We start from the raw sequence: 55,800 nt of genomic DNA on the forward strand, positions 1-55,800 counted from the left end.
CCCGCACGAGAGCCCAGCAAGGATGACACAGACGCTCAACAGCAAGAGCAGGACGACCGCGCGTCCCGAGAGGAACTCGCGGCAAGTATTGACCGGCTGGCTGAAAAGGCGTTTTCGAACTCACGTCTCGCTATCGAAAAGCACGAAGGCGCAGACCTGTTCGTTTACCGCCTGATTGACAGCAGCAACGGGTCGGTCGTCCGGCAATGGCCCACTGAAGACTTCCTGTCTCTGCGCGAGTATCTGCGTACGAAACAGGGGGGATTGGTCGACCAGCGCGTCTGATTTCCAGAGCCCGGCAAAAGCGGGCCTGGTAAGCGCATTTGCACCCGGCAATTTTGACCGCCCGGGTGAACGGGAAAACTGCGCCCCAATTTACCCATTGAAAATACAACAGAAATTATAGAGCCAAAGCGGCACGCCCCTTGCGACATCGTGTGACGAACACCGGGAATCTCTCCCGCCGTCCGAAGGACACGAAACCCAGGGGAACCGCATGACCCTTTCAATTCACACCAATGCTGCCGCCATGGTGGCGCTCCAAAATCTCAATAAGACCAATAATGAACTGGCCGATGTTCAGACCAAGCTGAACACCGGGCTGCGCGTCGGCGGCGCAAAAGACAATGCCGCCGTCTTCGCCGTGGCGCAGGGGATGCGCTCGGATATTCGCGCGCTGACGGCTGTTCAATCCAGTCTTGACCGCTCGGTCTCGATTGCCGACGTGGCGTTGGCGGCTGGCGAAGCCATCTCTGACCTTCTCGTCCAGATGCGTGAAAAAGCCACTGCGGCGATGGACCCGTCCATCGATACCTTCTCGCGCCAGGCCTATGACGCCGATTTTAAAGCACTCATCGATCAAATCTCGGTCATTCTTCAAAATGCCGAGTTTGACGGTGCCAACATCCTCAATGGCTCGATTACAGGCGGCATTGAATTCCTCGCCGATGCCGATGCCTCGCGCTCCATTACCCTGCGCTCTCAAGATCTCAGCCTGGGCGGTGCGGTAATCACGCTGGCCGCGTCGGCCAGCCTTGGCACGGTCACGCTGGCCACAGCGGCGGTATCGTCCATCCAGGCCAGCCTAGATAATGTGAACCAATCGCTCGCCAATCTCGGCTCTGACGCCAAGAAGATGGAAGCCCACCGAACCTTTGTGGGCAAGTTGATGGACTCTCTCACCGAAGGAGTCGGTAATCTGGTGGACGCCGACCTTGCCAAGGAAAGCGCGCGTTTGCAGGCCTTGCAGGTGAAACAGCAGCTGGGCGTGCAATCGCTGTCGATTGCTAACTCCCAGCCTCAGATTATTCTGAACTTGCTGGGTGGCCGATAGCGCTAACCCAATTCATGCGGAATAAAGGCGGCGGGCTTTCGGGTCCGCCGCTTTTTCTTAAACAGCCGCAGGCAATAGGTCCCAGCAATCTTCATAATTGAGCCATCGAGCCCAGGTGGTGACGTGGATCGGTTTCCGTGAGTATCCTTTCACCATCACGCCTGCCGTGTTCTTTCTCTTGTCGCCAGATGGGGTTTTTCCGTTCAAATATTCACGGTGAATCGCGAGCGCGTCGTTACGCGCAATCCCACCGGGTATAGTCAGCAGCCGGTAATGCGGCACCTCGAATCCTATCTCTGTATTGGGCTCCGCTGGCAGAAACGCGAATACGAAATCATTGTCTTGAAGCTGCTCAACCGATGTGTCTCGGCCGAGACGGACATGATGTTTGGTTCGGGATGTTTTGACCGATACTCTGAATTCTTCGCGACCCGTCGCGATCAAGTCGATAACTGGATAATTGCCACCAATCAGCGCGACTCGATAGCCGCGTGAGACCAATAGATCTCTGGCCAATAGTTCTCCAGCGTTCCCGATACGTGTGTTCAATCTAATCCTGACTTCTCATGCCAACCGACTCCCGTCAGATATGGCGTATGAGCGTGCGCTTCCTTTCATACGGTCGTCAAGCGATTGACGAGGCCGATATCGAGGCCGTTACGCGCGTCCTGACATCAGACTTCCTCACCACTGGCCCCGAAGTCGACGCCTTCGAGCGCGATTTCGAGCAGGTGACCGGCGCCAAGCACGCCGTGGCCTGTGCCAATGGCACGGCGGCACTGCATCTGGCGCTGGCCGGGCTGGACGTGGAGGAGGGCGATGTCTGCATCGTGCCCACCATTACCTTCATGGCGACCGCCAATGCTGTGCGCTATTGCGGCGGCGAGGTGGTCTTTGCCGATGTCGATCCTGACACCGGGTTGATGACCCGCAACACGCTGGCCGATGCCATGGCGCGCGCAGGCAGCGACGTGAAAGCTATCCTGCCGGTCCATCTGGGTGGGCAAAGTTGCGATATGGCGGCGATTGCCGACCTGGCACGGGAATCCGGCGCGCGCATTGTCGAAGATTCCTGTCATGCTCTGGGCACGCAGCGTTCTGGCGGGCATATCGGCGATGGCAAATTCTGCGATGCCGCGACCTTTTCCTTCCACCCGGTCAAGACCATTGCCGCCGGAGAGGGCGGGGCAATTACCACCAATGATGCCGAGCTGGCCGAGACGATGCGCCGCCTGCGCAGTCATGGCGTCACGCGCAATCGCGAGGAGTTCATCGGCGATCCACAGGAGCCCTGGCGGCAGGAATTTCACGAACTGGGCTGGAATTATCGCTTGCCGGATATCAATGCGGCGCTGGCGCGCTCGCAGCTGTCAAAGCTAGGCGCCTTCGCCACTCGCCGCCGGGAACTGGCCGCACTTTATGATCGCGCCTTGCCGCGCCTGGGCGAGCATGTCCGCCCGGCGGGACGCCTGCCGGAACAGACACCCTGCTGGCATCTCTATATCGCGCTGATTGATTTCGAGGCGCTTGGCACCACACGCACGGATGTCATGAATGCGCTATGCGAACGCGGTATCGGCACGCAGGTGCACTACATCCCGGTCCACAGCCAGAAAATCTATGAGGATAAGGGTGCGTATCCCGGCGCGGCGCAATATTATGCGCGATGTCTTTCCTTGCCGCTTTTCGTCGGCATGGAAGATCAGGATGTGCATCGCGTGGCGCGCGCGCTCGGCGATGTGCTGGGACTGAAAGCCCTATGATCTGGCTGCGCTGCCGCGCCGGGCTGAGGATTGGCACCGGCCATGCCGAGCGTTGTCTGACGCTGGCCAAGGCCATCCAACAAGAGAACGGGAAGGCTGGCCTGATCCTCGATCAGGATGCCAAAAGCTACAATTCGCGCGCCAATACCGCTGGATTGCCGGTTCAGACGATGTTGCCGGGCGAACCGCTCGCTGCAGAAGCCGCCGACTATCCTGACGGCCCGGTCGTGCTGGATCTCTCCAACCCGACCTTGCTGGACGGCCTGTCCGATTTGGTTGCCGCGCTGAAAGCTCAAGACCGCCCGGTCGCCCTGATCGAAGGGCTGGATCATGAAGCCTATAACGGCGCGGCCACTCCGGATCTCGTCATCACGCCTTATCTCGGCGCTTTGCCGCGAGACAGCGCTGGCTGGATTGGCGGAGGCGAGTATGCCGTGCTGGGTGAGGAATACGCGACGGAGCCGACGCCTCTTGAGGATCGAAATTCCATCCTGATGATGATGTCGGGCTCTGATCCCTGGCACCTGACCGAGACAACGCTCGCCGCGGCAAAGGCCTTTGGCAAAAAGCTGATCGTGGTCATCGGCGGCAGCATTCCAGAAGAGCGGGCGCGGCAAATCGCGGCTGAGGCAGATGCTATCGGCGCAAGGGTCGCACACGCACCTTCGACCCTTCACCCGCTCTTCCTGCAATCGCGCGCCGCCCTGATCGGGCCGGGTCTGGTGAAATACGAGGCAATTGCCACACGCACGCCGCCGGTCATCGTCAGTCCGGGAGATCAGTTCGTCGCGACCCAGTCCGCTTTTGTTGAGACCGGGTTGGCGGAAGTGCTCAGCTCCACCCAACCGGATTTCGCTGAAGCTTTAAAGCAATCCCTCTATCGAGCGCTGCAATCCACACCCGACTGGCCGGCCATCATCGACGGCCTAGGCGCGCGCCGCGTGGCGCGTCAGCTGATCGCGCGCTTTGGCGAATAATCGTTAAGAAGAATCGCGCGAGACTTCCCTACGAAACTGGGAAGTGCTTTATGACGCGCCACGAAAACCCGCCTCGCGCAGCTTTTGCCATCGCCGGCCGCGAGATCGGCGACGGCCATGCGCCCTATGTCATCGCGGAAGTTTCCGGCAATCATAACAAGGACTTGTCAAAAGCCTTGAAAATGATCGAGGTCGCCGCCGATTGCGGTGCGGATGCGGTGAAGTTCCAGACCTATACTGCGGACAGCCTAACCCTGCCGAGTGTCAAGCCGGACTTCCAGATCACCACCGGCACCTGGGCCGGATGGAATTTGCACCAGCTCTATCAGGAAGCCGCCACACCCTATGATTGGTTTCCGGCGCTTTTTGATCATGGCCGGGCCCTGGGCATCACGGTGTTTTCCTCACCCTTCGATAATGACGCGGTGGATCTGCTCGAAGGACTAGAGGCACCGGCCTACAAGATTGCCTCCAACGAGTTCACCGACTGGCCGTTGATCCGCCGTACCGTACAAACCGGCAAGCCGGTCATCCTCTCCACCGGCACGGCCACGCTGGAAGAAATTGACGTCACGGTGGCCTTCCTGGAACGAGAAGGCATCACCGAGTTTGCCCTGCTACATTGCGTCAGCGCCTATCCCGCTCCCATCGACAGCGCGCGTATGCGCAACATCACGGCCTTGCGGGAGCGCTTCCCTGTGCCCATCGGCTTTTCCGATCATACGCTGGATATCACCGCGCCGATCGTGGCGACATCTTTGGGCGCATCCATCATCGAAAAACACTTCGTGCTGGACCGGTCCGAGGGCGGGCCGGATTCTTCCTTCGCGATTGAACCTGAAGAACTGCGCCGCCTGTGCGAGACGGTTCGCGACGCCCATACCGCATTGGGCGGGCCGCAATTCGGCATGAAGGGAGCCGAGACCAAGTCGCCCATTTATCGCCGGCATTTCTATGCGACGCGGGACATCGCCGCGGGCGAAGAGATCAGCGCCGAGAACGTGAAAGCCATTCGCGCCCGCAAGGGTATCGCTGCGCGAGACTTTGAACGCCTGTTCGGCGCAAAAGTGTCGGTAGATATTCCCGCGCACGAGCCGGTCACCTGGGAGGCGATTGATGAGTGCGAATAAGGAGCTGGTGATTTTCGGCTCGGCGGAAATGGCCGAGCTGGCGCATTTCTATTTCATGCAAGATAGCGAATACGACGTCGTCGCCTTCACCGTTGATGATGACTATGTCGAGGAAGACACGTTCAACGGCCTGCCCATGGTGCCCTGGTCCGAAGCAGTGTCGCGCTTCTCACCGGACCAGTACGACATGCATGTCGCGCTCTCTTACATGAAGCTGAACCGTTTGCGGCAGGCCAAGTTCGAACAGGCCAAGGCGGCCGGCTATTCGCTGGCCAATTATATCTGTTCAAAATCAGCGACCTGGCCTGACCTGGTGATGGGAGAGAATTGCTTCATCCTGGAAAATCAGACCATCCAGCCAACGGTCAAGCTGGGCGATAACGTCATGCTGTGGTCGGGCAATCATATCGGCCATGGCACTCATATCGGCAGTCACACCTATTTTGCCTCGCACATTGTGGTGTCTGGCCATTGCCGGATCGGCGAACGCTGTTTCTTTGGTGTGAACGCCACACTGCGCGACTTTCTGAAAGTCGGCGATGAGGCCTTCATCGCCATGGATGCCAGCCTGACGAAGGATGTCGAAGCGGGCTCTGTCGTGCTCGGCGCACCGGCCACCGTCTTTGGTCCGGACGACGCCAAGGGTCGGAAAATCCGCAACAATTATTTTGGCCTCGATGACTAGGTGGCGAAAACTCGGCCTTGTGATCCAGCCCGAACCGGAAACCTGGTGGGGCCGCACGCATGCCATGCTGCCCACGCCGGACCATGTCGAAGGCTCGCTCTGGCGTATCTGGTGGGGTGGGCGGAATGACCAGAACCAGTCGCATATCGGCTGGTCTCTGATTGATCTGGAACAGCCCGACGTGGAGATTGAACGCGCCGTCGAACCCGAGCTGACGCCGGGCCGCCTCGGCACGTTTGATGATAATGGCGTTCTGCCCTCCTGCGTGATCCACACCGGCGGCGTAACGCGGCTTTATTATATCGGTTTCAAACCCGGCGGCACGACGCGCATGGATCTGTTCGGCGGGCTGGCCATCCGCAAAAAAGGCGAGGCGGGTTTCACGCGCTGGTCCGAAGCACCGATCATCGAGCGCTGTCCCGCCAACCCCTTCATCAACACCGCGCCCTGGGTGGTGAAAGCCGAGACCGGCTGGCGCATGTATTATGTCGCCGGGGTGGAATGGGTGCATGCCGATCTGCCGCGCTACAACATCCAGATTGCAACCTCGGACGATGGGCTGAACTGGCAGCGCGACGGCCGCATCGCGATTGATTTTGAACACGGTGAGAATGCGCTGGCCCGGCCCTTTGTCTGGCAGGACGGTGAGGTCTGGCGCATGTGGTTTGCCTCCAAGGGGGAAGCGTATCGCTTGCAACAGGCGATCTCGAGCGATGGCCTGAACTGGACCCGCGAGGAGCCACCAGCTCTGCAACCGGGAGACGGTGAGGACAGCGAGATGGCGGAATACGCCATCGTCCTGAGCCATAAGGGCCGGCAGATCGTCTTCTATAACGGCAATGATTACGGGAAGGGCGGCGTGCTGGCCGCAATCGAGGAATGATGCCCGCGCCTGAAACCACCCCCAAACGCGCGGCCATTATGCAGCCGACCTTCCTGCCCTGGTGCGGATATTTTGCGCTGATGGACGCGGTCGATCTCTTTGTCTTTCTGGATGACGTCCAGTTCGACAAACGCTCCTGGCAACAGCGTAACCGCATCAAGACGCCTAATGGCGTGATCTGGCTGACCGTGCCCGTGCTGACCAAGGGGCGGCGCGATCAGACGATTGCCGAAGCCGAGATCCAGCCGGGCACCAAATTCCCGGATGCCATGTGGCGCACCATCGAGATGAATTTCGCCAAGGCCCCGTTCGCAGATCGTTATCTGCCAAAGCTGCAGGAGATCATCGCGAGCCAAAGCTCCCGCATCGGCGAATTGAACATGGCGGTCGTCAACTGGATGGCGGGCGAGTTTGGCATTTCAACGCCAACGGTTCGTGCTTCGCAAACGCCGGTCTCTTCCGTAAAGGCCGACCGGCTTGTAGAATTGTGCCAGGCGAATGGCGTCACGGACTATCTCTCACCACCGGGGTCGAAAGCCTATCTCGAGGAGAGCGATGCCTTCGAGAGTGCTGGCATCTCGCTCGACTATTTCGACTACACCCATCCCGAATACGCCCAACTTCACGGTGCATTCGAACCTTACATGTCCGCGCTGGATCTGCTGGTAAATGAGGGGCCGGAGGCGAGACAAATCCTCCGCTCCGGGATCAAAACATGAGCCGCCGCATCGCCATCATCCCGGCGCGTGGGGGGTCGAAGCGCATTCCGCGCAAGAATATCCACCCCTTCGCCGGACAGCCCGCTTTGACGCATGTGCTGAAAGCGGCCGAAGCTTCCGGCCTGTTCGATGTCATCCATGTCTCAACCGAAGAACCCGACATTGCCGCTGTGGCGGGCGCTGCCGGATATGTGCCGGAATTTCTGCGCGATCCGGTGATCGCGGATGATTTCACGCCCATCCGCTCGGTGATAGGCTGGACGCTGCGCGAATATGATCAACGCGGTCAGCATTTCGAGACAGCGGTATTGCTATACGCCACAGCCTTTTTCCTCGAACCGGACGACATCGCAGGCGCGGTGGAATTGTTTGAAACGCACCGCACCCATCCGGTCTTGGGCGTTGCCGAGATTGGCACACCCATCGAGAAACTCTTCATCAAGCAGGACGGCTTATTACGCACCGCGGATGAAGCGAAATTCGGTGCACGCACGCAGGATCTGACGCCCGCTTTTCAGGATGCCGGCGCGATCGGGGTGTTTGCTGCGCCCAGCCTGATGGCCGAGGAAGATGGCAGCGCCCCCTTACATTTCCGGCCCTTTATTCTGGACCGGATGAAGGCCATCGATATCGACACCGAAGACGATTGGGCGTTTGCCGAACGCCTCTATGCCGCAGGGAAAAATCCATGAGTTACAAAACCGAACAGGAAGCCTTCTGGGCCGGGCAATTTGGCGATGAGTATCGCGAGCGCTGCGCCCTGAAACCTGAGCTGGTGGCTGCGCGCACCGCCTGCATGGCGCGCATGCTGCGCAAGGCGGCACCGGTCGGGTCAGCGTTCGAGGTTGGCTGTAATATCGGGCTGAATCTGGTCGCTTTGAAGAACGTCTCACCGGCCACCGAACTGGACGCCATCGAAATCAATGCGGAGTCCGCAAAGGCCGCCAATGCGCTTGGCATAGCGAAGGTCGAAGCAGCCTCAGTGCTCGAATACGAACCGGCGCGCACCTACGATCTGACCATGATTTGCGGCGTGCTGATCCACCTCAATCCGGAGGTCCTGCCGCAGGTCTATGACGTGCTGTTCAACGCCTCCAACCGCCACATCCTTTTGTTTGAGTATTACAATCCCACCCCGGTCGAGGTGAATTATCGCGGCCATGAAGGCCGACTGTTTAAGCGCGACTGGGCCGGTGAAATGCTCGACCGCTTCAAGGGTCAGCTGGAGCTGAAGGATTATGGCTTCTTTTATCATCGCGACCCGATTTCCTGGTCCGATGATGGCACGTGGTTTTTGCTGGAGAAGCGCTAGGCCCGCAGCGCCTTCAGACGTTCCTCGACCAGCCCCTGCAACGCCCTGGCATCCATGATTTCCGGATTGCTGTCCGAGGCATAGGCGAACTCTTCCGGCACATCGCGTGCGCCGTCAGCGCGATACCGCACCCGCAACTCGGCATCCATGGCTGGCAGGATGGCGTAGCGATCCTCCAGCTCCACCGTCTGGCGGGCATCATCGGCGGGCACCATCACCTCGTGAAGCTTTTCGCCGGGACGGATGCCAATGGACTTATGCGGCAGATCCGGGGCCATGGCGCGGGCCAGCTCGGTGATCGACATGGACGGGATTTTCGGCACGAAGACTTCGCCGCCCTTGGCCATTTCCAGGCTGGAAAGCACGAAATTCACGCCCTGATCCAGCGTAATCCAGAACCGCGTCATGCGCGCATCGGTGATGGGCAGTTCGGTGGCCCCATCCTCGATCAGCTTGCGGAAGAAGGGCACGACCGAGCCACGAGAGCCGATGACATTGCCATAGCGCACCACGCTGAAAATCGGGCCATTGCGCCCGCCCATATGTTGGGCCGCTGTAAAGATTTTATCCGAGGCCAGCTTGGACGCGCCATAAAGATTGATCGGGCTGGCGGCCTTGTCGGTCGAGAGGGCGACAACGCGTTTCACATCGCGCTTGATGGCGGCGCGCACCACGTTTTCCGCGCCTATCACATTCGTCTTGATGCACTCAAACGGGTTGTATTCGGCAATTGGCACATGCTTCAGCGCGGCGGCATGCACGACGATGTCTACATCGCGCATGGCCATATCCAGGCGGGTTTCATCGCGCACATCGCCGATGAAATAACGCAGGCAAGGATGCTCCGCTGGTGAGAATTCCTGAGCCATTTCATATTGTTTCAGCTCATCACGCGAAAAGATGATCAGCTTGCGGGGCTTGTATTCAGCCAGAACGGTTTTCAAGAACCGTTTGCCGAAGGAGCCCGTGCCGCCCGTGATCAGGATCGTCTGGCCGTCCAGATTAATGCGCGGCTTGGCGAAATCACGCCCGGAAAAGAGTTGTTCAATGTCGGCGGCTGGAAGCGAGGCGAGCGTGGCCATTTTCATCCTGTCGAATCGTTTGTTTTCAAGGCTTGCGGTGCGCCGGTTAACGGCTCGTTAGGCGGAAAACAGGATCATCAAATCCAGTGACAAAAGGGGGATCGCCATGACGCTCGCAGTCATCGTGCAGGCTCGCGCCGCATCCTCCCGCATCCCGTTGAAATTACTGGAATCCCTGGGCGGCCGCAGTGCTCTGTTGCGCTGCATGGACCGCTGCCACGAGATTGAAGGTGTGGACCTGGTCATTGCGGCGGTCGCTGGGACGCACGCCGATGACGAGATTGCTGAAGAAGCCACCGACGCCGGCTTCATGGTCACGCGGGGTCGGGAAGACGATGTGCTGGGCCGCATGGCCCGTGCCGCACATGATTCCCAGGCCGAAACCATCATCCGCATCAGCGGTCATCATCCCTTTATCGACCCGCAAATCTGCACCCGCGTTGTGCACCTCCTGCAGGACACACATGCCGATTTTGCATGCAATAACATGCCGATGAAGTTTCCCGACGGGCTGCAATGCGAGGTGTTCCCGGCGGCCATCCTGCATGAGGCGGACCGCAATGCGACCAGGCCCTTTGACCGCGAAAGCGTCACCGGATGGATTCGCACGCATCCAAAAATGCGCCGCGTGGCCCTCACCGGGCCGGGCAATGGCATGGAGCATTTGCGCTGGGCGCTGGAAGAACCAGAAGATCTGGAATTCTGCTCGGCCATCTTCGCCGAAATGGGGGAGAAAGCCGCGACCATGAACGCCGCAGAGCTCGCTGCTTTGTGCCTGCGCCGCCCGGATATTACCGGGCTGAATTCAAAACTAGCGCGCCTGGAAGACGCACTCGGCGAGCCGGAATTTTCGACCCCGCCCATCCCGCTTCATGTAGCGGCTTAACCACCCCGCATTCACCAATAAAATAAACCAAATCCCAATGACTTGAGCGGACAATCCGGGCAGGTTTTTCGGAGTGTGCCCGCGTGAACATCACGCCGTTCGATTTTTCTGCTTTGACGGGCTGGTATCAGGCCCGCACGGCAACACGGCTGGCCAGCCTGGCGACGCCGCAATCGAACGTGTCTGCCGCCACCAATGCCGCCGCCCGGCAGGGCGATGATGTGTTGCCGCCCTGGGATGTGCGCGGTGAGATAACTGGTCTCGATGAAGTCAGCCGCAAAGTGCTGGGCAATGGGCGTTTCTTTGATAACGCGCTGAGCGAGTTTTCCGACACAGACGCCTCCACCGACATCAAATCGCTCTTCGCCATGCATCAGGGGCTACGCCGCATGTATGCGCTGGCCAATGAGGCCGCCGACAAGACCACGATCGACAGCCGCAGGGATTTCCTCGACCGGCGTTTCACTGAAGGTGTCACACAGCTCGACAGCTTTTTTCAAAGCCTCGATCTGGAAGGCGTGAACGTCCTGAAGGGCGAGGAATTATCCAAGGCCGAGGCCGAAGTGGCGATCTCGCGCGGGCTTTCGGAATACACCACCGGCATCATCCATTCCGGTGATTTCGATGCGGAAGTCGCCAGCCTGACCGGCGACGTTCAATTCACCATCTCGGTGCGCAAATCGGGCGTGACAACAGACGTCAATATCAACCTCGCCGATATGGGCGCGATGGTGCGCAATCTCGATAACATCGCGGCCCACATCAATACGCAGATGGAAGCCGCGGGCATGATCTCCACCTTCGAGCGGGTGAAGATCGGCGAGGAAGACGATAACGGCATCGTTCCCGGCAATGATTTCGGCTTTAAGATTTCCGGAGCGTCCACGGAAGTCATCACATTCTCAGCCGCCAGCGCCAATCCGGCGGTTTATCTCACTGGCACTTCCGGCCTCAATGAGACCGCAGGCGGGCAAGTGATCAAGCTGACGGACCTCGCCTCCGGCACGCCCACCACAGAATTTTCCCGCCGCTTGGAAGCGAGTGCAACCGAGCTGACGACGGTCGATAAGGATGGTGAGGAATCCACCTCAACGGAAGCGAACGCGCTGACTCTGAAAGCCTCCGCCCTGGGTGCAGATGGCGCGCTTTACGTGCTGGGCGAGACCAGCGCCGATGTCGATGGCCGGGTCGTCAAAGGCGAGAGCGATCTGGTCCTGCAAAAGCTGGATTCCACCGGCAAAGTCGTCTGGACACGCACGTTGGGCGCGGCCAGCGAAGCCTCCGGCGCGGCGATCACGGTTGATCCCAATGGCGATATTGTCGTCGCTGGAACCGTGCAGGGCGCGCTGGGCGAGACCACCAATGTCGGCGGTACGGACAGCTTTGTTGCCAAGTTCAACACCGCCGGCGTGGAGCAATGGTTGCAACGCTTTGGCGGTACGGCAGATGACAGCGCGGCCTCGGTCTCGGTCGCCGCTGACGGGTCTATCTATGTCGCCGGGCAAGCGGCCTCCGGCTTTGGTGGCGAAGCCCATGCCGGCGGGGCCAGCGATGGCTATATCCGCAGCTTTGCCAGTGATGGCACGCTGTCCTACACGCGGCGCATCGGCTCTACCGGGGATGAACGCGCTCAGGCCACCGCCATCGCTTCTGACGGCGGATTGCTGGTCGCCAGCAATGAGGATGGCCGGGCGATTCTGCGCAAATATGACGCCGCCGATGGGGCGTCTGCCGCCCTTTGGGAAGTGGATCTCGGCGATCTGGAAAATGGCGCGATTGGCGGTCTGACGGTTGATGGCAATGACATCTATTTCGCGGGCTCGGCGGGGTCCGGCTTTGCACCCTCTGCACCGTTGACCGCGCAATCCGGGGGACGCGATGCGGTGGTGGTGAAGCTGACCGATGGCGCGACCCCGACCACGCAATGGACGCAATTTGTGGGGTCTGATGCCGATGACAGCGCTGCCTCTGTGCAGGTCTCATCCGGTACGGTCTACATCTCCGGCAAAACAACAGGCGAGCTCTCCGGCACCACCCAGAACGGCACCCGAAACGCCTTTGTCTCCGCCATCGATACCACAACAGGCACGGTGAATTTCTCCACGCAAATCTCCGGGCGAGGGGGTGTTTCCCAAGCCACAGGGCTGGCGGTCGATCCCAATGGCGACAGTGTTCTCGATGCGCTCGGAATGCCGTCTGGCACGCTGGCCTATGCCGATACGCGCGTGGTGACGGATCGCACATCGGTGCGCGAGGGCGATCATTTCTACCTTTCCATTGATGGCGGCCGGCGCAAGAAAATCACCATAGATGCCGATGACACGCTGCGCGCGCTGACCTTCAAGATCAATTCTGCCCTGGTGCTCGATGGCGCTTCCCATGTACGCCGCACCAGCAATGGCGATGTCCTGCGCATCACGCCCAATCCGAATGTCACAATTGAATTGTTCGCAGGCTCCGAAGGTCAGGACGCGTTGCAAGGCATTGGCCTGAAAGCCGGGTCCGTCACGGGCAAGGAAAGCCTTTTAAACCGGGATGAAGATTCCACCTCTGCGGCTCCGGAAGTCTTCGCGCTGGAATTGCCGACCGAATTGTCTCTGGCCAACCGGGACCGCGCCGCCGTCGCCGCCAAGGCGCTGGAAGATGCCATGAATGTGGTTCAGCGCGCCTATCGCGATCTCACCACGCCGCAAGCGCTGAAGGATCTTTTTAATGGCGAGAACGGCCCGGGCCGTCGCGGTGGCACCGTGCCCGCCTATCTCACCTCGCAGATCTCGAATTATTCGGCTGGTTTGGCACGGTTGCAGGCGGGGGCCGGCGCAGGCGCGACTGCGTTTTTCTAAGCCCTTTGATTCACTGCTATCGCAGGGGCAGAGCCCGCCGCCTTGGCAGAGCCCGGGCCATAGCCCGCAGTCTGGTCATTCAGGCGTGCGGCTTCATCGGCGACAGCGCGGACCACGCCTTCGGTCAGGACACGCAGGGCATCCACAGCGCGGCCATTGGCTTCCAGCGCAGTGGTGAAGTGTGCGGTGGCCTGTTTCAGCTGATCTTTCAGCGCCACCGGGGCCGCTTCCAGACGATCCGGTTCCTGTTTCACCGCGGCAATCTCGCGGCGATAGATCGTCGCCAGCTTGGATTTTTCATCCTGAAAGGCTTCGGCCTCTAAAGGCTTGCGCGATTCAAACAGGGCGGTTTCTTTTTCGATCAGCTCGGTCAGGCGCGTGGTCAAAAGGATCAGCGCCTCGGCGCGCTCGGCGGGATTGTTCGCGGCGAGTAAGCTCATGCCTCTTCAGCCTCCTGATAGCGCAGGATTTCCTGGGTTAGATTTTCCGACAGGCCAATGCCGCCGGCGCCGGCCATGATGCGCGCATATTCTTCATGCAGCAGGCCCTGAAAGGCGCTTTCGCCTGGCCCGCCATTGAAGGGGTTATTCTCGCCCACGCCCTTGAACATGGCCTCGACCATCTGCGAGAGGAAGAAGGCTTCAAATTCCTCGGCGACCTGCCGGGCTTCTTCCTCGCTCTGGACCTGACGAAGCTGAGGCTCTCGCCCCGAAGACGCACCTTGCAGCGCCTGGTTCAATAAGGCATCGGGGGCGAGAAGGGTGTCCATTTAGAGAACCTCGATCTCGGCCTGCAGCGCGCCAGAGGCTGCAATCGCTTGCAGGATGGCGATCATGTCACGCGGGGAAACGCCCAGCGCATTGAGGCCATCAACGAGGTCTGACAGTGACACGCCATCATCCAGAACGCCCAGCTGGGCCATGTCTTCTTCCACCGACACATTGGTACGCGGCAGGACCACCGTTTCGCCATCAGAGAAGGGCGCGGGCTGGCTGGCGATCGGGCTTTCGGTAACAGAGATAGTCAGATTGCCCTGCGCAATCGCGACGGTGGACACGCGCACATTTTCGCCCATCACAATGGTGCCGGTGGCTTCATCAATGATAACGCGGGCAGGCATGTCTGGCTCAACGCGAAGCAATTCCACCTCGGCGAGAAGCGCGACCATGTCGCCTTCATAAAAGCCGGGGCGGGTGAGAACGACCGTGGCGGGGTCGGCAGCGCGGGCAGCATCCGCGCCGAGATAATTATTGATGGCTTCGGCTGTACGGCGGGCGGTGGTGAAGTCCGGATTGCGCAAGGCGAGACGGATGGCGGAGCGGTTGGCGAGGTCAAAGTGCAGCTCGCGCTCCACCAGACCGCCAGACGCAATACGGCCAGCGGTCGGCACGCCGCGGGTGACAGACGCGCCGTCGCCTTCAGCGGCAAACCCACCCACAGCAACCTGTCCCTGACCGACCGCATAAACCTGACCATCCGCACCGATCAGCGGCGTGGCGATCAGCGTGCCGCCCTGCAGCGAGGAGGCATCGCCAATGGCGGAGACAGTGATGTCAACGCGGGTGCCTTGAGTGGAGAAGGGGCGCAGATGCGCGGTGACGATGACGGCAGCTGTGTTGCGCGTGTTCAGCGTGGCATCGCGCGTGTTCACATCAAACCGTTCCAGCATGGCGGAGAGGGATTGGCGGGTGAAAGCGGCGTTACGCAGGCTGTCGCCGGTGCCATCGAGGCCCACGACCAGGCCATAGCCGACCAGCTGGTTCTCGCGGACGCCTTCAACATCGGTGATGTCCTTGATGCGCGAATTGGCATGGGCCGGCGTGGCCAGCACGGCGAGGCCCAGCACAAAAGTCAGGAAGGCAAAAATATAAGTGGCGCGGCGCATGATCGGGGTATTCCCTTTGTTGTTACATGCGGAGTTGCGAAAGCCGTGCCAAATGGCGCCTAGATCAAACCATTGAAATTAATAGGAAAAGTGAGAAATAAAAGCTCTCCAAACCCGGCAAAACCCGCCGAAATCGCATACTGTAGGCAGAAATTGCCGTGTGGAATCCGTGCGTTAAACACGTGTTAAGCCAAACTCCCTGACGTTTGGCCCCATCAAGTTTCCAAGCGGGGAAAGCACCAATCATGAAAGTTTCGGGACCGGGTTCCGCCTCTTCCGTTTCTTCCAAACGCCGCGCCGGCAAGGCGGGGGGTGAGGGCTTTTCCGTCGACGCCGCACAGGCCAGCAGCAATGCCTCTGTTGCCGCCACCAGCGGCGCGTCTGCGCTGACCTCGGTCGATGCGATTCTCGCCCTGCAAGGCACAGGTGATTTCGCTGGGGCGAAGAAACAAGCGACCGAGCGCGCCTTTTCCCTGTTGGATGTGCTGGATGATCTGAAACTGGCGCTTCTGGAAGGCGGTATTCCGCGGGCCAAGCTGGTCGCGCTGATGGACATGCTGCAGACCCGCCGTGAAGCCACCCATGATAATCGCCTTGAAGCAATGCTGGACGAGGTGGAGACGCGGGCCGCGGTCGAGCTGGCCAAGCTGGAGCGCTAGAGCGCCAAAAACCCCACGGCCTGCTGGGTTTTTTGCCCACAGAATTCCCTCCCCCGTCACCGCATCCCCGCGTTGACTTCAAGGGCAGATTGCGCCATTTCGGGCCCGCCTGTGAGAGGGGCGGTTCTATTTACGGAGTTTGCGTGATGGCGAAGAAAGACGCTTCATCTTCTTCTATCGAGCTGCCGGAGGGCTATAAGCCCACCACCAAGGAGCCGTTCATGAATGAGCGGCAGACCGAATATTTCCGCCGCAAGCTGCAGGCCTGGAAAGACGAGATCCTCCGCGAAAGCAAATCCACGCTGGACACGCTGCAGGAAGATGTCGGCTCGATGCCGGATGTGGCCGACCGCGCCTCCACCGAGACCGACCGGTCTCTGGAACTGCGCACGCGGGACAGACAACGCAAGCTGATTTCCAAAATCGAACAGGCCCTGCGCCGCATTGAAGACGGCACGTTCGGCTATTGCGAAGAGACGGGTGAACCGATCAGCCTGAAACGCCTGGATGCCCGCCCCGTCGCTACGCTCTCCCTGGAAGCCCAGGAACGCCATGAACGCTCCGAGCGGGTGCATCGGGACGATTAGGGGTTATAGATTAAGCGAGGGTTGGTTCTCTTCGTTGAGTCGAATAATCCCAACCAAAAGCCAAGTTTTCTGGTACACAAGATGAGTGCCTAGCGCGAAAACCACGCCGCTTTGCCGGTAGTCGTTTTCATATTTCTCCTTCAACCAATTGAAGGCCATATCGGCATTGCGCGTTTCGTTTAGTCGACGTTGATAGGTAGTGGTGGTTTCCCAATCCTCGCACGTATGTGATCGCTTCTTTCCGGTTGCGTCGCGCCAATTCATCTTGAACTCAAGCGGGCAGACCTCGAAAGGCGATACCTTTCCATGAAACATGCTTTCCTGCGCAGCCGCCGCAGCATGCTTCTTGGTTTCTTTGTCGATCTTCTCTTGGCTTTTGGGGACAGAGAAAAATTCAAAATCAGATGGCCTGATCAGCGTAAGTGAGTGTCCCGCTTTAGCCGCAGCTGAAGTTGATTCGAACAGCATTGAATTCAAATTGCTTTGTTCTTTGGCCGCCGACGATTTGCCAACAATTTGAATTGAATTCGGCTCTACCCGCTGGGTTTCATACCGACCGTCGTGGCCTGGGTCGGTAAACTCGTACTGTATTATATCCCAACGACGGAACTTTTGCGGTTGAAGCAAAGTTCGGTAAGGCACCGGATGTTGCCGGACCCAGCTGCCTCCTGGCGAAATGCCTGCACAACAAACGGTTTCATCGTATTTCCCGCTTGCGTGTGGAAGGGCCTTTACGAGATTAACGCATCTTCCAGACTGTTTATGCAGCCGCCCCAATCTTTTGCACTCCGAGATGCTTAGTTTGTAATTTTAGGCGATCAGAAAGCTCTTTTGCAACTATTGAGCGATGGCAGGTTTTTGGATCCCGCTCATAGCAAAGGAGACAAGCAGAGCTCTGAAACAAGAGTTTTTCAATGTCGTCCAATGCTTGCTTGGCTTCTTGTGACGCCATGACCCCCGCATAGATTTGTCGAAATTTTTTCCAATTGCCGGCGCGAGCTGCTTCGCGGCCATCCTTTGGATCGCCCAGTTCGCGAAAGTGAACATAGTCGATGCCTTCTTTCGCCAAGGCTGAAGCCAATGCTGTCTTTGAAAAGCCCTTGCGACGTGACTGAGCTCTTTCCCGAATGTCGACCAAAATGTCGACATCGGCCAGTTTTAGAGTTTCGATGAAGTCACCGAGCGTTGCGGCTTCGTAGCCGATAGTTGAAAGCATGGTTTCCTCCCTGCCCTTAATCTCGCGGGGTTCGGTTAACGATTCAACTAAAACGCAACAGTGCTAGTTCAAGAATTCTTATCCCCACCTCTCAAACCTCGGGCACAATGCTTCCACCTCACACCTTATGGAGCAGCGGGCTGCAGGCCGTCTGTATGTCTTGGGAGTGAGGGGGTGCCTCGAGTGGGGTAGGGGTTTCCTCCCCCGCAAGCAGGGGAGGCACCAAATCGTCATCCCGGAGGTCGCGAAGCGGCAGTCCGGGACCCATGCCGAGCCGTCATCATTCCAGCATGGGTTCCGGGTTCGCACTGCGTGCGCCCCGGAATGACGCAAGGGAAGACGCCAGACACTACCTGGGTCCCTCGGACTTGATCCGAGGGTCCATCTCTTCTTGATTGATAGATGCCCGGGTCGAGCCCGAGCACCCCGGCCAAGATGGAATTGACGATGGCCCCATTCACCCTCCAGACCCTGAAAGCCGGTGAGGCCGATCAGCTTTCGCCCCTTGCGCCGGACGTGTTTGATAATCCCATCGACCCGGCAACCGCGCGGGCGTTTCTGGCCAATCCGGATAATCGCCTGATCGTCGCCAGAGACGGTGAGTTGATCATCGGTTTTGTGTCCGCCACGCGATTGATCCATCCCGACAAGCCTGGCGGTGAGCTGTTCATTCAGGAGGTCGGCACCGCACCGGATTATCAGCGCAAGGGCGTTGCGTCCGCTTTGATGCGGGCTCTGTTTGAAGAGGCCCGAGCCATGGGCTGCAAGCTGGCCTGGTTGGCGGTGGACACCGATAATGAGGGCGCGCTTGCCTTCTATGAGGCCATTGGCGGCAAGCCTCCGGAGCGCCAGTTTCATATTGATTTCGATCTGGAGTGATTTGCTTCGGCTTGTTGCTACAACAACCAGTCCATCAAAGCGTCACCCTCCGACTTGATCGGAGGGTCTCTAGGACAAGATCGTCCGGTCAAGCCGGACGATGACGAGGGAACATGTCAAATCCAGATCCCGGATCGCGGCTGCGTCCGGGATGACCGCTACGCGGCACAAAAATAACCCCTGCCGCCGGAGCGACAGGGGCCAAGGTGCGCCACTGGGTGGTGGGCGTGTGCTCCGGGCTGAGAAGCCCGGAGAAACCTAAAACGGCCAGATGATGTCGAAGACTTCCTGACCCACGCGGGGGCGTTGCACATCCGAGATATGGCCGCGGCCGCCATAGGAGATGCGCGCTTCGGCGATCTGGGTGTGGCGGATCGTATTGTCCGAGGCGATGTCCTGAGGACGCACCACGCCGGAGATTAAAAGCTCGCGGACCTCGTTATTGATGCGCACTTCCTGCCGCCCGGTAATGGCGAGATTGCCATTCGGCATACGGCCGGTGACCACGGCGGCGACAGAAAGATTGATCGTTTCGGCTCGTGTCACCGCTCCGGTGCCGGTGTGCGATCCGTTTGATCCGAAACTGGTGATCGAGGCCGGGTTGATCGCATCATTGAAGAAATCGCCCAGCTCGGCTTCCAGACCCAGGAAGTTGGTGAAATCACTATCCTCTGCACTGGTACGCGAGCGGTTGGTGGAGTTCTGCACATTCGCACTGTCGGAAATGTTGATATTCACGGTCAGAATGTCGCCGGGATGGGCCGCGCGCGGATCACCGAAGAAGGTCTGGCGGCCCGGCGTCCACAGCGAGTTGGTGGGCGCAGCTTCATAGGCCGCCGGAATGGCCCCGGCATGGCCATACTGATGGGGCGCAGACTGTTGCGGCTGGCCATATTGCGGTTGGCCATAGGCAGGCTGGCCATAAGCTGGGGCGTGTTGCTGTGGCTGGCCATAGGCGGGCGGCGCGCCATAGGGCGAGGTATGCGGCGCTTGCGGATTGTGCGGGCTGGTGGCGTAGAGCGCCGGGTTTTCAATCGGCGACAGGCCGGGCGTCGTGCCCACCTCCGTCAGCCTTTGGGCGGTGGAGCAGGCGCCGAGTGACAGCGCGGCGGTCAGCAGGAGAAGCAAGCGTTTCATATTCTTATCCCAGGGCTGTAAGTGGCAGTTATTGTTCTTCTTGTTGATCAGGCCATTTGTTGACTAAGACGGTCCGGCGGAGACGACGCGGGCGCGGCCGGGGCCTTCCACCATCGCATCCACCGTCCGGTTGGATTGAAGGTTCACAAAGCGGGCAATCTCGTCAGCTCCCGCATCTTCCAGAGCACGGGCGCGCGCCGTCAGTGACAGGCCCGGTACGCTAAAGACGAGGGAGACGATCTCACCACGCTCGACTACGACGGGCGTCTGTAAATCATAGGCGCGGAGGGCCTCACCGGGGCGCAGGGCGCGTCGCGCTTCGCGTCCGATCATCTCGTCAATGTGCATCACCGCATCAGCGCGCAGGCGATCGGCGCGGACGGGCTGCCAGTCAATGTCGGCATGTTCGATGACATGACCGGCGGGAATGGCGCGGGCGAGCACCGGCACGTCCAGCGTCGCATAGGCGCGGCCATTGAGGCGCACCGGCGCGGCCCCGTCATAGGCAATCAGCTCGCCCTGAAACACGCCGGCATTGGCATTGAAATCAAAGGCGGCCAGTTGCGGCAGGCCGGAACTGTCGAGCGGAGCATGAATATTTTCCCCGCTGGCCAGCTGGATCTCATACTCATTGCCATCGCGGGAAAACAGCTCGGCGGAGATGATCTCCTCAATGAGGTCGGTATCGATCATCCGGCTGGCGCGCTCCACCGTAATGCGGCGCAGGCGGTTGGGGTTCGACCAGGTCAGGCCGTTCTGACGGGCCTGCTGGATCACATAGGACGGGTCGATCGAGGTCCGGCGGCCCGGTTGCGGCGCGCGGACGATAACCGCGCTGGCGGCTTCGCCGTCGATCTCGAACAGATCGCCGAGCGTCACCACGCTGCCTTCCACGCGCACCGTATCGCGCAGGATGACCGGCCCGTCCGCGAAGGCGACCAGCACTAGCTGCGGCGGCGGCAGGAAGATCAGGGCGAGGGCAAAGAGGAAGGTTTTCATGGGTTCGTCCTCAGCGCAGGTTCGAGGAGGTCGACAACATCTCATCGGACGCCGAGATCACCCTTGCATTCATCTCATAGGCCCGCTGGGCCTGGATGAGGGCGGTGATTTCAGAGACCGCATTGACGTTGGAGGTTTCCACAAAGCCCTGACGCACTACGCCAAATCCGCTCGAGCCCGGCGTGCCCGTGGTGGGGGCGCCGGACGCAGCCGTCTCGGTGAAGAGATTATCGCCGCGCGCTTCCAGACCCGCTTCGTTGAAGAAGGTGGACAATTCCAGCTGGCCGACGATCTGGGCATCGGGCTGGCCGTCGATGATGGCCTGAACCTGCCCTTGCTGGTTAATCGCGACATCGCGTGCGCCCTGCGGGATGGCAATGCCCGGCGCCACGGTAAAGCCATCGGTGGTGACCAGTTGGCCATCCGGGCTGATCGCGAAATTTCCGGCGCGGGTAAAGGCATCTTCGCCAGAGGGCAGCTGAACACGGAAATAGCCTTGCCCGGAAATGGCGAGGTCATAGCGATTGCCGGTCTGCGTCAGGCTGCCCTGTTCGGTAATTCGGTAGACCGAAGCGGCTTGCACACCCAGACCCACCTGAACGCCTGTGGGCACGATGGTGCCCGCATCAGAGGAGGAGGCGCCCATGCGCTCCACACTCTGATAGATCAGATCCTGAAACTCGGCGCGCTGTCTTTGAAACGCGGTCGTGTTCATGTTGGCGATGTTGTTCGAGATCACCTCGACATTCATCTGCTGGGCTTGCATGCCCGTTGCGGCGGTAGTGAGAGATCGCATGGCTTAACTCCCTTTAGACGCGGCCGAGGCGTTCAATCGCCTTCCGGCTCAATTCCTCGCCCTGCGAGAGGAAGCGGGAAACGGATGAATAGGCCCGCATGGTCTCGATCATGCGGGTCAGCTCCAGAATGGGCTGGACATTGGAGGTTTCGACATAGCCCTGGCGGAAGGCGATCTCGGTCGCGATCTCGGCGGGGTTGTCCTCCATCGTGGTATAGCGGCTGGCACCGGATTTCTGCAGTGCCGCCAGGTTTTCAAACCGGTAAACGCCCAGCCGGGCGATCTCGGCATTATTCTGAACCAGCGCGCCATCTTCGGTGATGCGCACCTGGCCTTGGGCCGGGTCGATCAGGATGGGCGCGCCCAGATCATCGAGCACCAAAGCGCCATCAGAGGCGGCCAAGCGGCCTTCATTATCAATGCGAAAGCGGCCATCGCGGGTATAGAGCGCGTCGCCATTGGCCGCTTCAACCTGGAAGAAGCCATCGCCTTCCAGCGCGACATCCAGTGAGCGGCCGGTAAAATCCAGACTGCCTTCGCTAAAATCGCGGCCCACACCATAGGCATCGACATATTGAAGGTCGCTGGGGCCATCCTGGGCTTCGGCGGTGGGAGCTGGCTCGGCCCGCATCAACAGGCTTTCAACGTGAAATCCGGGCGTGGAGGCGTTCGCGATATTGTTCGCGACGATATCCATTTCGCGGCGCAGCGTTAGCTGTCGCGAAAGCCCTATCATAAGAGCATTATCCATGGCGCATTCCGTCCGTTCTGGAGCGTTATGTTTTTGACGCCGTCTTCCGCAGCGCTTTCCAAACGCATTGCATCCCGCGTGCCATGGTTAATTTCATTGTATTTCAGTGAGTTGGGACGTGGGCATCTCGCGTGCTGTTAAACGAACCGGCAGTTTCCGGCCTACAAGGCGGCAGGAATTGCCGGGTGAGCACCAAATGCAAACGCCTCGTTAACCGGAGCGGGCCTTAATCGGCCTGAATCACAAGGGGAATCGGAGCCACGCCATGGCTGACGAAAACGAAGAGATTGAAGACGAAAACGCTGAAGCCGAAGACGGTGAAGACGGCGAGGGCAAGAAGAAAAAGCCCGGCTTGATGAAGCTGGGCCTGTTTATTGGCCTGCCGGTCATCATTCTCGCGCTTGGCGGAACCGCGGCCTTCCTGCTTTTATCAGGCGGCGGCGATGAGGCCGAGCTGGCCGAAGCCGGCGAGCATGGCGAAGAAGCAGCCGGCGAACATGGCGCCGGCCCTGCCGAAGAAGAAATGACTCTGGTCGAGCTGCCGGAAATGCAGGTCTCGATTTCCAACGGCAATGGCGGATTCTCGATCCTGCAGATGCAGCTGGTGTTCGAAACACCTGACGAGCATTTCGCCGAGCATTTTTCGGAGACCGAACAGAACCGCATTCGCGACCAGTTCGTGGCTTTTTTGCGGGAGCTGCGCCCGGAAGATCTGGCCGGCAGTGCCGGCTATCAGCGTGTCCGCATGGAGCTCCTGCGCCGCTCCCAGCTGGTGCTCGGCGATGACCGGGTTCATGCTGTGCTGATTACCAACATGCTGATTGTCTAGAGGTTTGAATGGCTGACGCTGCAGAAGCCCCGGCACCTGAAGAGGAAGAAGCCCCGGCTGCGGAAGGCGCAGACGGCTCCGGTGATGATCTCTCCGAAGAATGGCAGTCCATGGTCGGCGATGAGGGCAGTGACGGTCAGGCGGGTGCACCGCCGGAACGCATCCTAAATCAGGACGAGATCGACAGCCTGCTCGGCTTTTCCATGTCCGATGAAGACGACGCGGATAAGTCCGGCATCCGGGCTATTATCAATTCGGCGTTGGTCTCCTATGAGCGCCTGCCCATGCTGGAGATTGTCTTCGACCGCCTAGTGCGGCTGATGACGACGAGCCTGCGCAATTTCACGTCGGACAATGTCGAAGTCAGCCTCGACAATATCTCGTCCATGCGCTTTGGCGACTATCTAAATTCCATCCCACTTCCAGCTATTCTGTCGGTCTTCCGCGCCAAACAGTTGGACAATTACGGCCTGCTGACGGTCGATTCGAACCTCATTTATTCGATTGTGGATGTGTTGTTGGGTGGTCGGCGGGGCACCAGCGCCATGCGCATCGAGGGTCGGCCCTATACGACGATCGAGCGCACGCTGGTTCAGCGCATGATCGAAGTGGTCTTGCAGGATGCCAAAGCCGCATTCGAGCCCCTGACCGAGGTCGACTTTGCGCTCGAGCGGATTGAAACCAATCCGCGCTTTGCCGCCATTGCCCGCCCCGCAAACGCAGCCATTCTGGTCAAGCTGCGCGTGGATATGGAAGACCGCGGCGGGCGTGTTGAATTGCTTTTGCCTTACGCGACCCTTGAGCCGATCCGGAAAATGCTGCTTCAGCAATTCATGGGGGAGAAATTCGGCCGCGATAATATCTGGGAAAGCCATCTGGCAACCGAGCTCTGGTCGACCCGCATGGAAGTCCTCGCAGTGCTGGATGAGCTGAGAATGCCGGTGGGCAAGGTTATGAATATGAAGGTCGGCGACACCTTCTTCCTGGATGCCTCGCCTGAAAGTTTGGTTGAATTGAAGTGCGGCATGATCCCGCTGACGCGCGGGCGCATGGGCCGGCTGGGCCATAATGTCGCCGTACGGCTGGATTCTCCGCTGACCACCCGTGCCAAAAAAGCCTTGATGAGGACTACATGACCCTGGCTACGCTCGTATTCGAAGGCGCTGTCGCGCTGCTCGTTCTTCTCGCTGCCGTGATGATGTGGCGGGTCGACGCCAAGCTGCGCGCGCTCCGCTCTGGTCAGGATGGTATTCGTGATTCCATCATTGCGCTGGATGAAGCTTCCGAGCGCGCCCGCGCCAGCCTGGCCAGCCTGCAACGCGCCGCCCGCGAAAGCGGGGAGACGCTGCAGGATGATGTCCGCCGGGCTCAAGGCTTGTCGGACGAGCTCCGCTTGCTGGTCGAAGCAGGTGATCGCCGCGCGAATGACATTGCCGCGCGTCCGCGCCGGAAAACAATTGCCGAGCATTTCCCGGAGGGCGGGCGCAAGACCGTGTTCTCTGATCTGAAGGATGTGCGTTAGTCATGAAGCCTGTCCGCGTCCTCGCCACTGCCGCCATACTCGCCGGCGGCCTGTTCATTCTCAAAGCGTTGGAAGTCGGTGTCAGCGCAGCCGACGCTTTCGCCACGCGCTCTGTTGAGGACGAGCCAGCGGAAGCGGCCGCCGACGAGCCACAGGCTAACCCGCTTGCCGAGAATTCTCTTGGTACGTCGGTGTGTGAGGCACCCGATGAGGCGGGAACCGCTGGCAGTTTTGCCATGCGCGCGGCGAATGCCGGCCTGTCTCCCTCCGAAAGGGATATTCTATCCTCGCTCGTTCAGCGGCGCGCGGCTCTCGATGCGCGTGACCGTGAATTGGATACCCGCGAACAGCTGCTGGAAGTGGCCGAATCCCGTGTTGATGAGCGCATTGAAGAACTGCGTCAGCTTCAGGCGGATATTGATGCGCTGCTCGGAAACTTGTCCGAGCTTGAAGCCGAAGAAATGCGGCGGCTTGTGGCCATCTATAACCAGATGGAGCCGGATGCGGCCGCCGAGCGCATTGCCGCGCTTGATCTCGAGACCCAGGTCCAGATCATTTCGCGTATGACCGCTCGCCAGGCGGGCCCGATCATGGCGGAAATGGAAGTTCGTGATGCAGCGGCTCTGACCTCGTTGATCGCGGCGCGCCGTGATGTTCCTGAAACCGCAGCAGAGCTGGAGGCGCGGCTTGGCTCTGAGGGCTAGCCTCCTTGCCGGCCTGACAGGTCTGGCCGCTCAAGCTGCTGCCTATGCAGCGGAACCCGTTACCTTTGCCGTTGAGCAAACCGGCGGTGTCAGCCGGATTGTCGTCAGCTACCCGGAAACTTTTGGCGACAACCGTCCGTCTGCCAATGCCGAAATTCTCGGCGGTCAGGTACTCGTTGTCCGCTTCTCTGAGCCGATTGAAGGCAGCGCTGCGGCTGTTGCTGCAGAGCTTCCCGGACAAATCGCCTTGGCGCGCATTGATCCCGACGGTCAGACGCTGCGGCTGGCGCTGCGCGATGACACGATAACCCCGCAGATTTCCAACTCTTATCACCTGTTGGCCATTGATCTTGTGCCGCCTGGCGTGTCTGGCCTGCCGGATATTGTCTCCCCGCGTGAACAGGCCGAGATCGATGCAGCTGAAGCGGCGGCAAATGCACCGCCCCCGCCGCCGCCACCGGCGCTAAACGTGGCGGTGAACTTCGCCCAAGCGACGGAATATACCCGGATCGAGCTGATCTGGCCGGAAATTGTCGCGTACGAGCTGGTCCAGAACGGCAATATCGCAACGGTGGCTTTTTCTGCGCCTGCCGAGATGGATCTGGCCCCGCTGCGCGCATCGCCCCCTCGTTTTCTTGAAACAATTGAAGGTGAGCGCGGCGAAGCCGACCATGAATTGCAGATCACGCTGGAAGAGGGGTCGACGGCGCGCATCTGGGATGAGGGTGAGCGGATCGTCATTGATCTTCTATCCGCCGATGCCACGAACCCGTCCGACGTGCTCGCCGCCCTTGCCGAGCTGGCAGACGCCCAGCGTGAAGCAAATGCGGCAACAGATCCGGCTGAGGACGACGTCGCTCGTGATGTTCCGCCCCCGGTAGAGGACACCCCGGCCAGTGTCGAGCCGGAGGTCGAACCGGGCTCGCCCATTCCTGTCCCGGAGCTGGACGCCGAGACCCTGAATTATACCCGCGAGGTGCGCGCCGACCCGGTCCCGACCAGCGGCGTCGTGACGGCGCAAGCGCGAGAGAATGAAGGCGAGCTGATCACGGTGTTTGAATGGGCCGCCCCGGTGGGCGCGGCAGTCTTTCAGCGCGGTTCGGCGATCTGGATCGTGTTTGATGCGGAAGCCGAGCTGAACCTGGAGGAAATCGCACACGGACGGCGCGGCCATGTCATTGGCTACACGACCAGCCGGGGCGAGGGTTACTCCGCTGCCCGGATCGTCGTGCCGGATTCCACGCAAGCCGAGGTTTTTCGCGACGCCAATGCCTGGCGCGTTGTGTTTTCCGAGCGCATTGAATCCCCGCCGCGGCCCATTTCCGTCGAGCGCGACGCCCGGCGTGGCACGGCTGCGCGCATTCTCGTGGAACTCGATCAACCCGGAGAACCCCTCTGGGTCGATGATCTCGCCGTCGGTGACATGCTCGCCGTTATCACCGGGCGGGGACAAATCCAGGGCGCGCCGTCGCGCCGCGACTTTGTGGGCATGTCGCTGCTGCCCTCCAGCCAGGGCGCGGCCTTCGAGATCATGGCCGATGACGTCACCATGAGCCGCCAGGGTGAGGTGATTGTGCTGGCGCGTCCGGAAGGCCTGGCGCTGTCGCCCACCTCCGACAGTATTCTCGCCAGTGGGCGGCGCAGCCTGGATTCCCCTGCCTACATGGATTTTGTACGTTGGCAGGGTGAAGGGGCTTACTGGCCACAATACCGCGCGATGTATGCGCAGGCCGCACGCGGCGATACGACAGATCGGATTGCGCTCGCGCGTTTTCTGATCGCCAACGGGCTGGCCGCTGAAACACTGGGCATTATAGAAGTTGCGATTGACCGGGATCCGGCGGTGCAGGGTGACCCGCACGCGCTGGCTCTGGCTGGAGTGGCCAGCCTGATGATGGGCCGGATCGACGAGGCACATGCCGCTTTCAGTGCGCCCGAGCTCCGTAATGATCCAGGCGCCTCGCCCTGGAGGGCTCTGATCGCCGCTGAGCGCGAGGAGTGGGAAGAGGCCAGCCGGCGCTTTGCCGCCTCCCGCGAAGCGCTTTTTGATTATAGCGCGGACTGGCAGGCCCGCTTTTACGTCCGTCATGCCGAGACCGCGCTGGAGCTGAACGATTTCGCCGCGGCGACCGAATTGCTGCGTCAGGTCGAGGCCGCCAGCCCGTCCCGAAAGATTTCCGCCCGCGCCGCCTTAATCGAGGCCCGGTTGGCGGCGGTGTCTGGTGATACCGCGACAGCCATCGACCGGCTCGAGCGCCTGTCAGTGTCCGGCCTCGCAGAGATTGAAGCTCTGGCTCTGCTGGATCTCTACAAGCTGCAGATCGAACACGATCTGATGTCGCCAACCGAAGCGGTGGAAGCCCTGGAGATGCTCCGCCTGCGCTGGCGGGGCGATACGACCGAGCTGGAAACCATGACGCTGTTGGGTCAGCTCTATGTGCGCGAAGGCCAGTACAGTGAAGGGTTGCAGATCATGCAAACGGCTCGCGCCCAATTCCCAGACAGCCGGGCTTCGCGCCGAACCGGTCAGGAAATGGCCAGGATATTCAATGAATTGTTCCTCGATGGCGAAGCCGATCGCCTTGACCCGATTGAAGCGGTCGCATTGTTCTATGAGCACTCTTATCTGACGCCGATTGGTGCGGATGGCGACCGTATGATCCGGCGATTGGCCGACCGTCTCGTGGCCTTTGATCTGCTGGAACCGGCGGCGCAATTGTTGGCCCACCAGGTCAATGAACGACTGCGCGAACCCACCGCGCGCGCAGGGGTCGGCACTGATCTGGCGGTTATCTATTTGATGGATCACCGCCCCGGCGAAGCGTTGACCGTTATCCGCTCAACACGTGTCGCGGGTCTGCCGATGGACATGGTTGAAGAGCGCCGCGTACTTGAGGCTCGCGCGCTCTCAGAACTGGGCCGCCATGAACATGCTCTGGAATTGATCGAACGCGATACATCAGAGCGCGCCCGCCGCTTGCGGGCCGATATCGCCTGGGCACGCCGCGACTGGCCGGATGCCGGGCGCCGGATCGAGGCCGCGCTGGCCAATCGCTGGCAGGATGAAAGCGATCTTTCGATTGATGAGCAGGCAGACGTGCTGCGTGCCGCTATTGCTTACAATCTCGCCGATGATCGCGACTCCATCGACCGGCTGACCAGCCGCTATGGCGAGCAAATGGCGGCGACTGATCAGGCCGAAGCCTTTGAGGTTCTGACCCGCCAGAATTCGGTTTCCGCAGATGCGCAGATCGGGGATCTGGCACGCCAGATTGCCGGTGTGGACACGCTGGATGCGTTCATGAGTCGCTTCCGCGACCGCTTTTCAGAAGGGGGCGATCCCGCCTGACCCTGGCTAAGTGGGCGGCGTGACGGTCGCAAAACTCTGAACCAGCGAGCCGGTGACCAATCGCCAGCCATCGACCAGCACAAAGAAAATCAGCTTGAACGGTAGCGAAATCACAATGGGTGGCAGCATCATCATGCCCATCGACATCAGGATTGATGCCACCACCAGATCAATGATCAGGAACGGGATGAAGAGCAGGAAGCCGATTTCGAAAGCCCGCCTCAACTCTGAAATCATGAAGGCGGGGGCCACCACATGGAAGGGCGTTTCCTCGGCACTTTCAGGAGCCGGACCTTCCATGAAGCCAATAAACAGTGCCAGATCATCCTCACGCGTGTGGGCCAGCATGAACGTTTTGACCGGTGCGCTGGAGGCGTCAAAGGCTTCGGTCAGCTCCATCTCACCGTCCAGCAGCGGGCGCACGCCCTGCTCATAGGATTGGCTGAACACAGGCGCCATAATGAAACCGGTCAGGAAGATGGCGAGTGAAATCAGCACGGCGTTCGGTGGGCTTTGCTGCAAGCCAACGGCGGTCCGAAGCAGCGACAAGACGACAACGATCCGCACGAATGACGTGGTCATGATCACGATCGACGGAGCCAATGATAGCACCGTCAAAAGCGCCATCAATTGCAGGACGCGCTCGGTCAGCGTGCCTTCATCGCCCAGATCCAGCGTAATGCCCGGCCCGGCAGGGGCCGCGGCCAGCGCCCCGCCTGTCAGCAGCAGGAAACTGCCCAGCACGGCCAGCCATCCAGCCCAACGCGGCAGTCTCATGATTGCGCTCCATCGGGATCGGGCAGAACCGTTTCTTCATTTGCGCCTAACAGGAGCGTGCGTTCCTTGCCGTCGATTTCGACGATGACGAGGCGGCGTCTGGGGTCCAGGACCAGCATTTCGACCACCCGCATCCGGCGCTCGCGCTTCATGCCGGCCATTTGCCCGCGCGACAGGCCCGACAGCAAATTTGCTAGCCAGCCTTGCCGCGCGCCCAGCGCCAACAGGCCCAGAAGGCCCAGCACAACGGCCAGCGCGGCGAAATAACGGGCGAAGTCCAGAACGTCCAAGGTCGGCAAATCCTTCCTGTTTAACGCAGTGTTAAGCGGCGCAGCCCAGCTTCACGATCAACAGACCGGAGTTAGAAAGTGAGTCTGGACAACGCGCCAACACTGGCAATCTTGCGTGAGTCGATGGCTTTTCACAGCCAGCGGCATGAATTGCTGACGCGGAACATCGCGAATGCGAATACGCCCGGCTACACGCCGCAAGATTTGTCCGAAGCCGATTTCCATCGGGCATTGCAGCGCACGCTGAATAATTCAGCGAGCGGGGAGGTTGCTGCGCGCCGTTATCAGGCAGAGGAACGGCCCGATAGCGAGACCACGGTCAACGGCAATTCCGTCATTCTAGAAGAACAGACGATCCGCGCGCAGGAAAACCGCCTGCGCTACGAAACGGCGCTGACGCTTTACCAGAAAAGCCTCGGCCTGATGCGGATGGCGGCCCGGCCGCCCGGACAATAGGAGCGGATGAATGTCTGACGCCTCTGATGCAATGACTGCCGCTGCTGCCGGGCTTCGTGCCCAATCGGCGCGTATGCGGATCATCGCGGAAAATATCGCCAATGCGAATTCGACCGCCGAAACACCGGGCGGCGACCCGTATCGTCGCCAGATGCCGGTCTTCGAGGCCGAGCTGGACCGCGCGACAGGTCATGAAACCGTGCGCATGACGCGTGCGGCGCCGGACATGTCCGATTTCCGCCTCGAATATGAGCCGGGCCATCCGGCGGCGAATGAAGAGGGTTATGTGCGCTATCCGAATGTCCAGACGCTGGTTGAGCTGATGGATATGCGCGAAGCGCAGCGGTCCTATGAGGCCAATCTCAACATGGTGGAATCCAGCCGGCGCATGATGGAGCGTGCGCTGGATCTCCTGCGCCGTTAGGAGGCTAGGTCATGGCCATGGATCCCGCAGGAATTCGCGCTTACCAGCAGCAAATGCTCGAAGCAGCCGGTCAAGCCGCTGGCACGCCCAAGGTCGAGGAAACCGCTGGCGCGCAGTTCACAGAGCTCGTTCAGGGTGCACTGGAAGCGACCAATACGTCGCTGGCGCAAGCCGAGCAACTCACCGCCAGCGCCGCCACCGGCCAGGCTGAACTGGTCGACGTCGTCACCGCCGTGGCCGCCGCCGAGGTTCAGCTGGAAACCGTCATGGCAGTCCGCGATCAGGTGATCCGCGCCTACAATGAAATCCTGCGCATGCCGATCTAGTTTGCGGTTCTATCGCTAGTGTTCTGGGGCCCTCGGACTTGATCCGGGGGCCTATGTTTTTTGGGGATGGATGCCCGGGTCGAGCCCGGGCAGCCCGGAAATAAGACTACTCCGCCTGCGTCGCCTCAATCCAGGCATAGACCCGCTCCTCCAGAATGGAGAGCGGCATCGCGCCCTGAGACAGGATCACGTCGTGAAACTCGCCCATGGTGAACTCTTCACCGAGGGCGTCCTGGGCTTCCGCCCGCAGGCGAAGGATTTCCGCCATGCCTATCGTGTAGGCCGTGGCCTGCCCGGGAATGACGATGTACCGGTCAATAGCATTGACAATGTCGCCTTGCGGGTTCGGCGTGTTGGTGGCGAGGTAATCCACCGCCTCCTGGCGAGTCCAGCGATAGTGGTGCAGACCGGTATCCACGACCAGACGGCAGGCGCGCCACAGCTCCATCGCAAGACGGCCAAAGTTTGAATACGGGTCTTCATAAAAGCCCATCTCCAGCGGTAGATACTCGGTATAAAGCCCCCAGCCTTCGGTATAGGCCGTCACGCCGCCAAAGCGGCGGAAGGCGGGCACGCCTTCAAGCTCCTGCATGATGGCCAGCTGCATGTGATGGCCGGGAATGCCTTCATGATAGGCCAGCGCTTCCATCTGATAGGTTGGCATGTCGCGCATATCGCGCAGATTGGCGTAATAGCGGCCCGGGCGGGAGCCATCTTCCGCCGGTCGCTGGTAGAAGGCCTTGCCCGCTGAGGCTTCGCGGAAGGGTTCGACGCGCACCACTTCCATATCGGCCTGCGGGAAGGTGTTAAAATAGGCCGGCAAGGCGGCTTCCATTTCCGCGATCATTCGGGTGGCCTCGGCCAGATAGGCATCCCGGCCTTCATCCGTATTGGGATAATAGAACTGGTCATCTGTCCGCATGAATTCGAAGAAATCCTGCAAGGAGCCTTCAAACTCGACCTGGGTCATGATGTCTCGCATTTCGCCATGAATGCGCTCCACCTCGGAGAGCCCGAAATTATGGATCTCCTCCGGCGTCATGGAAGTCGTCGTGTAGCCCTCCAGAAGGTAGGCATAGTATTCGCCGCCATCCGGCATGGTCCAAGCGCCATCGTCGGTTCCCGTCTCGGACTCCATGGTTTCAAACATGGCGATCAGGCGTTCATAGGCGGGTTGAACCACATCGGTGAGAGCGGATTCCGCTTCGGCGATAAGGCGCGCTTGTTCCTCTTCGGATACTTCCAGTCCTTCAACCTTGCGCCGGATATCGCCCATAAGGGGCGAGTCCTCACCTTCGGTAAAGGGGTGACCCGAAATGATATTGCGCGAGGTGGCAATGAGTGGCGCATAGCTCCACTGCGCGGTGGCAATGCCCTGATCAAAAGAGCGCTGTGCATTCGCCATTTGCTGGTCGAGATATCCGCCGACGCCATTCAGGCGCGCGATATAGGCCTCTGCATCCTCCAGCGAGGTCACGCGATGCTGCGCGATCATGAATGAGGGCACAAAGCTGTGCGCGCCAAAAAGCGGCGTGAACGTATAGCCGTGATCGGACCAGCGGCGGCCCTCGACCTGGCGTTCCACATTGCGCTCGAACATGCGCCAGGAAATCCGGGCCGACTCGTCCAGACGGTCAAAGTCGAAATTCTCGCGCATATAGGCCAGATTGGCTTCCGCGATCTGTATGCCTTCTTCCGCAAATTCCGGCGTGAAATCACCCCATTGGTCGTAATTGGTCCGGCGTCCGAGGAAAGACTGTGTGATCGGCGAGCGGGCAACGCCCTCCTCATAGACCTCTTCAAACCAGGCGTTCAGACGCGCGACCTCGGCAGGATCAACGGCGGGCTCGGCCGGATCGGTCGCGGCCACGGTTTCCTGAGACGCCGTGTCATTGTCGTTGGCCGCGCTGGCCGGTGCCGGATCGGCGGGCAGTTCCGAACTTTCATTCGACGGGCTGCACGCAGCCAGCAATGCGGCCAGCGAAACCGAGGTCAAAAAGGCAGGGACGTGTTTCATCAGATTTATTCCCCTTCGTTCAGGCTTGCTTCGATATAGGCATCGACCAGATCGCTCATCAGGGTCAGCGGCACTGACCCGCTGCCCAGAATCACGTCGTGAAACTCGCCATAGTCGAACTGATCGCCCAACGCATCCATCGCGCGCTGCCGCAATTCAAGAATGGTAAGCATACCGGTCTTGTATGAAATCGCCTGTCCTGGCCAGACGATATACCGGCGGACTTCATTGCGGATATCGCCTTCGGTCATCGGCGTGTTTTCCAGCATGTAATCCATCGCTTCCTGCTCGGACCAGTCATAATGGTGGATGCCCGTATCCACGACCATGCGTGCGGCCCGGAAGACTTCGTAACTCAGCCGTCCAAAATCCTGATAGGGGTCGGTGAAGAAGCCCATATCCTTTCCCAGGGCTTCGGCATAAAGCGCCCAGCCTTCGCCATAGGCGGAATACCAGGTCGTCCGCTGGAACATAGGAACATTGTCCAACTCCTGGCTGATGGCTACCTGCATGTGATGGCCGGGATTGCCCTCATGATAGGCGAGCGTTTCCATCTGGTAGATCGGCAACTCGTCCATGCGAGACAGGTTTACGTAATACGCACCGGGTGCGGACCCATCCAGCGGGCCGGGCTCATAGAAGGCCCCGGTCGCGGTTTCGATCCGGTATTGTTCAACGGCGCGAACCTCCATCTCGGCTTGCGGTAACCGGCCAAAATAGCTGGGCAGTTCTTCTGTAATCCGGTCGATGAAGGCTGTGGCCTCGGCGAGGTAGCGCTGCCGGCCCTCTTCGGTGTTTTCATAATAGAATTGCGGATCGGTACGTGTGAATTCAAAGAAGTCCTGCAGGCTCCCCTCGAATTCCACCGTTTCCATAATGGCGCGCATTTCGTTGTGAATTCGATCAACTTCAGCCAATCCGGTTTCATGCACCCATTCCGCGTCCAGATCTTCGCGAGTCGTGAAGTTCAGAACCTGCGCCTGATAAAAGGCTTCTCCGCGCGGCAAACGGGAGACCCCGTCAATCTCGATGCGTTGGGCCAATTGCTCATGTTCGCCCATGACATTGATCAGGCGTTCATAGGCTGCCCGGACCGGGCCGGTCAGCGCCGCCAGGGCCCGCTCGCGCAGGGCATCTGCCTGATCCTCTTCGAGCTCCAGACTGTCCAGCTTGGTCAGGAAGTCGTTCCAGAGTGGCGAATTGTTTTCACTGTCGTCAAACGGCGCACCGGTGATCATGCCCTCTGATGTGCTGATAATAACCGGATAGGCGAAAGCTGGTGGCAGAACGCCATTCTGAGCACGCGCATCTGCCTGATTTATGAGGGTCTGATAGACATCGCCCAGACCTTCAAGGCGCCGCACATAGGCTTCGATATCCTCAAAGTCCGAGACACGGTGATAGCCGATCAGCATCGACGGCAGCTGGCTATGAGGACCGAAGAACTGGGTGAAAATATAGGTGTGATCCCAGAACTCACCCTGAGCCAGCTGGTTCTCCAGTACAAATTCAGCAAAGCGAAAGGAAACTTGCGCTTCCGGCGTCAGGGCCTCGAAATCGAAATCGCTGCGAAGAGTGGCCAGATCCGTTCTGGCCCGGTCCAGACCCGCCTGAAAGGCCGCTTCAGAGACATCATTCCATTGGCCATAGGCTTCGCTGTCCTCTGTCAGCCCGAGGAAGGTCTGGCCGAGTGGGCTGAGCGCCAGCTCCCGTTCGAACTGGGCATCAAAGAAGGCCAGCAAACGCTCGGTTTCGGTCTGTTCAACTGCCGCTGTCTCGGCCGTGCCAGATGTGTTTTCTGCAGGTGCGGGTGCAGTGGCCTGGGCCTCTGGTTCATCAGCCGGTTGCACGCAGGCCGTCAGCAAGGCCAAGGCGCTGGCGCCAATCAATAATGGACGCATGAAACTCTCCCCTGAATTCATCGCGTTTACGAATATTGACTCTTTCTTAACGCGAACGCCCGGAGCGTAAACTCACCATTCGGTTATGTTTGCAGTGCGGAGAAGCCGCATGAACGGTTCAGAAGTGCTTGATATCGCCCGCGATGCGATCTGGTTGATGCTGGCCATGGCGGCCCCGGTTATGCTGATTGGTCTGGCGGTGGGCGTGGTCATTGCGTTGTTTCAGGCATTGACGCAAGTGCAGGAAATGACGCTGGTTTTCGTCCCGAAAATCATCGCCATTTTCGTCGCTTTGCTGATATTTCTGCCCATGATGGGCGCGCTGATGGCGGCCTTCATGAACGGTATTTTTGACCGGATCGTCGCGGCATGATCGCAGACCTGTCGACGCTGGTTTTTGCCGGGGCACTGATTTTTGCGCGGCTGGGCGCGATTCTCATGCTCCTGCCTGGCTTTGGCGAAGGCAGCATTCCGCCGCGGATCCGGTTATCTTTTGCCCTGCTGTTTGCATTGGCGCTGGGCCCTATGCTGGCCAGCGAACTGCCGCCTCAGCCCGAACAGCCCATGGCGATTGCCGGACTGATCATGGTTGAAGTGATTATCGGTCTGATGATCGGCGCGGTGGCACGCATGTTCATGATGGCGTCTTCGGTCGCGGGCCAGGTTATCGGTCAGCAAAGCGGCCTCGCCATGGCGCAATTTTTTGACCCCTCTCAGGGTCAGCAAGGCGCGCTGTTATCCACCTTCCTGAACCTCACCTTCATCCTCTTGCTGTTTGTAACCAATGTGCATCATCTGCTCTTACAGGCGGCGCAAGGCTCCTACATGCTGTTTCCCATCGGTGAGATGCCAATGGTCGAGGATGCCGTCCAGTGGGCGCTTCAGGCGTTTATCGACGCCTTCCGCATCGGCGTGCAGATGGCTTCGCCGCTGATCGTTTTTGGTTTGGTATTCTATTTCGGGCTGGGCATCCTCTCCCGGCTGATGCCGCAGGCGCAGATTTTCTTCATTGCCATGCCCTCAAACATCATGGCGGGTATGTTCATTTTTGCCATCGCGCTCGGCTCGATCGCCACGCTCTGGCTCTCTCGCATCGAGCAATTCGCTGTGGAGTTCAGATAGGCCATGGCGGAAGACCAGGACGAAAGTCAGAAGACCGAGGAACCGACCGCGAAGCGCCTGCAGGACGCGCGCAAGAAGGGCGATATTCCCAAGTCCCAGGAAATTCCGGGCTGGTTCGTGCTGGCCTCTGGCCTGGTCGTGATCGGCTTGATGGCACCGGGCATGGTGCGGTCGCTGTCGGGCGATCTCAGCCTGTTTTTTTCCAATGCCCACGTCATGAGTGTTGAACCGGCCGCCTTGCGCGCAGAAAGCCTGGCGCTCGGCTGGCGCGTGATCGCGGCGTGCGGGCTGGCTTTTGGATTGATTGCTCTGGCCGGTCTGGCGGGTCATCTGATCCAATCGGGCCTGATCTTCACAGCTGAGAAGATGCAGCCCAAGCTCGACAAGCTCAGCCCGGTTGAAGGGTTCAAACGCATGTTCGGGCCACAGGGCATCGCCAACTTTCTGAAAGGCGTGGGGAAAATGGTGATCGTGGCGGCGGCCGTATTCGTGGTCATCTGGCCCAAGCGCGGTGAGCTGGCTGGCATGCCTCAGGTCGACCTGCCCGCTGTGATGATCATCATCCGCAACGATATTTTGTTGGTGCTGGTCGCCGCACTGGTGGCCTATGCCTTTATCGCCGTGGCCGACTACGTTTTTCAACGCCAGAACTTCATGAAGCGTAACCGCATGTCGCGCCGCGAGATCAAGGATGAGCTGAAACAGACCGAGGGCGACCCGCAAATTCGCGCCAAGCTGCGCCAGATCCGTCAGGACCGGGCCCAGAAACGCATGATGGCCGCCGTGCCGGAAGCCACCGTCGTCATTACCAACCCGACCCACTTTGCCGTCGCATTGAAATACGAGCAGGGCGAAACGCCAGCACCGGTTTGCGTCGCCAAAGGTGTCGATCAGGTTGCGCTGAACATTCGTGAACTGGCGGAAGAGCATGATGTGCCGATTGTCGAGGACCCGCCGCTGGCGCGGGCGCTGTTCGCCAGTGTTGAGGTGGATGAAACCATTTCGGCTGAACACTTCCAGGCTGTCGCCAAAGTTATTGGTTACGTGCTGACGCTTTCTGGAAAGCGCGCGCAAAGCGCACAACCGGGTTAAGCTCCGCATAGCGGAGTTTGATTCGCATAAGGATGATGCCCATGGCCGAGATCACCGAACCGCTTGAGCCCGCCGAACCGGCCTCACTGTCCCGCAATATGAGGCGCCGCCTGCAATGGGCGCTGGGGCTGGGCGTGCTGGGTGTGGCCGCCGTGGGATTGTTCGCCGCCTCTGCCATGGTGTGGAGCGGATTTATCCTGCTGTGCGGTTTCGCGATTGCCGCCTTCCTGATGCTCTACGCGCTGGCAGCCGGAGAGGCTGCGGGCAAAACCATGCGCCAGAAAGCCGACAAGCATGCCGAGCCTGGCCCGGCCGGGCTGGCGCTGGAAGCGCTGGAAAGCCTGCAGGACCCGGTTCTTGTCACTGACCGCCGTGGCGCGGTGCGCTGGGGCAATTCGGCTTATCGAGAGCTGGCCGGACATTATTCCTCGACCGGGCAGGCGAAAACCCTGCCGGCGCTGGAGCGCATCTGGGCGGCCAGTGGCGATGGCGTCATCTACCGGCTGGCACGCGCAGCCCGTAATGGCGAGTTGGCCAGGGAACGCCTGCCGGATCTGCCCGAACAGCAAGGCCGCGTCTCGCAATACACGCTGGAGGCGCGCCCCTCCGGCCTCGATCACATCGCCTGGCGGCTAATGCCGGTGCATGATGTCACCAGCGCTGCGGGCGGGGTGCCGGTCGAAAACTGGGCGGATAAATCGCCGGTGGGCCTGTTTGCCCTGACCGCGATTGGTGAGCTGATTGTGGCTAACGCGACCTTGCGCGACTGGCTGGGGCTGCAACCGGACGAGGCGTTGCCATCGTTGGAAGACCTGTTTGGATCTGCCGACGCGAAATCTCTGATCCAGTCCAAGGATGATGAAGAGGTGTGCCGCTTTGATCTGCGCCTGAAAGGACGCGACGGGCTGGAAACCGATGCCGTCGTGACGCTGGAGTGGGATGAGGGCAAGAAAGGCGGCGCGCGAGGTGTAATCTACGGCCTGACCACGACAGGGATGCCGCCCGGCGTCGCCCTGGCCATGGCCGGGGCAACGGGCGGAAAAAGTGGCCGTACGCTGGATGACATGTTTGTTGCCGCGCCCTTTGGAGTCGCGCGCCTGTCCGGGTCTGATCCGGCCACGGCCATTCTCGAAGATGCCAACCCGGCGTTGGCCGAGATGTCAGGTGGGCAAGCCAAATCCGGCGTGGTGTTTGCAAATCTTTTTGACTGGGATCAGGGCCGTACCTGCGAGGAGGTCTTCTCCAAAGCGACAAAGAGAGGCGAACCTGCCGAAGCGGTTCTTAAAACCGATCCGCCGATCGATATCCGCCTTGTGTTTTCGCCGGCCAAGGGTGGCAAGCGCGCCGCCTACATGATCGATGTGACGGCGTGGAAAGAGCTCGAGCGCCAGATGGGGCAGGGCAACAAGATGCAGGCGGTCGGCCAGCTGGCCGGTGGTGTCGCCCATGATTTCAACAATCTGCTGACGGCGATCCGCCTGAATGTCGACGAATTGCTGGGCCGTCACCCTGTCGGGGACCCGTCCTATGGCGAATTGCAGGTGATCAATCAGACGGTGGCACGCGCGGCAGGGTTGGTGAAAAAACTGCTCGCTTTCTCGCGCAAACAGACCTTCCGCATGGAAGCGCTGGATGTGGCCGATGTCCTGTCGGACTTCACCGTGCTGCTCCGCCAGATCCTCGAAGAAACCGTCAAGCTGGATATCGTGCATGGCCGCAATGTGCCGGCGATCCGCGCCGATAAGGGCCAGCTGGAAACGGCCATCATGAATCTCGCTGCCAATGCGCGCGACGCAATGCGCGATAATGGCGGCGGCACCCTCACCATTCGGACGTCCTCAGTATCGCCTGAAGACGTCACGGCGGCCGGGGCGCCTGATGTGGAAGAGGGCGACTGGGTGCAGATCGAGGTCATCGATCAGGGCACCGGCATGGATGAAGAAACCAAGCAGAAAATCTTCGAGCCCTTTTTCACCACGAAGGCAGTGGGGCAGGGAACCGGGCTGGGTCTTGCGACAGTTTACGGCATCGTCAAGCAATCCGGTGGCTTCCTGTTTGTCGATTCAGAGCTCGGCAAGGGCTCGACCTTCCGCATTTTCCTGCCCGCCTATGTTGCCAGCGAAGATGAAGCCCCGGCGCCTGTAGAAAAGCAGGCGGTTGAAGCGAAACCAGCTGATCTCGCGGGCAAGGGCCGACTGCTGCTCGTTGAGGATGAAGACGCCGTCCGGGCCATTGCCGCCAAGACGCTCGCCAAGCGAGGCTATGAAGTCGTTGAAGCTTGCGATGGCGAGGAAGCTTTCGACATATTGAGCGAGGATGAAAACGGGTTTGACCTTCTGGTCTCTGATGTTGTGATGCCCGGCCTGGATGGCCCGGGGCTTCTCGAAAAGGCCGCAGATTTACTCAAAGACACGCGCGTCATCTTTATCTCTGGCTATGCCGAGGAACAGTTTTCCGACACGCTGTCGCGTAAACAGGACGTCTCCTTCCTGCCCAAGCCCTTCACACTGACCCAGCTGGCCGAACGGGTGAAGCAGGTCCTTAACGGTGAAGTTCGCGACGCAGCCTGACAATTGGTCCCGCCGCGCACTCAAATGTTCCCCTTGCGTTCCGGGAACAAATCCGGTACAAACCCCTTGATTGCTCCCCGGTGGGAGACGTGAAATAAGGGGAAGTATCAATGGCCAAAGCAGCGATTCGACTGGTGAGCGACGTGGATAGCAACAAGAAAAAAGCGCTGGATGCGGCGCTCTCTCAAATCGACCGGGCCTTCGGTAAGGGCTCGGTGATGAAGCTGGGCGAACGTCCCGAAATGGATATTGAATCGGTGCCCACCGGTTCACTGGGTCTGGACATTGCTCTGGGCATTGGCGGACTTCCCAAAGGCCGCATCATCGAGGTCTACGGCCCGGAAAGCTCCGGTAAGACGACGCTCGCCCTGCATTGTGTGGCGGAATGTCAGAAGCGCGGCGGTGTGGCGGCCTTCGTGGACGCCGAGCACGCGCTGGATCCGGTTTATGCCGGAAAGCTCGGTGTTGATGTCGGCGAATTGCTCGTCTCCCAGCCGGATGCAGGCGAACAGGCGCTGGAAATTGCCGATACGCTGGTGCGTTCCGGCGCGGTGGATGTGCTGGTCATTGACTCTGTTGCCGCGCTGACGCCTCGAGCGGAACTCGAAGGCGAGATGGGCGATAGCCTGCCAGGCCTTCAAGCACGTCTGATGAGCCAGGCGCTGCGCAAGCTCACAGGATCGATCTCGAAATCCCATTGCATGGTGATCTTCATCAACCAGATCCGCATGAAGATCGGTGTCATGTTCGGCTCTCCTGAAACCACGACGGGCGGCAATGCGCTGAAGTTCTATTCCTCCGTCCGTTTGGATATCCGCCGCATTGGTCAGATCAAGAACCGTGACGAGGTCATTGGCAATCAGACCCGTGTGAAAGTCGTCAAAAACAAGGTGGCGCCACCCTTCCGCGAAGTGGAGTTCGACATTCTTTATGGCGAAGGCATTTCCAAGATGGGCGAAATTCTTGATCTTGGCGTCAAAGGCAATGTGATCGAGAAATCTGGTTCCTGGTATTCTTATGACTCCGAACGGATCGGGCAGGGTCGCGAGAATGCCCGGCGCTTCCTCTTGGAAAATCCGGATATTGCCAATGCGATCGAAACCAAGGTCCGGGCCAATGCTGGTCTGATCGCGGACGAAATGCTGGTGGGCCCATCCGAGGAAGACGGTCTGGATAAAGAGGACATTGCCGACGCCGGTTAAGGGCGCGCATTCCGGTCCCTTTTCACAGCTCTGCAGTAACGGGTGCTTGGCGAAGCCGGGCACCCGTTTCTATATGTGGTCCAAACGATGTGAACCGGACCTGCCATGACCAGCCTGCGCGATATCCGCCGCGACTTTATTTCCTTCTTCGAACGCCGCGATCATGAAGTCGTGCCGTCCAGCTCGCTTGTCCCGAAGGACGATCCGACGCTTCTGTTCACAAATGCCGGCATGGTGCCGTTCAAGAATGTGTTCACCGGTCAGGAAGACCGCGATCCGCCGCGTGCGGTTTCCTCGCAGAAATGCGTGCGCGCGGGCGGCAAGCACAATGATCTCGATAATGTCGGTTATACGGCGCGCCACCACACCTTTTTCGAGATGCTGGGGAATTTCTCCTTTGGCGACTACTTCAAGGATGTTGCCATAGACCATGCCTGGAAACTGGTGACTCAGGAGTTTGGCCTTCCTGCCGAAAAATTGCTGGTCACGGTTTATGCGGACGATCAGGAAGCATTCGATCTCTGGAAGAAAATAGCGGGACTGTCGGAAGACCGCATTCTGAAAATAGCGACCTCGGATAACTTCTGGTCGATGGGCGATACCGGCCCGTGCGGTCCGTGTGCGGAAATCTTCTACGATCACGGTGCGGATATTCCAGGTGGCCCACCAGGGTCACCGGACGAAGATGGCGACCGCTTTATCGAGATCTGGAATCTCGTATTCATGCAGTTCGAGCAACAGGCCGGTGGCCGGATCGACCTGCCCAAGCCATCGATTGATACCGGCATGGGGCTGGAGCGCATTGCCGCAGTCTTGCAGGGCAAGCACAATAATTACGACATCGACCTGTTCCAGGCGCTGATTGCGAATTCGCAAGACGTGCTGTCATCGAAGGCCGAGGGTGATGCGTTGGCGAGCCATCGGGTCATCGCTGATCATCTCCGCTCGAGTGCATTTTTAATGGCGGATGGTGTGACCCCCTCCAATGAAGGCCGGGGTTATGTGCTGCGCCGGATCATGCGTCGCGCCATGCGCCATGCGCATCTTTTAGGGGCCAGCGAGCCGGTCATGCACCGCCTTGTCGGGGAGCTTGTCAATCAGATGGGCGAGGCCTTCCCTGAGCTGGGTCGCGCGCAAGCCACTATCGAGAAGACGCTTGAGGCGGAAGAAGAGCGTTTTCAGCGAACGCTGGGCCGGGGTCTCGCGCTGCTGGATGAGGCCACGCTCGATATGAAGGAAGGCGATGCCCTGCCGGGTGAGACGGCTTTCAAGCTCTACGATACTTATGGGTTCCCGCTGGATCTGACGCAGGATGCGCTGCGCGCACGCGGCATGTCAGTCGATGAGGTTGGCTTTAATGCCTCTATGGAAAAGCAGCGGGAAATGGCCCGCTCGGCCGGCTTTCAATCCGGTGAAACCGCACCGGACACCGTTTGGTTCTCTGTCCAGAAGAACGCCGGCGACACGAAATTCCTCGGTTATGAGGGCGTCGCCGGGGAATCCCCTCTGGCCGCCATCATCACAGGTGGCAAAGCGGTCGACGTTCTCAACGAAGGTCAGAGCGCTGAATTGGTCTTTGATCAAACACCATTCTACGGCGAATCCGGCGGCCAGATTGGCGATTCCGGCGTGATTACCTTCACCAATGGCGCGCGCTTTGTGGTCCATGACACGCAAAAACGTGCCGGTGAGGTGTTCGCCCATGCCGGCGTGCTGGAATCCGGTTCTATCTCAAAGGGCGAAAAAGCTGTTTTGATCGTGGATGGCGCCCGGCGAAACCGCACCCGATCCAACCACTCTGCAACGCATTTGATGCATCGTGCCTTACGCGATGTGCTGGGCGATCATGTGGCTCAGAAGGGCTCGTACGTTGGTCCGGACCGCTTGCGCTTTGACTTCTCGCATAATGGCGCCGTGACGTCGGACGAGGTATTGCGCATTGAGGCCGATGTGAATGAGGTTATTCGCCAGAACAGCGAAGTGGCGACCCGTGAAATGACCCCGGAAGCCGCCATTGAAGCCGGGGCGCTCGCCCTGTTCGGTGAAAAATACGGAGACAGCGTTCGCGTGCTCACAATGGGCGAAGACCTGAAGGTCGAGGACAAGCCTTATTCCGTCGAGCTTTGCGGTGGCACCCATGTGTCGCGCACCGGCGACATCGCTTTGTTCAAAGTCGTGTCCGAAAGCGCGGTATCTGCCGGCGTGCGCCGGATCGAAGCGCTCACCGGTGAAGCCGCGCGGCAATATTTGGAAAATCAGGCCGGATTGGCAAAAGCCTCCGCCGAAAAGTTGAAGGTCCCTACATCGGACGTGCCCACGCGCATTCAAACCCTGTTGGATGAACGCAAGCAGTTGGAGCGCCAACTGGCCGAAGCCAAGAAACAACTCGCCATGGGCGGCGGGTCGGGCCCGGCTGCGCCTGGACCGGAGAAGGTTGGCGATGTAAATTTCATCGGTCGTGTCGCCGACGGCGTGGGCGGTAGAGATCTCCGAGGTCTGATTGATGAGGCCAAACAACAGATGGGGTCCGGCATTGCCGTTTTCATTGGCGTCAATGACGGCAAAGCCGCGCTGGCCGTGGGCGTGACCGACGATCTGAAAGACCGTTTCAACGCGGTGGATCTGGTCAAAGCCGGAGCCGCGGAAGTCGGCGGTAAGGGTGGTGGTGGCCGCCCGGACTTTGCCCAGGCCGGCGGTCCGGATGGAACAAAAGCCGAGGCTGCCATTGCGACAATAAAGTCCACGATTTCCGGCTGACACGGAGGGAAATCGTGTAAGCTCTCAGCCGGGCGCTGAGGGCAAGGCATGCATTACGAAACCTGGCTGAAGGATATTGCCGTCTTCCTCGTCGCAGCGGGTATTGCGGCGCCGCTGTTTCGCGCCCTGAAACAAAGTTCCGTTCTGGCTTTTCTTCTGACCGGTGTCTTGCTGGGGCCTTTTGGGCTGGGACGGTTGGTCGAAACAGAGCCGCTTTTGCGTTTTGTGACGATCGAAGACCCGCATGCGATCGAGCCCTTTGCGGAAGCAGGCGTCCTCTTCCTGCTCTTCCTGTTGGGACTGGAACTCTCCTTCCGGCGGCTCTGGGCTTTACGACGCGACGTGTTTGGGCTTGGTGCCTTTCAGGTCCTGGTCTCTGCGATCATAATGGGTGCGATCGGGATTTCTGTCGGGCTGACGCCTGCTGTGGCGACGGTAATTGCGCTGGCCCTGGCCCTGTCCTCGACGGCGATTGTCATGCAAATCCTCGTCGAAGAACGCAAAGCCGCCACGCCGATGGGCCGCACATCTTTCTCGGTTCTTCTGTTTCAAGACATAGCTGTCGCGCCAATCTTGATTCTGGTGGGTTTCCTGGCCCTCGGTGGAGAGGGTGGCATATTGCCCGCCATTGGTCAGGCCGTGATCGGCGGCGCGCTGGCCATCGCGGTGATCGCTTTAGCCGGCCGTTTCGTCTTGCGCCCGGCGTTCAGGATGGCAGCGACAGCTGGCGCGCGAGACATGTTGCTGGCGCTTACGATTTTGGTTGTCCTCGCCGCCTCGGCAGCGACCTATTCGGCCGGGTTATCTTTGGCGCTCGGGGCTTTCCTGGCGGGATTGCTGTTGGGGGAGACCGAATTCAAGGCGCAGATCGAGATTGATCTGGAACCGTTTAAAGGCCTGCTGATTGGCCTTTTCTTTATGAATGTCGGCATGAGCGTCGACCCCTTCGCGATCGCGGCACAGTGGCCAATTGTCCTTGGCGGCGCGATTACGCTGATCCTGCTGAAAGGCGCGTTGGTTTATGTTGGCGCGCGGTTGTTTGGAAATGACCGGGCGGTTTCGATCCAGGCGGCGACGCTGCTCGGCCCGGCCGGCGAATTTGCGTTTGTGATTCTGGCCGCCGCCGTTGCGGCGTCTGTCATCCTGCCAGAACACGCCGCGCTGATCACCGCCATAGCGGGCCTCACCATGTTGGTGACGCCCTTGCTTTCTCGCCTGGGCGAGATGGCAGCGGCGCGTCTGGCACCGAAAGATCTGGGCGTGGATGACAAGCGCGCGCCAGATCCGCTGGATGATCATGTCATCATTGTGGGTTATGGCCGGGTGGGTCGCATGCTGGGCGAACTACTGGAAGAAGAAAATGCCGAAATCATCGCCATTGATTCCAATCCCAAGCGCGTGGCGACCCATCGCGCCAAGGGTGTGAGCATCCTGTTCGGCGATGCCAGCCGGATGGAAACCCTGCAGAAAGTGGGTCTGGAAACTGCTGCGCAATTTGTCATCGCCGTGGATGATCCGGACAAGGCCTTGCGGGTTGTCAAAGCCGTCCGGACGCAGCGGCTGAATGCACCGATTACAGCGCGCGCGGTCGATCGTGCGCATGCCGACCGGTTAATTGAGGCTGGGGCGGATTATGTCATCCACGAGGCTGCGGAAGCGGCTCTGCAACTCGCCGAACACGTGCTGGAAGATTTTGGCCTATCGCCGGAAACGGCCCGGGCGCGCATTACTCGTGCCCGCGAAGAGATCTACGGCGATCCGAAACGTGAACCCTCGAACGAGGATTAGAAAAAGCAAGAAAAACAACACCCAAAGCATAAATGGAAAGAATACTTGACGTAAAGAAAACACGACAATACCGTATTGGGAGTAACACCAATTCGAGTTGCCCATGTCATTTTCATTCCGCCGCGATCTGTTTTTTCTGATCCCGTTCTGCGTCTGTCTGGTCGCGTTCGTCTTTCTACCTGACACGATACGCGGCATTGCCGCGCTACTCGCCGGCGCACTGGCGTTCGCGCATGGCCTCACCGGAGATGAGGTGGTGCGCCAGCATGCTGCAAGAGCCGCAGCGCTCGCATTTGCCGTATCGGTCCTTGCAGCTTTGGCGGTCCCGCTCTTCGAGATGGAAGCGGTGCTTGAGTCCCATGCACGGTTCATCTGGGCAGGCTTGTTTGCCCTATATATCGGTAGCTGGCTCCTAACGTCGCGGAGATGGTTTTGAAGAACCGGATCCGGGAATTGCGCGCGGCAAAAGGCCTGTCTCAGCATCGCCTGGCGGATGCGGTGAAGATTTCGCGACAATCCATGAATGCGATCGAAAACCTGCGGCATGACCCGTCAGTCACTTTGGCCTTTGCGATTGCTGGGGTGCTGGAGGTCCCCGTAACTGAGGTCTTTATCGAGGAAAAAACATGACAAAACAGACTTTTACCGCCGTTCTCATGGGGTTAGCTATGACCTCTTGTTCTGTGGCGCAGGATGATAGTCCCGCCACCAGCGTTAGGGATGTGTCGGTGGTATCCTCAATAGATGGCGTTGAGCTGGCCGGAACACTCTACCGGCCTGACCGTTCAAATCTGGCCCCAGCAATTGTGCTGGTGGGTGTATCCGGGCCGAATGACCGGTATCTGAGCGTGGGTCAGCTTCGACCGTTTGAATCATTGGCAGAAAACTTACAGCAAGCCGGTATGGTGGTGCTTACGCTTGATGATCGCGGCGTTGGTCAATCCGGCGGAGATTGGACGCGCGCTGACCATGAACAACTGATGGCTGATACGAGCGACGCGCTGAGTTATCTCGAATCCTTGCGATATGTTGATACGCGACGCTTGGGCATTTTTGGATTGTCGGAAGGGGCTGGAATTGCCATGAGAGTGGCCGCAGCCTCGCCTGAACGAGTGGACTTTCTCATTCTGGCCTCCCCACCAGGATTAGGGGGCGAGATCGCCCTGGCTCATCAACTGGACGCACTTTTGGCTGCGAGTGGCATTGCGGGCCCTGCGGCAGAATTATGGCGGCAGGAGTTTGCGCGCTTTATCGGCCTGATCCGCGCAGAAAACAGAGCCGGTCTGCTTGAGTTTCTCTCGGGGCCTGGCCGGCAGCTTGTGCCGCCGTATGCGTTTGTACCGCAAACAATTGAGGGTCAAGCAGACTTGTTCCTATCGCCTTGGTACAGGTCGCAGCTGGAATACGAGCCCGCAGATTTTGTTGCGAGTGTCGTGGCACCCACACTGATCATCGGCGGGACTCTGGACCCTATTTTGCCCGCTGATCAACATCATCCGCCTCTGCTGGCCGGGCTTGCCGATGCCGGAGCGGTCGTGCTGGCGAACGTCAATCACCTGCTTATGCCGGCAGAAACAGGGCTGCCTCAGGAATATGCCCAGATCACAGAGCCGATCGATCAAGCGGTCTTGAGAACCGTGATGGATTGGCTGACCGCCGAAGAGATTACTGACTAGCGGCAGCACAAGATAGAAAAGGGCAGGAAAAACGCCCTGCCCTTTGTTTTGGAACGGGCGGTCTTAGCCCTTCATCACCTCGGCAAAGCGGTCGCCGACTTTTTCCAGGAAGCCTTCGGTCGACAGCCAGCCCTGCTGATCGCCGACCAGCAGTGCGAGGTCCTTGGTCATGTAACCAGCCTCTACCGTCTTGATGACGGTGTCTTCCAGCTTGGCAGCAAACGCCATCAATTCTTCATTGCCGTCCTGACGGCCGCGATGCTCCAGCCCGCGGGTCCAGGCAAAGATGGAGGCGATGGAGTTGGTCGAAGTCTGCTCGCCCTTCTGGTGCTGGCGATAGTGACGCGTCACCGTGCCGTGCGCGGCTTCCGCTTCGACGGTCTTGCCGTCCGGGCTCATGAGAACCGACGTCATCAGACCCAGCGAGCCAAAGCCCTGGGCGACGGTGTCAGACTGCACATCGCCATCATAGTTTTTACAGGCCCAGACAAAGCCACCCGACCATTTCATGGCCGCCGCGACCATGTCGTCGATCAGGCGGTGCTCATAGGAAATGCCCTTGGCTTCGAAGGCGGATTTGAATTCGTCATCGAAGATTTCCTGGAACAGATCTTTGAAGCGACCATCATAGGCCTTCATGATCGTGTTCTTGGTAGAAAGATAAACCGGCCAGCCGCGCTGCAGGCCATAATTCAGGCTGGCGCGGGCAAAATCACGAATGGACTCGTCCAGATTATACATGCCCATGGCCACGCCAGAGCTCGGGAATTCGAAGATTTCAAATTCCTGTGCTTCACCGCCATCGGCCGGCTCATACTTCATGGTCAGCTTGCCGGGGCCGGGGACTTTAAAGTCTGTGGCGCGATACTGGTCACCAAAGGCATGACGGCCAACCACCATCGGCTTGGTCCAGCCCGGCACCAGGCGCGGCACGTTGGAAATCACGATTGGCTCACGGAACACCACACCGCCCAGAATGTTGCGGATCGTTCCGTTCGGAGAACGCCACATTTTCTTCAGGCCGAATTCTTCCACGCGGGCTTCATCCGGCGTGATGGTCGCGCATTTCACGCCCACACCATAATGCTTGATAGCTTCGGCGGCTTCGACCGTGATCTTGTCATCGGTCTCATCGCGCTTTTCGATCGAAAGATCATAATATTTCAGATCAATATCGAGATAGGGGTAGATGAGCTTGTCTTTGATCATCTGCCAGATGATGCGGGTCATCTCATCGCCATCGAGCTCAACGAGCGGGGTATCGACTTTGATCTTGGCCATTTGCGCTTTATCCAATGCTGCTGAAAACGTGCGAAAACCGGACGTGTCCGGAAGAGTTGCGCGCTAGTTATCACTGCCGAACGAATAGCGGAAGACCCAGACTGATGCCCACACAACTCCTGGCCCCGGTTTTTATCCTGCACCGCCCGCAACTGGGCGAGAATATTGGCGCGGCGGCGCGCGTGATGGGCAATTTCGGATTGCCGGATTTGCGAATTATTGATCCACGCGATGGCTGGCCCAATCAGAAGGCTGAAAGTGTCGCCTCCGGTTCCCCGGTGCTCGAAGATATCAAGGTGGAGTTTGAACCCGTTGCGGCGATGACTGGCCTGACGCGAATCTATGCGACCACTGCCCGGCCTCGCGGCATGGAAAAGCGCGTGCTGACCCCGCGAGAGGCGATGGCAGAGATCCGCGCCGCCCATCAGGCAGGCGAGCAGGCAGGTGTGCTATTCGGCGGCGAAAAGTCCGGTCTGCCGAATGAACTCGTCGCCGATTCCGAAGCCATCATCACCCTGCCGGTCAATCGTGAATTCTGGTCGCTGAACCTGGCCCAGACGGTGGCCTGCTGTGCCTATGAATGGCGGGCGGGCGATGAGGTGCCGGAGGATTTTGATGAAATTAGCGATCCGGCAAGCCGCGAGGATGTCGAACGCCTGTTCCAGCATTTTGAAAGCGAGCTGGAAAAGGCCGGCTTTTTCCATCCGCCAGAAAAAACGCCTTTGATGGTCAATAATCTTAGGGCGGCGCTGGTCCGTGCACGCTTTACTGAACAGGAAGCACGGACGTTTAGAGGCGCCATCAAGGCGCTTGCCCTTGGCCGCGGTAAGGCGCGGATTGTGCGGGATGAGTGAAGCCATTGAGCAGGTCCGCAATCTGGGCCCCAAGACCGCCGCGGCTCTGGCCGAGGTCGGCATTCGTTCGCGTGCGGACCTGGAAGCGGCTGGAGCCGTTGAGGCCTATTTGCGGCTCAAAGCCCGGGCCGGAAACGTCTCATTGAATGCGCTCTATGCGATGCAGGCCGGATTGATGGATGTAGACTGGCGGCATCTGCCGGATGAGCTGAAGGCCGCCTTGCGCGAGGCCGTGGATACGCCCCGCCGTTGACATCGCCTTGCAACCCGTTAAAAGCCGCTCCTCGCCTGTTTTGGCAGGCGTTATGACGGGTGGTGCGGTACCGCCGTTGAGATCGCAGTCTTCAAAGGATGAGGGCTGCCGGGCCGCGTCGAAAATGAGAGTGTTATGTCGAAGCGTCATTCGAATAAGTACAAAATTGACCGCCGCATGGGTGAAAACCTCTGGGGCCGTCCGAAATCCCCAATCAATTCCCGCCCCTATGGTCCTGGCCAGCACGGTCAGCGCCGCAAGGGCAAGCTGTCTGACTTTGGCCTGCAGCTGCGCGCCAAGCAGAAGCTGAAGGGCTATTACGGCAACATCACCGAAAAACAATTCCGCCGTATCTACACCGAGGCCACAAGGCTTCGCGGTAACACGGCCGAACAGCTGATCGGTCTTCTGGAAAGCCGTCTGGATGCGATCGTCTATCGCGCCAAATTCGTGCCGACCGTGTTTGCCGCCCGCCAGTTCGTGAACCATGGCCACGTCAAGGTGAACGGCAAGAAGGTCAACATCCCGTCCTACCGCGTCAAAGTCGGTGACGTTGTGGAAGTCCGCGAGAAGTCGCGCTCCATGGCTCTGGTGCTGGAAGCGCTGGAAAGCCCGGAACGGGATATCCCGGATTATATCGAGGTCGACGGAAAAGGCATGAAGGCCACCTTCACGCGTATCCCGGAATTTGCCGAAGTGCCCTACGCGGCGCAGATGGAACCGAACCTCGTCGTCGAATACTACTCCTCGTAAATTCTGACGAATATCAGTTTGAAGGCCGCTTTGGTGTTGCACCAGAGCGGCCTTTGTTTATTCTGCAGGCCTCATCTGGGCTTGTAAGCAATTCATTTGATTCAAGTTTTCTACCTAACGTCTTGAAACTGAGTCTTAAACTGACTCCGCTTCAAGTGATGAATCGCTTTTCGCCTGTAAGGCGAGTCGGGGCAGTATCAATTCGGCTTGGAAGCGAGTTTGTTGCGCCTCACGCTTTGCAGAGACGGTCAAACCGCTTAACACATTGAATCAGAATTTCGCCGGAGCCGCCTTATGTTTTCACGCCTTTTCGCGATCGCTGTTTTGCCGCTGGTTTTGACGGCCTGTTCAACCGTTCAGCGCCTGCCTTTGATCCCCGGCGGGGACGAGGCAGATGTGGTTGAAGTCTCGAATGACAACATTGCCCTGCATGGCTGGCGCATTGTCGGCGATGACATTCTGGTGGTGCGGGTGCCGTCCAATGGTTGCACGCAAAAGGCGGATCTGACCGTTGATGTCCGCCAGCGCCGTGGTGAGGTTCAGGTCACAATCGGCCGCGTCCGTGATGACTATTGCCGGGCTCTTGTGCCGGATGGAGTGGAGATCCCGTTCGGCTTTGAAGAGCTGGGCACGCGTCCCGGCGCAACGGTGGTGGTTATGAATCCGATTTTGGATTAAGCAGGCTCAACCGTCACAACCGGGTAAAACGCCAGCCGGTTCTTGATGACATCCACCGCTGGCAGCGGGTCTTCATACGACCAGATCGCATTTTCCAGCACCGTGCCATCGGCTAAGGTGAGGTGATAATGCGTGGCCTCGCCCTTATAGGGACACCAGGTGGTTTTCTCTGACCGGGTGAGGGCGACAGCGTTGATGGCCCCGCGCTCAATATAGAAGACCGGCGGATAGCTGGCTTCGCGCAGGGCTAAAGCGACGCCTTCACCGACTTTGACGCCTTTGGCCTTCAGACGCACCAGCTGGCCGTCCGTATCGATCAGTATGGGATGATCCGGGCCAGGCTCCCGGACAGGCCGGTTCATCAGGCTTCCGCTTTCAGAATGCCCTTGTCTTGCAGGAAGGGGCGCAGCTCACCTTCTTCGAACATTTCCTTGATGATGTCGCAGCCGCCGACAAACTCACCCTTCACGTAAAGCTGAGGGATGGTTGGCCAATCTGAATAGACCTTGATGCCTTCGCGCACATCCTGATCTTCCAGAACGTTCACCGAGGCATATTCCACGCCGACATGATTGAGCACGCTGGCCACGACCGACGAAAACCCGCATTGCGGAAACACTGGCGTGCCTTTCATGAACAGGATCACGTCGTTTTTCTCGACCATGTCTTTGATTTCAGACTGAACAGCGTCGCTCATTTCGGCACTCCTTGAGATGTCATTCCGAGCTAGGCATCGGCAGGCCCGCCGTCAAGACCAAGCGCCGCCGCATTCGCTCGCAAATGCGTTGTTTTTGTTGTTTGTACCATGACGCAATCCACCAGCCCGCTATTGGCCGAACGCCGAAGCGCCGCAGCGACGCTAAGCATGGCTTCCGGCGCAACGGGCAGTCCCGCTTTGATCCGGGCTTGACGCTCTCGCTGGCGCTGAATGGACCGTTGGAAATACCACCATGACAGCCGGTCATGCGGGAGTTTGAAGCGCCCTTTCGCCACTGACAGGGCTTCGATGCCGAATACCATCTTGCCGCTTTCCCGCGCCTTCATCAGCCGGTTATTCTGGACCGCGTTCAACCCGTCATAATGCGGAGCCATGATGGCATCGACATCTGTATGGGTGAGCGGCAGGTCCAGCTCGTCATCGCGGCCGCTGACCCCGGCAAAACGCAGATCACCCGCTTCTTTCAACGACAAAAGCGCGGGAAAAGCGGCGTCGAACTCCTCGCTGGCGGGGCCCTGAAGCAAAACCAGATCAACGCGGCCGCACCCAAGCGTGTCGACACAAGACCGCACGGCATCCTTTATCTGGTCCGGCTGAAACCCTCTTGCATTTTTTTCGTTCAGAATGCCGACCTTGGTAATGACGAAATAGCTGTCGCGCGGGACATGCAGAGACTGCAAGGCCTGGCCAAGCCGGCGTTGCGCTTCGCCATCGCCATATTTCAGCGCGGTGTCGAAAACCGTAATGCCACGCGAATAGGCTTCATGAACCAGCGCGATGGTTTTTTCCGGGTCCACAACATCGCTATTGTGCGGGCCGGACACGCCAAAACCGAGCCGCGAAACTGACGCGGGCAAATCTGTCACGGAGCTTGTGTCTTCAATTTCAGCGCATGTAATTCGCCGCCCATGCGCCCCCCCAGAGCGGTGTAGACCAGCTGGTGCTGTTTAATGCGGCTCAAGCCCCGGAAGGCCTCGGCTGTGACGATAGCCTCATAATGATCGCCATCTCCGGCCAGATCGATAATCTTGACCTCGGCCCCCTCGATCCCGTCCTTGATCAGGCGGGCAATATCTTCAGCTTTCATCGGCATGACAGCATTGTATGTGGCGGCTTTGCGCGGCTTTGTATAGACCCGCTTTCATTCACGCGCCGTGTAAAAGGACTGACCAATGCGCCAACTCATTCTCTCTGGCCTCATAGCGGCTTCGATCGTCCCGGCCTCCGCTTGCGCGCAGGATGTCGAGATCGACACCAATATGGCGCTGGAACATATGCGTGTGCTGGCGGCTGATGACATGAATGGCCGGCTAACCGGAACCGAAGACGCCGCGATGGCGCGCGAATATATCGCCGGGGAATACTTCATGGCCGGCTTGCTGGCGTTTGAAGAAACCTGGGACCAGCCCTTCACCTATCGCCGCCCTCAGAATGCCGATCTGGAACTCAGCGGGATTAATCTGGTCGGCTATCACCCCGCTGCGGATGGCAGTGCGTCCGGTCCGGCCATCGTCGTGACCGCGCATTACGATCATATCGGCAATTGTAACGGCCAGATTTGCAATGGAGCGGATGACAATGCCTCCGGCGTCGCGGCTATGCTGGCGGCGGCCAGCGCTCTGGCCAACGGCGCAAACGAGCACATGATCATCTTCGCTGCGCTGGATGCAGAAGAAAACGGCCTCAATGGCGCGCGGGAACTGGTTGAATACCTGCAGGGCCTGGGTATCGAGATGGCGCTCAATATCAATCTGGATATGCTCGCCTTCAATGAAGACAATGAGCTAGCCGCTGCCGGAGCTTTTCATCATCCTTTCCTGCGCGCGCATATCGATGCGGTCGAGGTGCCGGATGGCGTGACGATCATTCAGGGCTATGACAGCCCGGAATGGGGCCCGAATGGCGACTGGACCTTCTCTTCTGATCACGCCGCCTTCCATCGCGCGGGCATTCCCTGGATTTATTATGGCGTGGATTTTCATCCGCATTATCACTCTCATACGGATGAGTTTGACGTCATGCACCATGACTTCTTCGAAGCCGTAACGGAAACCGTTTTCAACGCCATCGTCTATTTCGATGCAAACCTGCAAAGCGTCGTTGAGGCGCACGCAGAGGCGGATGCCGCCCCTTCTCCCTCCGCTGGGCCTGATACCAGTTCCGACGCGCGCCCGGCAGGCTACACCAATGAGGACGGGCGCTACATCAAGCCGGGCATGGAAAACTAAATTCGTCATCCCGGAAAGGCGGAAGCCTTATCCGGGACCCATTCCGGAATGCCGATAATACAGCATGGGTCCCGGGTTCCCGCCTGCGGCGAACCCCGGGATGACGGGTTAATATGCCTCACCCATCAGGGTCGGCATGAAGCTCTCATTGACGGCTTTCAGATCGGCAATAGAGACATCAATCATGCCATTGATGGTGAGGCCATCGCCACCCGCCACGCCAATCACGTGGATGGGAACGCCGGCCTCTTTGGCGGCTTTGCGCACGGCCTTGGCTTTGTCTTCGCTAACTGCGAGCAGGTAACGCGCCTGATCTTCGCCAAAGAGCCAGCCATGTAAGGGCAGATCAGTGTCATGCACCAGATTGAGGCCGGTGCCGGACGCCATCGCCATTTCAGACGCCGCAGCGGCGAGGCCACCATCTGACAGGTCATGGCAGGCATGGATCGCGCCATCGCGGATCTGCGCCCGCACGAAATCGCCATTGCGTTTTTCCACAGCCAGATCAACGGGCGGCGGGGCCCCATCTTCGCGGTTTTCAATTTCGCGCAGATAAATGGACGCGCCGAGATGACCATCCGTATCGCCGACCAGCATCAGGATGTCGCCAGTCCCGACACAGCCATATCCCATGCGCTGGGAAAGATCCGGGATCAGGCCCACAGCGCCAACCGCAGGAGTGGGCGGGATCGCCACCCCATTGGTTTCATTATACAAAGAGACATTGCCGGACACGACCGGGAAGTTGAGCGCTTCACACGCTTCGGCCATGCCTTCCACGCATTCGGCAAACTGGCCCATAATGTCCGGGCGCTCCGGGTTGCCGAAATTCAGACAGTCCGTGATCGCAATCGGGTCCGCCCCGACAGCCGTCAGATTGCGCCAGGCTTCCGCCACCGCCTGTTTTCCGCCTTCCAGGGGGAAGTTGTAGCAATAGCGCGGCGTGCAATCGGTCGTGATGGCCAGACCCTTATTCGTGCCGTGGACGCGCACAATCGCGGCATCCGCCGGGTCTTCGGATGACGCCGCCGTATCGGCCATGACGTGGCGGTCGTATTGACGCCAGATCCAGCGCTTGGAAGCGAGATCCGGTGAGACCATCAGCGTGAGAATGGCTTCGGCATAGTCTTTCGGCTGAGCCAGCTCATCGGCCATCACCGTTGGCTCGGCGTCATGACGCGTCCACGGACGCTCATACAAGGGCGCATCTTCGGCCAGCGGATCGAGCGGAATATCGCAGACCGTCTCGCCCTGATGGGTCAGCACCATGCGGCCCGTTTCGGTGGTTTCACCGATCGTGGCGACGTCCAGCTCCCACTTGTTGAAAATGTCGTAGGCGATCTGTTCCTTGCCCGGCTTCAGGATGAACAGCATGCGCTCCTGGCTCTCGGAAAGCATCATCTCATAGGCCGACATGTTGTCTTCGCGCTGGGGCACTTTATCGAGGTCCATCAGCAAGCCCACATTGCCCTTGCCCGCCATCTCAACGGAGGAGGACGTCAGGCCTGCCGCGCCCATATCTTGCACGGCGGCGATGGCGTCGGTGTCCATCAGCTCCAGACAGGCTTCGATCAGCTTCTTCTCAACAAACGGGTCGCCAACCTGAACGGTGGGGCGTTTTTCTTCGCTCTCATCATCAAACTCGGCAGACGCCATGGTGGCGCCATGAATGCCATCACGTCCGGTTTTCGAACCGACATAGACAATCGGC

The 55,800-nt window shown here is 59.4% G+C and carries 59 protein-coding genes (2 of these 59 running past the window's edge); 38 read left to right on the top strand and 21 right to left on the bottom strand.

The window, feature by feature from the left end:
- Both ACO079_RS00745 and ACO079_RS00750 read left to right on the top strand, forming a co-directional pair.
- Window positions 1-285 carry the 3' portion of a flagellar protein FlaG gene (locus ACO079_RS00745; RefSeq protein WP_421791052.1) on the top strand. The gene continues 72 nt to the left of window position 1, outside the view, so only the last 285 of its 357 coding nucleotides appear in the window; its start codon lies beyond the left edge, outside the window; the stop codon is at window positions 283-285.
- 211 nt (window positions 286-496) lie between these two features.
- Window positions 497-1,333 (top strand): flagellin, encoded by an 837-nt coding sequence (locus ACO079_RS00750; protein WP_421791054.1) that lies wholly within the window; start codon window positions 497-499, stop codon window positions 1,331-1,333.
- A gap of 57 nt (window positions 1,334-1,390) precedes the next feature.
- On the opposite strand, the gene ACO079_RS00755 is transcribed toward ACO079_RS00750, so the two are convergent.
- Window positions 1,391-1,849, bottom strand: a complete 459-nt coding sequence (locus tag ACO079_RS00755) for a hypothetical protein (protein ID WP_421791056.1) — start codon at window positions 1,847-1,849, stop codon at window positions 1,391-1,393.
- Between the two features lie 80 nt (window positions 1,850-1,929).
- On the opposite strand from ACO079_RS00755, the gene pseC reads away from it, so the two are divergent.
- The 8 genes from pseC to ACO079_RS00795 are packed head-to-tail and all read left to right on the top strand — an operon-like array spanning window position 1,930 to window position 8,802.
- Window positions 1,930-3,096: a UDP-4-amino-4,6-dideoxy-N-acetyl-beta-L-altrosamine transaminase gene (gene pseC, locus ACO079_RS00760; protein ID WP_421791058.1), complete on the top strand. Its 1,167-nt coding sequence runs from the start codon at window positions 1,930-1,932 to the stop codon at window positions 3,094-3,096.
- The gene (locus ACO079_RS00765; protein WP_421791059.1) at window positions 3,093-4,073 is read left to right on the top strand and encodes a hypothetical protein; all 981 of its coding nucleotides are present in this window, start codon (window positions 3,093-3,095) and stop codon (window positions 4,071-4,073) included. Before pseC ends, ACO079_RS00765 begins: the two co-directional genes overlap by 4 nt.
- Before the next feature lie 50 nt (window positions 4,074-4,123).
- Entirely contained in the window at window positions 4,124-5,203 is a 1,080-nt protein-coding gene (gene pseI / locus ACO079_RS00770) for a pseudaminic acid synthase (protein ID WP_421791060.1), read from the top strand.
- Window positions 5,190-5,888: an acetyltransferase gene (locus tag ACO079_RS00775; protein ID WP_421791062.1), complete on the top strand. Its 699-nt coding sequence runs from the start codon at window positions 5,190-5,192 to the stop codon at window positions 5,886-5,888. Before pseI ends, ACO079_RS00775 begins: the two co-directional genes overlap by 14 nt.
- A 19-nt stretch (window positions 5,889-5,907) precedes the next feature.
- Window positions 5,908-6,771: a hypothetical protein gene (locus ACO079_RS00780; RefSeq protein WP_421791063.1), complete on the top strand. Its 864-nt coding sequence runs from the start codon at window positions 5,908-5,910 to the stop codon at window positions 6,769-6,771.
- Complete coding sequence (locus ACO079_RS00785) at window positions 6,768-7,490, top strand: WbqC family protein (RefSeq protein ID WP_421791065.1); 723 nt, start codon at window positions 6,768-6,770, stop codon at window positions 7,488-7,490. Before ACO079_RS00780 ends, ACO079_RS00785 begins: the two co-directional genes overlap by 4 nt.
- Window positions 7,487-8,182 (top strand): cytidylyltransferase domain-containing protein, encoded by a 696-nt coding sequence (locus tag ACO079_RS00790; RefSeq protein ID WP_421791067.1) that lies wholly within the window; start codon window positions 7,487-7,489, stop codon window positions 8,180-8,182. The genes ACO079_RS00785 and ACO079_RS00790 overlap by 4 nt, the downstream gene beginning before the upstream one ends.
- On the top strand, window positions 8,179-8,802 hold the full coding sequence (locus ACO079_RS00795) for a pseudaminic acid biosynthesis-associated methylase (protein ID WP_421791068.1): 624 nt from the start codon (window positions 8,179-8,181) through the stop codon (window positions 8,800-8,802). Before ACO079_RS00790 ends, ACO079_RS00795 begins: the two co-directional genes overlap by 4 nt.
- Here the strand turns inward: ACO079_RS00795 and pseB are convergent.
- Window positions 8,799-9,884, bottom strand: coding sequence for a UDP-N-acetylglucosamine 4,6-dehydratase (inverting) (gene pseB, locus ACO079_RS00800; RefSeq protein ID WP_421791069.1), 1,086 nt, complete (start codon window positions 9,882-9,884; stop codon window positions 8,799-8,801). The two genes, ACO079_RS00795 and pseB, sit on opposite strands and share 4 nt — an antisense overlap.
- A gap of 106 nt (window positions 9,885-9,990) precedes the next feature.
- On the opposite strand from pseB, the gene ACO079_RS00805 reads away from it, so the two are divergent.
- Together ACO079_RS00805 and ACO079_RS00810 are read left to right on the top strand one after the other, a co-directional pair.
- On the top strand, window positions 9,991-10,770 hold the full coding sequence (locus ACO079_RS00805; RefSeq protein WP_421791070.1) for a glycosyltransferase family protein: 780 nt from the start codon (window positions 9,991-9,993) through the stop codon (window positions 10,768-10,770).
- A gap of 83 nt (window positions 10,771-10,853) precedes the next feature.
- A complete protein-coding gene (locus ACO079_RS00810; RefSeq protein WP_421791072.1) occupies window positions 10,854-13,613 on the top strand; it encodes a hypothetical protein in 2,760 nt (919 codons plus the stop codon).
- On the opposite strand, the gene ACO079_RS00815 is transcribed toward ACO079_RS00810, so the two are convergent.
- The 3 genes from ACO079_RS00815 to ACO079_RS00825 are packed head-to-tail and all read right to left on the bottom strand — an operon-like array spanning window position 13,610 to window position 15,498.
- Window positions 13,610-14,053, bottom strand: a complete 444-nt coding sequence (locus ACO079_RS00815; protein WP_421791073.1) for a flagellar basal-body protein FlbY — start codon at window positions 14,051-14,053, stop codon at window positions 13,610-13,612. The genes ACO079_RS00810 and ACO079_RS00815 overlap by 4 nt on opposite strands.
- Entirely contained in the window at window positions 14,050-14,382 is a 333-nt protein-coding gene (locus ACO079_RS00820; protein WP_421791075.1) for a rod-binding protein, read from the bottom strand. Before ACO079_RS00820 ends, ACO079_RS00815 begins: the two co-directional genes overlap by 4 nt.
- Complete coding sequence (locus tag ACO079_RS00825) at window positions 14,383-15,498, bottom strand: flagellar basal body P-ring protein FlgI (protein WP_421791076.1); 1,116 nt, start codon at window positions 15,496-15,498, stop codon at window positions 14,383-14,385. It lies immediately after the preceding gene.
- Between the two features lie 245 nt (window positions 15,499-15,743).
- On the opposite strand from ACO079_RS00825, the gene ACO079_RS00830 reads away from it, so the two are divergent.
- Both ACO079_RS00830 and dksA read left to right on the top strand, forming a co-directional pair.
- A complete protein-coding gene (locus ACO079_RS00830; protein ID WP_421791078.1) occupies window positions 15,744-16,157 on the top strand; it encodes a flagellar assembly protein FliX in 414 nt (137 codons plus the stop codon).
- 146 nt (window positions 16,158-16,303) lie between these two features.
- On the top strand, window positions 16,304-16,744 hold the full coding sequence (dksA, locus tag ACO079_RS00835; protein ID WP_421791079.1) for an RNA polymerase-binding protein DksA: 441 nt from the start codon (window positions 16,304-16,306) through the stop codon (window positions 16,742-16,744).
- 3 nt (window positions 16,745-16,747) lie between these two features.
- Here dksA and ACO079_RS00840 read toward each other — a convergent pair whose 3' ends face one another.
- Window positions 16,748-17,521, bottom strand: coding sequence for a hypothetical protein (locus tag ACO079_RS00840; RefSeq protein WP_421791080.1), 774 nt, complete (start codon window positions 17,519-17,521; stop codon window positions 16,748-16,750).
- Window positions 17,505-17,960, bottom strand: a complete 456-nt coding sequence (locus tag ACO079_RS00845; protein WP_421791082.1) for a DUF488 family protein — start codon at window positions 17,958-17,960, stop codon at window positions 17,505-17,507. The genes ACO079_RS00840 and ACO079_RS00845 overlap by 17 nt, the downstream gene beginning before the upstream one ends.
- Before the next feature lie 447 nt (window positions 17,961-18,407).
- Between ACO079_RS00845 and ACO079_RS00850 the strand changes: the two genes are divergently transcribed.
- Complete coding sequence (locus ACO079_RS00850) at window positions 18,408-18,839, top strand: GNAT family N-acetyltransferase (protein WP_421791084.1); 432 nt, start codon at window positions 18,408-18,410, stop codon at window positions 18,837-18,839.
- A 258-nt stretch (window positions 18,840-19,097) separates the two neighbouring features.
- Here ACO079_RS00850 and flgH read toward each other — a convergent pair whose 3' ends face one another.
- The 4 genes from flgH to ACO079_RS00870 form a co-directional block, all read right to left on the bottom strand.
- Window positions 19,098-19,976 (bottom strand): flagellar basal body L-ring protein FlgH, encoded by an 879-nt coding sequence (flgH, locus tag ACO079_RS00855; protein ID WP_421791085.1) that lies wholly within the window; start codon window positions 19,974-19,976, stop codon window positions 19,098-19,100.
- Between the two features lie 63 nt (window positions 19,977-20,039).
- Window positions 20,040-20,975, bottom strand: a complete 936-nt coding sequence (flgA, locus tag ACO079_RS00860) for a flagellar basal body P-ring formation chaperone FlgA (RefSeq protein WP_421791086.1) — start codon at window positions 20,973-20,975, stop codon at window positions 20,040-20,042.
- Between the two features lie 10 nt (window positions 20,976-20,985).
- Window positions 20,986-21,771 carry a flagellar basal-body rod protein FlgG gene (gene flgG / locus ACO079_RS00865; protein ID WP_421791088.1) on the bottom strand — a complete coding sequence of 262 codons (786 nt, stop codon included), beginning with the start codon at window positions 21,769-21,771 and terminating at the stop codon, window positions 20,986-20,988.
- A gap of 13 nt (window positions 21,772-21,784) precedes the next feature.
- Window positions 21,785-22,522, bottom strand: a complete 738-nt coding sequence (locus ACO079_RS00870; protein ID WP_421791090.1) for a flagellar hook-basal body complex protein — start codon at window positions 22,520-22,522, stop codon at window positions 21,785-21,787.
- Window positions 22,523-22,787: 265 nt separating this feature from the next.
- Between ACO079_RS00870 and ACO079_RS00875 the strand changes: the two genes are divergently transcribed.
- From ACO079_RS00875 to ACO079_RS00895, 5 genes are read left to right on the top strand one after another with little or no spacing between them, the layout of a single operon-like run.
- Window positions 22,788-23,351, top strand: coding sequence for a flagellar basal body-associated FliL family protein (locus ACO079_RS00875; protein WP_421791091.1), 564 nt, complete (start codon window positions 22,788-22,790; stop codon window positions 23,349-23,351).
- A gap of 8 nt (window positions 23,352-23,359) precedes the next feature.
- Window positions 23,360-24,487 carry a flagellar motor switch protein FliM gene (fliM, locus tag ACO079_RS00880; protein WP_421791093.1) on the top strand — a complete coding sequence of 376 codons (1,128 nt, stop codon included), beginning with the start codon at window positions 23,360-23,362 and terminating at the stop codon, window positions 24,485-24,487.
- Window positions 24,484-24,873 carry a DUF6468 domain-containing protein gene (locus ACO079_RS00885; protein ID WP_421791095.1) on the top strand — a complete coding sequence of 130 codons (390 nt, stop codon included), beginning with the start codon at window positions 24,484-24,486 and terminating at the stop codon, window positions 24,871-24,873. Before fliM ends, ACO079_RS00885 begins: the two co-directional genes overlap by 4 nt.
- Window positions 24,874-24,875: 2 nt before the next feature.
- Window positions 24,876-25,577: a MotE family protein gene (locus ACO079_RS00890; RefSeq protein WP_421791096.1), complete on the top strand. Its 702-nt coding sequence runs from the start codon at window positions 24,876-24,878 to the stop codon at window positions 25,575-25,577.
- On the top strand, window positions 25,561-28,926 hold the full coding sequence (locus tag ACO079_RS00895) for a hypothetical protein (RefSeq protein WP_421791097.1): 3,366 nt from the start codon (window positions 25,561-25,563) through the stop codon (window positions 28,924-28,926). Before ACO079_RS00890 ends, ACO079_RS00895 begins: the two co-directional genes overlap by 17 nt.
- Before the next feature lie 6 nt (window positions 28,927-28,932).
- Here ACO079_RS00895 and fliP read toward each other — a convergent pair whose 3' ends face one another.
- Together fliP and ACO079_RS00905 are read right to left on the bottom strand one after the other, a co-directional pair.
- Entirely contained in the window at window positions 28,933-29,703 is a 771-nt protein-coding gene (gene fliP, locus ACO079_RS00900) for a flagellar type III secretion system pore protein FliP (RefSeq protein WP_421791098.1), read from the bottom strand.
- Window positions 29,700-29,993: a flagellar biosynthetic protein FliO gene (locus ACO079_RS00905; RefSeq protein WP_421791099.1), complete on the bottom strand. Its 294-nt coding sequence runs from the start codon at window positions 29,991-29,993 to the stop codon at window positions 29,700-29,702. The genes fliP and ACO079_RS00905 overlap by 4 nt, the downstream gene beginning before the upstream one ends.
- Before the next feature lie 78 nt (window positions 29,994-30,071).
- On the opposite strand from ACO079_RS00905, the gene ACO079_RS00910 reads away from it, so the two are divergent.
- The 3 genes from ACO079_RS00910 to ACO079_RS00920 are packed head-to-tail and all read left to right on the top strand — an operon-like array spanning window position 30,072 to window position 31,199.
- The gene (locus ACO079_RS00910; protein ID WP_421791101.1) at window positions 30,072-30,449 is read left to right on the top strand and encodes a flagellar basal body rod protein; all 378 of its coding nucleotides are present in this window, start codon (window positions 30,072-30,074) and stop codon (window positions 30,447-30,449) included.
- Between the two features lie 10 nt (window positions 30,450-30,459).
- Window positions 30,460-30,873, top strand: coding sequence for a flagellar basal body rod protein FlgC (flgC, locus tag ACO079_RS00915; protein WP_421791103.1), 414 nt, complete (start codon window positions 30,460-30,462; stop codon window positions 30,871-30,873).
- Between the two features lie 17 nt (window positions 30,874-30,890).
- Window positions 30,891-31,199: a flagellar hook-basal body complex protein FliE gene (locus tag ACO079_RS00920; RefSeq protein WP_421792981.1), complete on the top strand. Its 309-nt coding sequence runs from the start codon at window positions 30,891-30,893 to the stop codon at window positions 31,197-31,199.
- Window positions 31,200-31,305: 106 nt separating this feature from the next.
- Here ACO079_RS00920 and ACO079_RS00925 read toward each other — a convergent pair whose 3' ends face one another.
- Together ACO079_RS00925 and ACO079_RS00930 are read right to left on the bottom strand one after the other, a co-directional pair.
- On the bottom strand, window positions 31,306-33,216 hold the full coding sequence (locus ACO079_RS00925) for a DUF885 domain-containing protein (RefSeq protein ID WP_421791105.1): 1,911 nt from the start codon (window positions 33,214-33,216) through the stop codon (window positions 31,306-31,308).
- Window positions 33,217-33,221: 5 nt separating this feature from the next.
- Window positions 33,222-35,117, bottom strand: coding sequence for a DUF885 domain-containing protein (locus ACO079_RS00930; RefSeq protein ID WP_421791106.1), 1,896 nt, complete (start codon window positions 35,115-35,117; stop codon window positions 33,222-33,224).
- Between the two features lie 109 nt (window positions 35,118-35,226).
- Between ACO079_RS00930 and fliQ the strand changes: the two genes are divergently transcribed.
- The 10 genes from fliQ (at window position 35,227) to ACO079_RS00980 (ending at window position 47,324) form a co-directional block, all read left to right on the top strand.
- Window positions 35,227-35,490, top strand: a complete 264-nt coding sequence (gene fliQ / locus ACO079_RS00935) for a flagellar biosynthesis protein FliQ (RefSeq protein WP_421791108.1) — start codon at window positions 35,227-35,229, stop codon at window positions 35,488-35,490.
- Window positions 35,487-36,239 carry a flagellar biosynthetic protein FliR gene (gene fliR, locus ACO079_RS00940; protein WP_421791109.1) on the top strand — a complete coding sequence of 251 codons (753 nt, stop codon included), beginning with the start codon at window positions 35,487-35,489 and terminating at the stop codon, window positions 36,237-36,239. The genes fliQ and fliR overlap by 4 nt, the downstream gene beginning before the upstream one ends.
- Before the next feature lie 3 nt (window positions 36,240-36,242).
- A complete protein-coding gene (gene flhB / locus ACO079_RS00945; RefSeq protein WP_421791111.1) occupies window positions 36,243-37,331 on the top strand; it encodes a flagellar biosynthesis protein FlhB in 1,089 nt (362 codons plus the stop codon).
- 41 nt (window positions 37,332-37,372) lie between these two features.
- Window positions 37,373-39,901: an ATP-binding protein gene (locus ACO079_RS00950; RefSeq protein WP_421791112.1), complete on the top strand. Its 2,529-nt coding sequence runs from the start codon at window positions 37,373-37,375 to the stop codon at window positions 39,899-39,901.
- A gap of 110 nt (window positions 39,902-40,011) precedes the next feature.
- Window positions 40,012-41,103: a recombinase RecA gene (gene recA, locus ACO079_RS00955; RefSeq protein ID WP_421791114.1), complete on the top strand. Its 1,092-nt coding sequence runs from the start codon at window positions 40,012-40,014 to the stop codon at window positions 41,101-41,103.
- 105 nt (window positions 41,104-41,208) lie between these two features.
- Window positions 41,209-43,860 carry an alanine--tRNA ligase gene (gene alaS / locus ACO079_RS00960; RefSeq protein ID WP_421791115.1) on the top strand — a complete coding sequence of 884 codons (2,652 nt, stop codon included), beginning with the start codon at window positions 41,209-41,211 and terminating at the stop codon, window positions 43,858-43,860.
- A gap of 48 nt (window positions 43,861-43,908) precedes the next feature.
- On the top strand, window positions 43,909-45,648 hold the full coding sequence (locus ACO079_RS00965) for a cation:proton antiporter (protein WP_421791117.1): 1,740 nt from the start codon (window positions 43,909-43,911) through the stop codon (window positions 45,646-45,648).
- Between the two features lie 103 nt (window positions 45,649-45,751).
- Complete coding sequence (locus tag ACO079_RS00970; protein ID WP_421791118.1) at window positions 45,752-46,084, top strand: hypothetical protein; 333 nt, start codon at window positions 45,752-45,754, stop codon at window positions 46,082-46,084.
- Complete coding sequence (locus ACO079_RS00975) at window positions 46,075-46,278, top strand: helix-turn-helix transcriptional regulator (RefSeq protein WP_421791120.1); 204 nt, start codon at window positions 46,075-46,077, stop codon at window positions 46,276-46,278. Before ACO079_RS00970 ends, ACO079_RS00975 begins: the two co-directional genes overlap by 10 nt.
- A 38-nt stretch (window positions 46,279-46,316) precedes the next feature.
- Window positions 46,317-47,324 (top strand): alpha/beta hydrolase, encoded by a 1,008-nt coding sequence (locus ACO079_RS00980; RefSeq protein WP_421791122.1) that lies wholly within the window; start codon window positions 46,317-46,319, stop codon window positions 47,322-47,324.
- Window positions 47,325-47,387: 63 nt separating this feature from the next.
- Here the strand turns inward: ACO079_RS00980 and ACO079_RS00985 are convergent, their stop codons facing one another.
- Window positions 47,388-48,605, bottom strand: coding sequence for an NADP-dependent isocitrate dehydrogenase (locus ACO079_RS00985; RefSeq protein WP_421791123.1), 1,218 nt, complete (start codon window positions 48,603-48,605; stop codon window positions 47,388-47,390).
- A gap of 104 nt (window positions 48,606-48,709) precedes the next feature.
- Between ACO079_RS00985 and ACO079_RS00990 the strand changes: the two genes are divergently transcribed.
- From ACO079_RS00990 to ACO079_RS01005, 4 genes are all read left to right on the top strand, one after another.
- The gene (locus tag ACO079_RS00990) at window positions 48,710-49,459 is read left to right on the top strand and encodes an RNA methyltransferase (RefSeq protein WP_421791129.1); all 750 of its coding nucleotides are present in this window, start codon (window positions 48,710-48,712) and stop codon (window positions 49,457-49,459) included.
- A complete protein-coding gene (locus tag ACO079_RS00995; RefSeq protein WP_421791131.1) occupies window positions 49,452-49,712 on the top strand; it encodes a TfoX/Sxy family DNA transformation protein in 261 nt (86 codons plus the stop codon). Before ACO079_RS00990 ends, ACO079_RS00995 begins: the two co-directional genes overlap by 8 nt.
- 135 nt (window positions 49,713-49,847) lie before the next feature.
- Window positions 49,848-50,465, top strand: a complete 618-nt coding sequence (rpsD, locus tag ACO079_RS01000; protein ID WP_421791133.1) for a 30S ribosomal protein S4 — start codon at window positions 49,848-49,850, stop codon at window positions 50,463-50,465.
- A 294-nt stretch (window positions 50,466-50,759) separates the two neighbouring features.
- Complete coding sequence (locus tag ACO079_RS01005; protein WP_421791135.1) at window positions 50,760-51,143, top strand: hypothetical protein; 384 nt, start codon at window positions 50,760-50,762, stop codon at window positions 51,141-51,143.
- Here ACO079_RS01005 and ACO079_RS01010 read toward each other — a convergent pair.
- From ACO079_RS01010 to ACO079_RS01025, 4 genes are read right to left on the bottom strand one after another with little or no spacing between them, the layout of a single operon-like run.
- Window positions 51,140-51,505: a DUF427 domain-containing protein gene (locus ACO079_RS01010; protein ID WP_421791136.1), complete on the bottom strand. Its 366-nt coding sequence runs from the start codon at window positions 51,503-51,505 to the stop codon at window positions 51,140-51,142. The genes ACO079_RS01005 and ACO079_RS01010 overlap by 4 nt on opposite strands.
- The gene (gene grxD / locus ACO079_RS01015; protein WP_421791138.1) at window positions 51,505-51,840 is read right to left on the bottom strand and encodes a Grx4 family monothiol glutaredoxin; all 336 of its coding nucleotides are present in this window, start codon (window positions 51,838-51,840) and stop codon (window positions 51,505-51,507) included. Before grxD ends, ACO079_RS01010 begins: the two co-directional genes overlap by 1 nt.
- Before the next feature lie 29 nt (window positions 51,841-51,869).
- Complete coding sequence (locus ACO079_RS01020) at window positions 51,870-52,727, bottom strand: aldo/keto reductase (RefSeq protein WP_421791140.1); 858 nt, start codon at window positions 52,725-52,727, stop codon at window positions 51,870-51,872.
- A complete protein-coding gene (locus tag ACO079_RS01025; protein ID WP_421791142.1) occupies window positions 52,724-52,954 on the bottom strand; it encodes a BolA family protein in 231 nt (76 codons plus the stop codon). Before ACO079_RS01025 ends, ACO079_RS01020 begins: the two co-directional genes overlap by 4 nt.
- 79 nt (window positions 52,955-53,033) lie before the next feature.
- Between ACO079_RS01025 and ACO079_RS01030 the strand changes: the two genes are divergently transcribed.
- Entirely contained in the window at window positions 53,034-54,089 is a 1,056-nt protein-coding gene (locus ACO079_RS01030) for a M28 family peptidase (protein WP_421791143.1), read from the top strand.
- Between the two features lie 108 nt (window positions 54,090-54,197).
- Here the strand turns inward: ACO079_RS01030 and purL are convergent, their stop codons facing one another.
- A protein-coding gene (purL, locus tag ACO079_RS01035) for a phosphoribosylformylglycinamidine synthase subunit PurL (protein WP_421791144.1) crosses the window boundary here: on the bottom strand, window positions 54,198-55,800 show its 3' portion. Its footprint extends 608 nt past the window's final position; 1,603 of the gene's 2,211 nt are visible here — the last part of the coding sequence; its start codon lies off the right edge, out of view; the stop codon is at window positions 54,198-54,200.

This window comes from Hyphobacterium sp., from assembly GCF_965228115.1.
Taxonomy (GTDB): domain Bacteria; phylum Pseudomonadota; class Alphaproteobacteria; order Caulobacterales; family Maricaulaceae; genus Hyphobacterium.

Coding starts and splice junctions, on each gene's coding strand:
- ACO079_RS00750 (WP_421791054.1), top strand. CDS start 497: ATGACCCTTTCAATTCACACCAATGCTGCCGCCATGGTGGCGCTCCAA.
- pseC (WP_421791058.1), top strand. CDS start 1,930: ATGAGCGTGCGCTTCCTTTCATACGGTCGTCAAGCGATTGACGAGGCC.
- ACO079_RS00765 (WP_421791059.1), top strand. CDS start 3,093: ATGATCTGGCTGCGCTGCCGCGCCGGGCTGAGGATTGGCACCGGCCAT.
- pseI (WP_421791060.1), top strand. CDS start 4,124: ATGACGCGCCACGAAAACCCGCCTCGCGCAGCTTTTGCCATCGCCGGC.
- ACO079_RS00775 (WP_421791062.1), top strand. CDS start 5,190: ATGAGTGCGAATAAGGAGCTGGTGATTTTCGGCTCGGCGGAAATGGCC.
- ACO079_RS00785 (WP_421791065.1), top strand. CDS start 6,768: ATGATGCCCGCGCCTGAAACCACCCCCAAACGCGCGGCCATTATGCAG.
- ACO079_RS00790 (WP_421791067.1), top strand. CDS start 7,487: ATGAGCCGCCGCATCGCCATCATCCCGGCGCGTGGGGGGTCGAAGCGC.
- ACO079_RS00795 (WP_421791068.1), top strand. CDS start 8,179: ATGAGTTACAAAACCGAACAGGAAGCCTTCTGGGCCGGGCAATTTGGC.
- pseB (WP_421791069.1), bottom strand. CDS start 9,884: ATGGCCACGCTCGCCTCGCTTCCAGCCGCCGACATTGAACAACTCTTT.
- ACO079_RS00805 (WP_421791070.1), top strand. CDS start 9,991: ATGACGCTCGCAGTCATCGTGCAGGCTCGCGCCGCATCCTCCCGCATC.
- ACO079_RS00815 (WP_421791073.1), bottom strand. CDS start 14,053: ATGAGCTTACTCGCCGCGAACAATCCCGCCGAGCGCGCCGAGGCGCTG.
- ACO079_RS00820 (WP_421791075.1), bottom strand. CDS start 14,382: ATGGACACCCTTCTCGCCCCCGATGCCTTATTGAACCAGGCGCTGCAA.
- ACO079_RS00825 (WP_421791076.1), bottom strand. CDS start 15,498: ATGCGCCGCGCCACTTATATTTTTGCCTTCCTGACTTTTGTGCTGGGC.
- ACO079_RS00830 (WP_421791078.1), top strand. CDS start 15,744: ATGAAAGTTTCGGGACCGGGTTCCGCCTCTTCCGTTTCTTCCAAACGC.
- dksA (WP_421791079.1), top strand. CDS start 16,304: ATGGCGAAGAAAGACGCTTCATCTTCTTCTATCGAGCTGCCGGAGGGC.
- ACO079_RS00845 (WP_421791082.1), bottom strand. CDS start 17,960: ATGCTTTCAACTATCGGCTACGAAGCCGCAACGCTCGGTGACTTCATC.
- ACO079_RS00850 (WP_421791084.1), top strand. CDS start 18,408: ATGGCCCCATTCACCCTCCAGACCCTGAAAGCCGGTGAGGCCGATCAG.
- flgH (WP_421791085.1), bottom strand. CDS start 19,976: ATGAAACGCTTGCTTCTCCTGCTGACCGCCGCGCTGTCACTCGGCGCC.
- flgA (WP_421791086.1), bottom strand. CDS start 20,975: ATGAAAACCTTCCTCTTTGCCCTCGCCCTGATCTTCCTGCCGCCGCCG.
- flgG (WP_421791088.1), bottom strand. CDS start 21,771: ATGCGATCTCTCACTACCGCCGCAACGGGCATGCAAGCCCAGCAGATG.
- ACO079_RS00870 (WP_421791090.1), bottom strand. CDS start 22,522: ATGGATAATGCTCTTATGATAGGGCTTTCGCGACAGCTAACGCTGCGC.
- ACO079_RS00875 (WP_421791091.1), top strand. CDS start 22,788: ATGGCTGACGAAAACGAAGAGATTGAAGACGAAAACGCTGAAGCCGAA.
- fliM (WP_421791093.1), top strand. CDS start 23,360: ATGGCTGACGCTGCAGAAGCCCCGGCACCTGAAGAGGAAGAAGCCCCG.
- ACO079_RS00885 (WP_421791095.1), top strand. CDS start 24,484: ATGACCCTGGCTACGCTCGTATTCGAAGGCGCTGTCGCGCTGCTCGTT.
- ACO079_RS00890 (WP_421791096.1), top strand. CDS start 24,876: ATGAAGCCTGTCCGCGTCCTCGCCACTGCCGCCATACTCGCCGGCGGC.
- fliP (WP_421791098.1), bottom strand. CDS start 29,703: ATGAGACTGCCGCGTTGGGCTGGATGGCTGGCCGTGCTGGGCAGTTTC.
- flgC (WP_421791103.1), top strand. CDS start 30,460: ATGTCTGACGCCTCTGATGCAATGACTGCCGCTGCTGCCGGGCTTCGT.
- ACO079_RS00920 (WP_421792981.1), top strand. CDS start 30,891: ATGGATCCCGCAGGAATTCGCGCTTACCAGCAGCAAATGCTCGAAGCA.
- ACO079_RS00925 (WP_421791105.1), bottom strand. CDS start 33,216: ATGAAACACGTCCCTGCCTTTTTGACCTCGGTTTCGCTGGCCGCATTG.
- ACO079_RS00930 (WP_421791106.1), bottom strand. CDS start 35,117: ATGCGTCCATTATTGATTGGCGCCAGCGCCTTGGCCTTGCTGACGGCC.
- fliQ (WP_421791108.1), top strand. CDS start 35,227: ATGAACGGTTCAGAAGTGCTTGATATCGCCCGCGATGCGATCTGGTTG.
- fliR (WP_421791109.1), top strand. CDS start 35,487: ATGATCGCAGACCTGTCGACGCTGGTTTTTGCCGGGGCACTGATTTTT.
- flhB (WP_421791111.1), top strand. CDS start 36,243: ATGGCGGAAGACCAGGACGAAAGTCAGAAGACCGAGGAACCGACCGCG.
- ACO079_RS00950 (WP_421791112.1), top strand. CDS start 37,373: ATGGCCGAGATCACCGAACCGCTTGAGCCCGCCGAACCGGCCTCACTG.
- recA (WP_421791114.1), top strand. CDS start 40,012: ATGGCCAAAGCAGCGATTCGACTGGTGAGCGACGTGGATAGCAACAAG.
- alaS (WP_421791115.1), top strand. CDS start 41,209: ATGACCAGCCTGCGCGATATCCGCCGCGACTTTATTTCCTTCTTCGAA.
- ACO079_RS00965 (WP_421791117.1), top strand. CDS start 43,909: ATGCATTACGAAACCTGGCTGAAGGATATTGCCGTCTTCCTCGTCGCA.
- ACO079_RS00970 (WP_421791118.1), top strand. CDS start 45,752: ATGTCATTTTCATTCCGCCGCGATCTGTTTTTTCTGATCCCGTTCTGC.
- ACO079_RS00975 (WP_421791120.1), top strand. CDS start 46,075: ATGGTTTTGAAGAACCGGATCCGGGAATTGCGCGCGGCAAAAGGCCTG.
- ACO079_RS00980 (WP_421791122.1), top strand. CDS start 46,317: ATGACCTCTTGTTCTGTGGCGCAGGATGATAGTCCCGCCACCAGCGTT.
- ACO079_RS00985 (WP_421791123.1), bottom strand. CDS start 48,605: ATGGCCAAGATCAAAGTCGATACCCCGCTCGTTGAGCTCGATGGCGAT.
- ACO079_RS00990 (WP_421791129.1), top strand. CDS start 48,710: ATGCCCACACAACTCCTGGCCCCGGTTTTTATCCTGCACCGCCCGCAA.
- ACO079_RS00995 (WP_421791131.1), top strand. CDS start 49,452: ATGAGTGAAGCCATTGAGCAGGTCCGCAATCTGGGCCCCAAGACCGCC.
- rpsD (WP_421791133.1), top strand. CDS start 49,848: ATGTCGAAGCGTCATTCGAATAAGTACAAAATTGACCGCCGCATGGGT.
- ACO079_RS01005 (WP_421791135.1), top strand. CDS start 50,760: ATGTTTTCACGCCTTTTCGCGATCGCTGTTTTGCCGCTGGTTTTGACG.
- ACO079_RS01010 (WP_421791136.1), bottom strand. CDS start 51,505: ATGAACCGGCCTGTCCGGGAGCCTGGCCCGGATCATCCCATACTGATC.
- grxD (WP_421791138.1), bottom strand. CDS start 51,840: ATGAGCGACGCTGTTCAGTCTGAAATCAAAGACATGGTCGAGAAAAAC.
- ACO079_RS01025 (WP_421791142.1), bottom strand. CDS start 52,954: ATGCCGATGAAAGCTGAAGATATTGCCCGCCTGATCAAGGACGGGATC.
- ACO079_RS01030 (WP_421791143.1), top strand. CDS start 53,034: ATGCGCCAACTCATTCTCTCTGGCCTCATAGCGGCTTCGATCGTCCCG.